The organism is Sneathiella sp., from assembly GCF_041689005.1.
Taxonomy (GTDB): Bacteria; Pseudomonadota; Alphaproteobacteria; order Sneathiellales; family Sneathiellaceae; genus Sneathiella.
The window spans coordinates 1-54,414 of sequence record NZ_JBDNHC010000127.1 but is presented as its reverse complement, the minus strand read 5'-3'; the positions used below and the strand labels follow the sequence as shown (position 1 = coordinate 54,414).

58 protein-coding genes, 1 pseudogene and 1 CRISPR repeat array are annotated in these 54,414 nt (G+C 56.7%); of the genes and pseudogenes, 29 read left to right on the top strand and 30 right to left on the bottom strand.

Features of this window, described 5'->3' with window-relative positions:
• Together ACESNI_RS14720 and ACESNI_RS14715 are read left to right on the top strand one after the other, a co-directional pair.
• Window positions 1-683, top strand: a pseudogene (locus tag ACESNI_RS14720) (hypothetical protein); the annotation flags it as partial.
• 71 nt (window positions 684-754) lie between these two features.
• Window positions 755-1,258: a L,D-transpeptidase gene (locus tag ACESNI_RS14715; protein ID WP_373088257.1), complete on the top strand. Its 504-nt coding sequence runs from the start codon at window positions 755-757 to the stop codon at window positions 1,256-1,258.
• A gap of 3 nt (window positions 1,259-1,261) precedes the next feature.
• Here the strand turns inward: ACESNI_RS14715 and ACESNI_RS14710 are convergent, their stop codons facing one another.
• The 5 genes from ACESNI_RS14710 to ACESNI_RS14690 all read right to left on the bottom strand — a co-directional run bounded on the left by ACESNI_RS14710 (window position 1,262) and on the right by ACESNI_RS14690 (window position 5,888).
• Window positions 1,262-1,954 (bottom strand): YggS family pyridoxal phosphate-dependent enzyme, encoded by a 693-nt coding sequence (locus ACESNI_RS14710; protein ID WP_373088255.1) that lies wholly within the window; start codon window positions 1,952-1,954, stop codon window positions 1,262-1,264.
• A 184-nt stretch (window positions 1,955-2,138) separates the two neighbouring features.
• Entirely contained in the window at window positions 2,139-2,978 is an 840-nt protein-coding gene (locus ACESNI_RS14705; RefSeq protein ID WP_373088253.1) for a sulfotransferase domain-containing protein, read from the bottom strand.
• Window positions 2,979-2,993: 15 nt separating this feature from the next.
• The gene (locus ACESNI_RS14700; RefSeq protein WP_373088250.1) at window positions 2,994-3,836 is read right to left on the bottom strand and encodes a sulfotransferase domain-containing protein; all 843 of its coding nucleotides are present in this window, start codon (window positions 3,834-3,836) and stop codon (window positions 2,994-2,996) included.
• A gap of 28 nt (window positions 3,837-3,864) precedes the next feature.
• Window positions 3,865-4,707 carry a sulfotransferase domain-containing protein gene (locus ACESNI_RS14695; protein ID WP_373088247.1) on the bottom strand — a complete coding sequence of 281 codons (843 nt, stop codon included), beginning with the start codon at window positions 4,705-4,707 and terminating at the stop codon, window positions 3,865-3,867.
• Window positions 4,708-4,814: 107 nt separating this feature from the next.
• Window positions 4,815-5,888 (bottom strand): porin, encoded by a 1,074-nt coding sequence (locus tag ACESNI_RS14690; RefSeq protein ID WP_373088245.1) that lies wholly within the window; start codon window positions 5,886-5,888, stop codon window positions 4,815-4,817.
• A gap of 343 nt (window positions 5,889-6,231) precedes the next feature.
• Here ACESNI_RS14690 and ACESNI_RS14685 point away from each other — a divergent pair, with 343 nt between their 5' ends.
• The 4 genes from ACESNI_RS14685 to holA all read left to right on the top strand — a co-directional run bounded on the left by ACESNI_RS14685 (window position 6,232) and on the right by holA (window position 10,960).
• Window positions 6,232-6,774 (top strand): DUF3576 domain-containing protein, encoded by a 543-nt coding sequence (locus ACESNI_RS14685; RefSeq protein WP_373088243.1) that lies wholly within the window; start codon window positions 6,232-6,234, stop codon window positions 6,772-6,774.
• 110 nt (window positions 6,775-6,884) lie between these two features.
• A complete protein-coding gene (leuS, locus tag ACESNI_RS14680) occupies window positions 6,885-9,449 on the top strand; it encodes a leucine--tRNA ligase (protein ID WP_373088240.1) in 2,565 nt (854 codons plus the stop codon).
• Window positions 9,436-9,936 (top strand): LPS assembly lipoprotein LptE, encoded by a 501-nt coding sequence (gene lptE, locus ACESNI_RS14675; protein WP_373088238.1) that lies wholly within the window; start codon window positions 9,436-9,438, stop codon window positions 9,934-9,936. Before leuS ends, lptE begins: the two co-directional genes overlap by 14 nt.
• 4 nt (window positions 9,937-9,940) lie before the next feature.
• On the top strand, window positions 9,941-10,960 hold the full coding sequence (gene holA / locus ACESNI_RS14670) for a DNA polymerase III subunit delta (protein WP_373088236.1): 1,020 nt from the start codon (window positions 9,941-9,943) through the stop codon (window positions 10,958-10,960).
• A gap of 164 nt (window positions 10,961-11,124) precedes the next feature.
• Here holA and ACESNI_RS14665 read toward each other — a convergent pair whose 3' ends face one another.
• Complete coding sequence (locus ACESNI_RS14665; protein WP_373088260.1) at window positions 11,125-11,673, bottom strand: N-acetyltransferase family protein; 549 nt, start codon at window positions 11,671-11,673, stop codon at window positions 11,125-11,127.
• Window position 11,674: 1 nt separating this feature from the next.
• On the bottom strand, window positions 11,675-11,932 hold the full coding sequence (locus ACESNI_RS14660) for a hypothetical protein (protein WP_373088233.1): 258 nt from the start codon (window positions 11,930-11,932) through the stop codon (window positions 11,675-11,677).
• A 150-nt stretch (window positions 11,933-12,082) separates the two neighbouring features.
• Here ACESNI_RS14660 and ACESNI_RS14655 point away from each other — a divergent pair, with 150 nt between their 5' ends.
• Entirely contained in the window at window positions 12,083-12,979 is an 897-nt protein-coding gene (locus ACESNI_RS14655; RefSeq protein WP_373088231.1) for a LysR family transcriptional regulator, read from the top strand.
• Between the two features lie 33 nt (window positions 12,980-13,012).
• Here ACESNI_RS14655 and ACESNI_RS14650 read toward each other — a convergent pair whose 3' ends face one another.
• The 7 genes from ACESNI_RS14650 to ACESNI_RS14620 all read right to left on the bottom strand — a co-directional run bounded on the left by ACESNI_RS14650 (window position 13,013) and on the right by ACESNI_RS14620 (window position 20,292).
• Window positions 13,013-13,957 (bottom strand): hypothetical protein, encoded by a 945-nt coding sequence (locus tag ACESNI_RS14650; RefSeq protein WP_373088229.1) that lies wholly within the window; start codon window positions 13,955-13,957, stop codon window positions 13,013-13,015.
• Between the two features lie 35 nt (window positions 13,958-13,992).
• The gene (locus ACESNI_RS14645) at window positions 13,993-15,018 is read right to left on the bottom strand and encodes a ParB/RepB/Spo0J family partition protein (protein WP_373088226.1); all 1,026 of its coding nucleotides are present in this window, start codon (window positions 15,016-15,018) and stop codon (window positions 13,993-13,995) included.
• Window positions 15,019-15,038: 20 nt separating this feature from the next.
• Window positions 15,039-15,854 carry a ParA family protein gene (locus ACESNI_RS14640; protein ID WP_373088223.1) on the bottom strand — a complete coding sequence of 272 codons (816 nt, stop codon included), beginning with the start codon at window positions 15,852-15,854 and terminating at the stop codon, window positions 15,039-15,041.
• Between the two features lie 19 nt (window positions 15,855-15,873).
• Complete coding sequence (gene rsmG, locus ACESNI_RS14635; RefSeq protein WP_373088220.1) at window positions 15,874-16,503, bottom strand: 16S rRNA (guanine(527)-N(7))-methyltransferase RsmG; 630 nt, start codon at window positions 16,501-16,503, stop codon at window positions 15,874-15,876.
• Window positions 16,496-18,361: a tRNA uridine-5-carboxymethylaminomethyl(34) synthesis enzyme MnmG gene (gene mnmG, locus ACESNI_RS14630; RefSeq protein WP_373088217.1), complete on the bottom strand. Its 1,866-nt coding sequence runs from the start codon at window positions 18,359-18,361 to the stop codon at window positions 16,496-16,498. The genes rsmG and mnmG overlap by 8 nt, the downstream gene beginning before the upstream one ends.
• 76 nt (window positions 18,362-18,437) lie before the next feature.
• Window positions 18,438-18,667: a CRISPR direct-repeat array (repeat unit 21 nt; unit sequence AAATGTTTCACGTGAAACATT).
• Between the two features lie 28 nt (window positions 18,668-18,695).
• Window positions 18,696-20,030, bottom strand: a complete 1,335-nt coding sequence (gene mnmE / locus ACESNI_RS14625; RefSeq protein ID WP_373088214.1) for a tRNA uridine-5-carboxymethylaminomethyl(34) synthesis GTPase MnmE — start codon at window positions 20,028-20,030, stop codon at window positions 18,696-18,698.
• Between the two features lie 16 nt (window positions 20,031-20,046).
• Entirely contained in the window at window positions 20,047-20,292 is a 246-nt protein-coding gene (locus ACESNI_RS14620) for a DUF6489 family protein (protein ID WP_373088211.1), read from the bottom strand.
• Between the two features lie 102 nt (window positions 20,293-20,394).
• Here ACESNI_RS14620 and ACESNI_RS14615 point away from each other — a divergent pair, with 102 nt between their 5' ends.
• From ACESNI_RS14615 to ACESNI_RS14605, 3 genes are read left to right on the top strand one after another with little or no spacing between them, the layout of a single operon-like run.
• On the top strand, window positions 20,395-22,437 hold the full coding sequence (locus ACESNI_RS14615; RefSeq protein ID WP_373088209.1) for a thioredoxin domain-containing protein: 2,043 nt from the start codon (window positions 20,395-20,397) through the stop codon (window positions 22,435-22,437).
• The gene (locus ACESNI_RS14610) at window positions 22,424-22,903 is read left to right on the top strand and encodes a methylated-DNA--[protein]-cysteine S-methyltransferase (RefSeq protein WP_373088207.1); all 480 of its coding nucleotides are present in this window, start codon (window positions 22,424-22,426) and stop codon (window positions 22,901-22,903) included. The genes ACESNI_RS14615 and ACESNI_RS14610 overlap by 14 nt, the downstream gene beginning before the upstream one ends.
• A gap of 36 nt (window positions 22,904-22,939) precedes the next feature.
• Window positions 22,940-23,914, top strand: a complete 975-nt coding sequence (locus ACESNI_RS14605; RefSeq protein WP_373088204.1) for a quinone oxidoreductase — start codon at window positions 22,940-22,942, stop codon at window positions 23,912-23,914.
• A 450-nt stretch (window positions 23,915-24,364) separates the two neighbouring features.
• On the opposite strand, the gene ACESNI_RS14600 is transcribed toward ACESNI_RS14605, so the two are convergent.
• The 5 genes from ACESNI_RS14600 to hemE all read right to left on the bottom strand — a co-directional run bounded on the left by ACESNI_RS14600 (window position 24,365) and on the right by hemE (window position 29,240).
• On the bottom strand, window positions 24,365-24,946 hold the full coding sequence (locus tag ACESNI_RS14600) for a Panacea domain-containing protein (protein WP_373088202.1): 582 nt from the start codon (window positions 24,944-24,946) through the stop codon (window positions 24,365-24,367).
• Window positions 24,947-25,195: 249 nt separating this feature from the next.
• Complete coding sequence (gene rho, locus ACESNI_RS14595) at window positions 25,196-26,455, bottom strand: transcription termination factor Rho (protein ID WP_373088199.1); 1,260 nt, start codon at window positions 26,453-26,455, stop codon at window positions 25,196-25,198.
• A gap of 202 nt (window positions 26,456-26,657) precedes the next feature.
• Window positions 26,658-27,107 carry a protoporphyrinogen oxidase HemJ gene (hemJ, locus tag ACESNI_RS14590; RefSeq protein ID WP_373088196.1) on the bottom strand — a complete coding sequence of 150 codons (450 nt, stop codon included), beginning with the start codon at window positions 27,105-27,107 and terminating at the stop codon, window positions 26,658-26,660.
• A gap of 32 nt (window positions 27,108-27,139) precedes the next feature.
• Window positions 27,140-28,186: a ferrochelatase gene (gene hemH / locus ACESNI_RS14585; RefSeq protein ID WP_373088193.1), complete on the bottom strand. Its 1,047-nt coding sequence runs from the start codon at window positions 28,184-28,186 to the stop codon at window positions 27,140-27,142.
• Between the two features lie 10 nt (window positions 28,187-28,196).
• Window positions 28,197-29,240, bottom strand: coding sequence for a uroporphyrinogen decarboxylase (hemE, locus tag ACESNI_RS14580; RefSeq protein WP_373088190.1), 1,044 nt, complete (start codon window positions 29,238-29,240; stop codon window positions 28,197-28,199).
• A gap of 395 nt (window positions 29,241-29,635) precedes the next feature.
• Between hemE and ACESNI_RS14575 the strand changes: the two genes are divergently transcribed.
• From ACESNI_RS14575 to dnaQ, 5 genes are read left to right on the top strand one after another with little or no spacing between them, the layout of a single operon-like run.
• Window positions 29,636-30,454, top strand: a complete 819-nt coding sequence (locus ACESNI_RS14575; RefSeq protein WP_373088187.1) for a pyruvate, water dikinase regulatory protein — start codon at window positions 29,636-29,638, stop codon at window positions 30,452-30,454.
• On the top strand, window positions 30,451-31,062 hold the full coding sequence (locus ACESNI_RS14570; RefSeq protein ID WP_373088186.1) for a nucleoside triphosphate pyrophosphatase: 612 nt from the start codon (window positions 30,451-30,453) through the stop codon (window positions 31,060-31,062). The genes ACESNI_RS14575 and ACESNI_RS14570 overlap by 4 nt, the downstream gene beginning before the upstream one ends.
• The gene (locus tag ACESNI_RS14565) at window positions 31,059-31,925 is read left to right on the top strand and encodes a shikimate dehydrogenase (protein ID WP_373088185.1); all 867 of its coding nucleotides are present in this window, start codon (window positions 31,059-31,061) and stop codon (window positions 31,923-31,925) included. Before ACESNI_RS14570 ends, ACESNI_RS14565 begins: the two co-directional genes overlap by 4 nt.
• Window positions 31,922-32,518 carry a dephospho-CoA kinase gene (gene coaE, locus ACESNI_RS14560; protein ID WP_373088183.1) on the top strand — a complete coding sequence of 199 codons (597 nt, stop codon included), beginning with the start codon at window positions 31,922-31,924 and terminating at the stop codon, window positions 32,516-32,518. The genes ACESNI_RS14565 and coaE overlap by 4 nt, the downstream gene beginning before the upstream one ends.
• Window positions 32,511-33,179: a DNA polymerase III subunit epsilon gene (gene dnaQ / locus ACESNI_RS14555; RefSeq protein WP_373088181.1), complete on the top strand. Its 669-nt coding sequence runs from the start codon at window positions 32,511-32,513 to the stop codon at window positions 33,177-33,179. The genes coaE and dnaQ overlap by 8 nt, the downstream gene beginning before the upstream one ends.
• 27 nt (window positions 33,180-33,206) lie before the next feature.
• On the opposite strand, the gene secB is transcribed toward dnaQ, so the two are convergent.
• Both secB and ACESNI_RS14545 read right to left on the bottom strand, forming a co-directional pair.
• The gene (gene secB, locus ACESNI_RS14550) at window positions 33,207-33,716 is read right to left on the bottom strand and encodes a protein-export chaperone SecB (RefSeq protein ID WP_373088178.1); all 510 of its coding nucleotides are present in this window, start codon (window positions 33,714-33,716) and stop codon (window positions 33,207-33,209) included.
• Window positions 33,717-33,848: 132 nt separating this feature from the next.
• Window positions 33,849-34,400, bottom strand: a complete 552-nt coding sequence (locus ACESNI_RS14545; protein ID WP_373088176.1) for an FxsA family protein — start codon at window positions 34,398-34,400, stop codon at window positions 33,849-33,851.
• A 169-nt stretch (window positions 34,401-34,569) separates the two neighbouring features.
• On the opposite strand from ACESNI_RS14545, the gene ACESNI_RS14540 reads away from it, so the two are divergent.
• From ACESNI_RS14540 to ACESNI_RS14500, 9 genes are read left to right on the top strand one after another with little or no spacing between them, the layout of a single operon-like run.
• A complete protein-coding gene (locus ACESNI_RS14540; RefSeq protein ID WP_373088174.1) occupies window positions 34,570-35,265 on the top strand; it encodes a Tim44/TimA family putative adaptor protein in 696 nt (231 codons plus the stop codon).
• 16 nt (window positions 35,266-35,281) lie between these two features.
• The gene (locus ACESNI_RS14535) at window positions 35,282-36,538 is read left to right on the top strand and encodes a murein transglycosylase A (RefSeq protein ID WP_373088172.1); all 1,257 of its coding nucleotides are present in this window, start codon (window positions 35,282-35,284) and stop codon (window positions 36,536-36,538) included.
• Window positions 36,539-36,597: 59 nt separating this feature from the next.
• Window positions 36,598-37,371 carry a (Fe-S)-binding protein gene (locus ACESNI_RS14530; RefSeq protein WP_373088169.1) on the top strand — a complete coding sequence of 258 codons (774 nt, stop codon included), beginning with the start codon at window positions 36,598-36,600 and terminating at the stop codon, window positions 37,369-37,371.
• Window positions 37,371-38,795: a LutB/LldF family L-lactate oxidation iron-sulfur protein gene (locus ACESNI_RS14525; RefSeq protein WP_373088167.1), complete on the top strand. Its 1,425-nt coding sequence runs from the start codon at window positions 37,371-37,373 to the stop codon at window positions 38,793-38,795. Before ACESNI_RS14530 ends, ACESNI_RS14525 begins: the two co-directional genes overlap by 1 nt.
• Complete coding sequence (locus ACESNI_RS14520) at window positions 38,795-39,481, top strand: lactate utilization protein C (protein ID WP_373088165.1); 687 nt, start codon at window positions 38,795-38,797, stop codon at window positions 39,479-39,481. Before ACESNI_RS14525 ends, ACESNI_RS14520 begins: the two co-directional genes overlap by 1 nt.
• On the top strand, window positions 39,462-40,142 hold the full coding sequence (locus tag ACESNI_RS14515; RefSeq protein ID WP_373088163.1) for a Smr/MutS family protein: 681 nt from the start codon (window positions 39,462-39,464) through the stop codon (window positions 40,140-40,142). Before ACESNI_RS14520 ends, ACESNI_RS14515 begins: the two co-directional genes overlap by 20 nt.
• 25 nt (window positions 40,143-40,167) lie before the next feature.
• Window positions 40,168-40,533, top strand: a complete 366-nt coding sequence (locus ACESNI_RS14510; protein ID WP_373088161.1) for a helix-turn-helix domain-containing protein — start codon at window positions 40,168-40,170, stop codon at window positions 40,531-40,533.
• Entirely contained in the window at window positions 40,530-40,982 is a 453-nt protein-coding gene (locus ACESNI_RS14505) for an MmcB family DNA repair protein (protein WP_373088159.1), read from the top strand. The genes ACESNI_RS14510 and ACESNI_RS14505 overlap by 4 nt, the downstream gene beginning before the upstream one ends.
• A complete protein-coding gene (locus ACESNI_RS14500; protein WP_373088156.1) occupies window positions 40,972-41,292 on the top strand; it encodes a cupin domain-containing protein in 321 nt (106 codons plus the stop codon). Before ACESNI_RS14505 ends, ACESNI_RS14500 begins: the two co-directional genes overlap by 11 nt.
• A gap of 16 nt (window positions 41,293-41,308) precedes the next feature.
• On the opposite strand, the gene ACESNI_RS14495 is transcribed toward ACESNI_RS14500, so the two are convergent.
• The 8 genes from ACESNI_RS14495 to ACESNI_RS14460 form a co-directional block, all read right to left on the bottom strand.
• Window positions 41,309-42,070 (bottom strand): DUF1829 domain-containing protein, encoded by a 762-nt coding sequence (locus ACESNI_RS14495; protein ID WP_373088154.1) that lies wholly within the window; start codon window positions 42,068-42,070, stop codon window positions 41,309-41,311.
• Window positions 42,063-42,518, bottom strand: a complete 456-nt coding sequence (locus tag ACESNI_RS14490) for a hypothetical protein (RefSeq protein WP_373088151.1) — start codon at window positions 42,516-42,518, stop codon at window positions 42,063-42,065. Before ACESNI_RS14490 ends, ACESNI_RS14495 begins: the two co-directional genes overlap by 8 nt.
• An 84-nt stretch (window positions 42,519-42,602) precedes the next feature.
• Complete coding sequence (gene rfaD, locus ACESNI_RS14485; RefSeq protein ID WP_373088149.1) at window positions 42,603-43,595, bottom strand: ADP-glyceromanno-heptose 6-epimerase; 993 nt, start codon at window positions 43,593-43,595, stop codon at window positions 42,603-42,605.
• A complete protein-coding gene (gene rfaE1 / locus ACESNI_RS14480; RefSeq protein ID WP_373088146.1) occupies window positions 43,592-45,118 on the bottom strand; it encodes a D-glycero-beta-D-manno-heptose-7-phosphate kinase in 1,527 nt (508 codons plus the stop codon). Before rfaE1 ends, rfaD begins: the two co-directional genes overlap by 4 nt.
• Window positions 45,119-45,126: 8 nt before the next feature.
• Window positions 45,127-45,705 carry a D-sedoheptulose 7-phosphate isomerase gene (locus ACESNI_RS14475; protein WP_373088143.1) on the bottom strand — a complete coding sequence of 193 codons (579 nt, stop codon included), beginning with the start codon at window positions 45,703-45,705 and terminating at the stop codon, window positions 45,127-45,129.
• Window positions 45,706-45,812: 107 nt separating this feature from the next.
• A complete protein-coding gene (locus ACESNI_RS14470; RefSeq protein WP_373088141.1) occupies window positions 45,813-46,616 on the bottom strand; it encodes a site-specific DNA-methyltransferase in 804 nt (267 codons plus the stop codon).
• A gap of 7 nt (window positions 46,617-46,623) precedes the next feature.
• On the bottom strand, window positions 46,624-47,151 hold the full coding sequence (locus ACESNI_RS14465) for an ActR/PrrA/RegA family redox response regulator transcription factor (RefSeq protein WP_373088138.1): 528 nt from the start codon (window positions 47,149-47,151) through the stop codon (window positions 46,624-46,626).
• A 57-nt stretch (window positions 47,152-47,208) separates the two neighbouring features.
• Complete coding sequence (locus tag ACESNI_RS14460) at window positions 47,209-48,540, bottom strand: ActS/PrrB/RegB family redox-sensitive histidine kinase (protein ID WP_373088135.1); 1,332 nt, start codon at window positions 48,538-48,540, stop codon at window positions 47,209-47,211.
• A 130-nt stretch (window positions 48,541-48,670) separates the two neighbouring features.
• Between ACESNI_RS14460 and ACESNI_RS14455 the strand changes: the two genes are divergently transcribed.
• On the top strand, window positions 48,671-49,375 hold the full coding sequence (locus tag ACESNI_RS14455) for a lipid-binding SYLF domain-containing protein (RefSeq protein ID WP_373088132.1): 705 nt from the start codon (window positions 48,671-48,673) through the stop codon (window positions 49,373-49,375).
• A gap of 18 nt (window positions 49,376-49,393) precedes the next feature.
• Here the strand turns inward: ACESNI_RS14455 and ACESNI_RS14450 are convergent, their stop codons facing one another.
• On the bottom strand, window positions 49,394-49,939 hold the full coding sequence (locus ACESNI_RS14450; protein ID WP_373088129.1) for an ankyrin repeat domain-containing protein: 546 nt from the start codon (window positions 49,937-49,939) through the stop codon (window positions 49,394-49,396).
• Window positions 49,940-50,140: 201 nt separating this feature from the next.
• Here ACESNI_RS14450 and phaZ point away from each other — a divergent pair, with 201 nt between their 5' ends.
• From phaZ to ACESNI_RS14430, 4 genes are all read left to right on the top strand, one after another.
• Complete coding sequence (phaZ, locus tag ACESNI_RS14445; protein WP_373088126.1) at window positions 50,141-51,952, top strand: polyhydroxyalkanoate depolymerase; 1,812 nt, start codon at window positions 50,141-50,143, stop codon at window positions 51,950-51,952.
• A 9-nt stretch (window positions 51,953-51,961) separates the two neighbouring features.
• On the top strand, window positions 51,962-52,417 hold the full coding sequence (locus tag ACESNI_RS14440; protein WP_373088123.1) for a YcgN family cysteine cluster protein: 456 nt from the start codon (window positions 51,962-51,964) through the stop codon (window positions 52,415-52,417).
• Complete coding sequence (locus ACESNI_RS14435) at window positions 52,380-53,189, top strand: M48 family metallopeptidase (protein WP_373088120.1); 810 nt, start codon at window positions 52,380-52,382, stop codon at window positions 53,187-53,189. The genes ACESNI_RS14440 and ACESNI_RS14435 overlap by 38 nt, the downstream gene beginning before the upstream one ends.
• On the top strand, window positions 53,161-54,414 hold a 1,254-nt coding region (locus ACESNI_RS14430; protein ID WP_373088117.1), incomplete at its 3' end, for a multidrug effflux MFS transporter. The genes ACESNI_RS14435 and ACESNI_RS14430, both read left to right, overlap by 29 nt.

Below are 54,414 nucleotides of genomic sequence, written 5' to 3'. Positions count from 1 at the left end.
GCGATACGATCAATCCCGGCGCCCGCATGATTGGCGACCCGATTTTCGGCGGCGGCATTGGCCTCGCCATGTCAGTCATCAATTCCGCCGTCGAAGAAACCACGGGCCTGGATATCGGCGCAAATGTTATCGCAATGTTCAGCAATGATGACGCCGTGACGCCAGAACCGCAACCAGCCTCGCAAACGATGATTGCCGCCCTCACCGCAGGATCGCAAGAGGATTATGCCGCACCCGCCGCCATGATAGCGGAAACCGCAGTCGCGCTGGTGCCCCCGCCCGTCGCAAGCCCTGCTGTTGTGCCGACGGTCGCCGCCGCGCCGGAGATGACAACACCGCGCCCCGCAGCAGGACCCGCGCCGGAACCCGCAATGAAGGCGACCCCAAACCCCAGCATAAGTCCGGCTATTTCCACGACGGAACCCGTGGCAATGGCGCCGATCGGACTGGAATGGAAGGGGCCAAAGCCGAACCTGCTCAAGAATATCAAGCAACTGGAGGCCCTGCAGACGCCGGACCTCACCGAAAGCCAGATGGAGGCCGTGTTCAAGAGCTTCCGGCTGGCCCCGCCAACCCTGACGGAAACTCCCGCCGCCGCGGCCACCGCCGCCTATCGCAAGGCCGCCACCGTTCAGGCCCCCATGCCCGCCCGGCGCGCACCTGACCTTTTCCCCGCCCGCTAAGCCGCGCATTATGCGCAGTCACGGATGACAAGCGCCCGGCAATAAGATAAACTGACCCTATGGATATCGTGGTGGAAGCAACAACCGGGAGCCAAGGGTTGGTCCGCTTTGGGGCGCTCGCCTTTGAGTGTGCGCTCGGCAAAAGCGGGATTACCGGTGACAAGCGCGAGGGCGACCATGCCACCCCGGCCGGCCGGTTTCCGTTACGCGCGCTATTTTATCGCGCCGATAAGGGCGACGCGCCCGCCTGCCCCCTGCCGACACAGCAGATTGACCCGCTGGATGGCTGGTGTGATGCAGATTCCGATGATAAATATAACCGATATGTCCGCCTGCCGTTCACGGCGAGCCACGAAACGCTGTGGCGGGACGACGATCTCTATGACCTGCTGGTGGTGCTCGGCCATAACGACGCACCAGTGGTCGCAAGTGGCGGCAGCTGTATCTTCCTGCATGTGGCGCGGGAAGATTACGCGCCAACGGAAGGCTGCGTCGCGCTGAAACGGGCGGACCTGGTCACCTTGCTCAGCGCCCTTGACGCAGACAGCCAGATCGATATCCGCCTGCCCGGATGAATTTCAAGTTTTATCGCGGGTCCCGAACAGGGCGGTCCCGACCCGGACCGAGGTTGCCCCGAACTGCACGGCGGTTTCAAAATCGGCGCTCATGCCCATGCTGAGGCGTTCGAGGTTATTACGCGCGGCGATTTTGTTCAGAAGCGCGAAATGCGGGGCCGGTTGCTCCTCTACCGGCGGGATGCACATCAGGCCAATGACATTGAGGCCGAGATCGCGGCAATCCTGGATGAATTTGTCGGCGTCTTCGGGAAATATCCCGGCTTTCTGGTCTTCCTTGCCGGTATTGATCTGGATATAGACGGGCAATTGCCGGTTTGCCGCCAGCATTTCCGTCGCCAGCGCCTTGGCGATCTTCAGTCGGTCGACCGTCTCAATCACATCGAAGAGCGCCACGGCGTCTTTTGCCTTGTTGCTTTGCAGCGGGCCGATGAGATGGAGGACGATGTCCCTATGTGCGGCCTTTAAGGCGGGCCATTTGCCCTGCGCCTCTTGCACCCGGTTCTCGCCAAAGACGGTCTGACCGGCGCCCAGCGCCGCTTTCAAATGATCCTCCGATTGGCGCTTGCTAACCGCGATTAGCTCGACATCGGTCGCGGATCTCTCCCATTTCTCGGCGGCGGCGGCGATGCGGGCGCGGATATCGGCGAAATTGGCAGCAATGTCGGCGGCGGGGGTCTTTGAGGTCTCGGTCATGCGGATCATCTGTCGTTAATAAAGGCGGTGCGCCAGCCTAGCATTGACGGCGGCCAAGCTCAAATATATCAACAACGGGCCGTGGCAACCGGGCGCGGGGATAGTGCGTGCTGTTTTTCAAAATAGCCGCCAAAATAATGCCATTTTACGCAAATAACGGACATTTTATTGCAAAATTGTCTGTTTAACGCTTTGGCGGCAGATATTTAAACTGTTTCATCATGTCGTAATTCGCCTCAATTATCCGCTCCACCTGGGCCGGGGACAGCTGGGTTTTCCATTGGCCCGCCTTTCCGACCCGGAAAAACCGCTGTGAGTCCCCCGATTTCTCGGAAAAGCCTTTTTCCTCCTCCAGTTTCCGCGACACCTTGAAGGAGGAAAAGCGGATCGCTTTTTTCAGCCGCTCCCGCGTCGGCCTGACGCCGAGGTATTTCGCCATCGCGCCGAATGTTTTTTCCGGTTTGTACAGCATATCCTCGTAGCGCATCACATGAACGCGTGATTTGTTGCTGTCACTCAACCAGGACTTGGCATGGTTGGACCAGGAGCCGATATATTCACGAACTTTATCCTCTGATTCCGCAGTCGCCGTATCCGGATCATTCATCCGCTCAATAGTTTCGTCGATCGAGAGGCCGAAATGATCGGCAAAGGACAACGATATATCGAGCGGGTTACGGATGAAATAGAGCGCCCCGGCGGTCACATTGGGGGTGATTAGCGGGACCCCGTCGATAAGGCGCACCGCGCTATGGGTTTTAACAAACACCGTATCGGGCCGGGTGCGCGTATAGAGCCGATGCACCTTCGGGATCAGCGCCGTGATGTCCGCCTCCGACAGCTCGGCGATTTTCTTGCCCGACGCGCGCTCGAACCAGATCTTGCTGCCATCCCCTAACGGAAATTTTTTCAGCTCCGCGAGATCGGCAGGCTGGTCGCGGTTCACAAACAGGTTATGCAGAAAGGTGCGGGCCCAGGTATTGCCGGACTTCGGGTAAGAGGCCAGCCAAACGATATCTCCCATCCTAGTCTCCCGCGTTCATTTTTTAAGGTTGGGCGGAATATATTTAAACTTTTCCATCACGTCGTAATGAACCTCGACGATCTGCTCCACCTGCGACGGTGTCAGCGCGGTTTTCCATTGACCCGCCTTGCCGACCCGGAAGAACCGTTCCGCCTTGTCGGATTGCTCAATAAACCCTTTTTCTTCCTCCTGCTTGCGCGAGGCAGCAAAGGAGGAGAATTTTATCGCTTTCCTCAATCGCTCCTTCGGGGGTTTTATCCCGAGGAATTTAGCGACCGCGCCGAAGGTTTTCTCCGGTTTATACAGCATATCCTCATAGCGCATAACATGAAGAAAGGGCTTTTTCATCACCATCCATGAGTCAACATGCGCGGACCAGGAGCCGAGATGATCGACGACCTTCCGATCCGTGGCCGCACTATGGCCCTGCGGATTGGCCAGCATTTCAATGCCCATATCGATGGACATCCCGTAATGATCGGAAAGTGAAATCACCACATCGAGGGGGTTACGAACGATATAGATCGCCCCGGCCGTATATTCCGGCGTTATCAACGGCACGTCGAAGTAGCTGCCAAGCCCGCTATGGGTCTTGACGAAGACTGAATCAGATCGGGTTTGGCTATAGGCCTTGTGAATCCGTGGAATAAGGGCCGCGACTTCTTCTTCCGACAAACTGTCAAACGGTTTACCAGAAAATTTTTCATACCAGAACTTGTTGCCGTCCCCGATGGTGAGTTTGGTAAGCTCATTGAGATTAGCCGGCTGGTCCGTGTTCAGGAGCAGGTTATGCAGGAAGGTTCGAAGCCAGGTGTTGCCGGACTTGGGGTAGGATGCCAGCCATATAATTCCGCCCATGGTTACAATTCCATCATCACGTGAAATGTTATTCCGGGAGATACCCGAACTGTTTCATTGTCTGATAATGACATTTGACTATTTTGTCGACCTGCCTCTTTGACAAAACATCTTTCCATTGCCCGGCTTTTCCCACCCGGAAGAATTTTTCGTTATTGTACGACTGCTCATTAAACCCTTTTTCTTCCTCCTGCTTACGTAAAACGTCAAAGGAGGAAAACTTGATCGCTTTGGCGAGACGCTCTTTTGACGGGTTTAATCCGAGAAATTTCGCCAGACCGCCAAATGTCTTTTCAGGCGCCTCCAGCATATCCTCATATCGCATGATATAGAGATGTTGTCGGCTGAACGGCATCCAGGATTGGACATGGCCCGACCAGGAGCCGAAAATCACTTCAATATTTCCGCCGGGCTTCCCCTTTTGGGCAGGAGAGTGCCCCTTCAGATTATTCAGCATCTTAATGCCGCCGTCCAGATCGAGGCCGTAATGATCGGCGAGAGATATCACCGTATCCAGCGGATTGCGGATGATGTAGACGGCGCCCGCCGTGTAATCCATCGTAATCAACGGAGTGCCAAATACTGTGCCGATGGCCGTATGGGTTTTAACAAAGACTGAATCCGGATAGGCTTCCGTAAAGGCTTTGTGTACTTTCGGCGTTAAGGCGGCCACTTCCCGTGCCGCCATCTCCTCAAATGGCTTTCCGCCCTCTTTCTCGTACCAATCTTTTTCGCCGTCACCCAGCGTGAACTGCGAGATTGCATTGATATCGACCGGCTTGTCTGGGTTGAGAAACAAATTATGAATAAAGGTCCGCGTCCAAGTATTCCCCGATTTCGGGTAGGATGCCAACCAGATAATGCCGCCCATATTTTCTACCGCTCAATTATTTTCCCCAAACTAACCAACATAGAAATTTCGGGCAATAAAAAAGAGGGCAGGAAAACCTGCCCTCTTCTATTCGCAATTCCCTCAGATTAGAAGGAGAGAGCTGTACCTACGAAGTAGATCTGGGAATCACCCTGGATACCACCGGCAGCAAGGCTGTTGTCATAAAGTTCAACACCACCGAATGCTGTGATACCGGGTCCAAGTGCGTACTGACCGCCGATGACCCAGTTCTTCAGGTCTCCGCCAGCATCATCATCACGATCGGAGTACTGTACGCCGACTTTCCAAGGGCCCATGCCATAAGTTGCGCCAGCTGACCAAGCTTTACTGTCAACACCAGCTACACCGCCAATGTCACTCGTTTTGGAATAGCCACCACCAATGGTGAAGCCAGCGATACCAACCTGTGCGCCGAAGTTATATTCGCTCATATCTTCGCCATCAACTGCCGGTGCGGGTGCCGTAATTCTTACGTCTGCGCGGTTATAACCAGCAGAAACAGCAAGATCAACTGCGCCCAGCTTATTCACATAGTTAAGACCGACTGAGTAACCACGGTCAATGCCGCTTTCAAATTGTGTCGGGGCGTAAGCTGAATGCTGACCGGTTTCTGAAGACCCGTCCGGAATATAAGATACACCGAGCTGGAAGCCTGCGAAACGAGGTGTGAAATAGGAGATCTTGTCCTTATCGGCATACATTGTGGCAAAAGTTGTTGCCGTGACGCCGATCGGATAGATGTTCGGTGAGTCTGCACCATACATCGGAACCGGTGACGGAGCCGCATAATGCATCAGGTAAGCTGCGCCATCTTCAGAACCGAACAGAACGCGACCGAAAGCACCATCTGCATAGACGTAGGTTTCGTCGATCTGGTCTGATGTCGCATAGGCTTCGAGCTGGATATTGGCACCGAATTTGATACCGTTATCAAGAGTGGTTTCGCCGGTGAAGTGAACTTCGCCTTCGTACGTTACCCGGTCACTAATACGCTCATTAGTACCAGCCGAGTTTGTGTCCTGATCATAGTTCGCATAGTAGTAGGTGCTCTGCATGTAACCGCCAACACCAAGTTTGATTTTGTCAGACGCAGAAGCCGTCCCTATGGCTAGTACGCCAACCGCGACAAGCGCCGTTGTACCCAAGATTGCTTTTTTCATTTTGTCTCCCCTCTGCTTATAAAAAGCTAAAGAAATAGATTAATATACAGACGCAAGACCTAACGGCCCTGTTAGTCAAGACGGAGTAAAGAGGGTTAATGCCCCCCCGGTCAAGCGCTACACGGTTCGGATTTCCGCAAAAATACGCAACTGTGCTCAAAAAGCCACAATTTGACCATGGGCGCCCGTCCCGTGGCTTCGGCAATTCCCTTGCATTTAGTTACAAAAGGAGCTTTTCCGCGGTTGTGGCGAAAACAAAGCTGGCGTAAAGTGCGATTTCTTGATTTCGCCCTATTTCCGAGGCTAAGTGACAAGAACAAGACATTCAGAGGGTTTTTATTAAATGAGACGCCGATATATTTACGCGTTGGCCGGGGGGTGTTTCGCGCTCCTGCTGGCCGGTTGTGATTCAGATTTAGGGACGGATTCCACTTTTCCCACCTCAAGCCGCGGGGTCGTCTATCCGGCCGGTAAACCGAAAAACGATACCATTTTTGGCAGTGGCGGTATTCTCGGCGGCGAAGACAAGTCCTTGCAGGAGGGGGGTGGCTCTGGTGGCGGTCTCGGGGTCAATGCCTATCTGTGGCGGGCCTCGCTGGATACGATCTCCTTCATGCCGCTGTCATCGGCCGATCCGTTCGGCGGTGTCATCATCACCGACTGGTACTCGTCCGCGGATTCGCCCAATGAACGCTTCAAGGTCACCGTCTATATCCTCGATCGCCGCCTCCGCGCCGATGGTATCCGCGTCACCGCCTTCAAGCAGAACCTTGATGCGGCGAACCAGTGGATTGCCGTGCCGCTGTCCCCGAAAGTGACGGGCGATCTCGAAAATGCCATTCTCGCCAAGGCCCGCGATCTCAGGGTGGCGCGCGAAGGCCAATAACCCTATACTCCGCCGCGCTGGATGCACCGCTTCCCGAACACGGGAACGGGCACTCCCGGCGCAGCGTCCGTTTTTAAGACCATCACATACAGGATCGAACGATACCTTCCATGTCCCGCTATAACGCAAAAGAAGTCGAGGCCAAATGGCAGGCCGTCTGGGCCGAAAACCGCAGCTTCGAGGTTGAGGCCGACCCCACCCGCCCGAAATATTACGTGCTGGAGATGTTTCCCTATCCGTCGGGACGCATTCATATCGGCCATGTCCGCAATTACACCATGGGCGATGTCGTCGCCCGCTACAAGAAGGCGCAAGGGTATAACGTGCTGCATCCCATGGGCTGGGACGCCTTTGGCCTGCCCGCCGAGAACGCCGCCCGCGACAAGGGTGTGCATCCGGCGGACTGGACCTTTGCCAATATTGACCATATGCGCGGCGAACTACAAGCTATGGGCCTCTCCCTCGACTGGAGCAAGGAGATCGCCACCTGCCATCCCGGCTATTACGGCCAGCAACAGAAGCTGTTCCTCGATTTTCTGGAAAAAGAACTGGTCTATCGCAAGGAAAGCTGGGTCAACTGGGACCCGGTGGACATGACTGTGCTCGCCAACGAGCAGGTGATCGACGGCAAGGGCTGGCGCTCTGGCGCCGTGGTCGAGAAACGGAAATTAAATCAATGGATGTTCCGCATCTCCGATTACAGCGAGGAACTGCTCGACAGTCTTGAGAAACTGGACCGCTGGCCCGATCGCGTCCGCCTGATGCAGCAGAACTGGATTGGCCGCAGCACTGGCGCCCGCGTCACCTTCGATGTTGTCGGTGAGGAGACCCCGCTCGAAATTTACACGACCCGCCCTGACACCCTGTTCGGCGCCAGCTTCATGGCTATCTCCGCCGATCATCCGCTGACCCAGGCCCTCGCCAAGGACAAACCGGAGGTTGCCGCCTTTGTCGCCGAGTGCCACAAGATGGGCACCAGCGAGGAAGCAATCGAGAAAGCCGAAAAGCGCGGCGTCGATACCGGGCTTACCGTCCGGCATCCGTTTATCGACGGCAAGACGCTGCCCGTCTATGTTGCTAATTTCGTGCTGATGGACTACGGCACCGGCGCCCTGTTCGGCTGTCCCGCCCATGACCAGCGCGACCTTGATTTCGCCCGCAAATATGGCCTTGATGTGATCCCCGTGGTCGCGCCGGACGGGGCGGCAACCCCCGAGATTGGCGAGACCGCCTATACCGGTCCCGGCCGCATCATCAACTCGGACTTTCTTGACGGTCTTGCGGTTGAGGCCGCCAAAGACGAGATCATCCGCCGGCTTGAGGCCATGGGCCGCGGCACGGCCAAAATCAATTACCGCCTCCGCGACTGGGGCCTGTCGCGGCAGCGCTATTGGGGCTGCCCGATCCCGGTAATCCATTGCGACAAATGCGGCACTGTCCCTGAAAAGCCCGAAAACCTGCCTCTTATCCTGCCCGAGGATGTCACGTTTGACAAACCCGGCAATCCACTCGACCATCACCCGACCTGGAAACATGTTGCCTGTCCGACTTGCGGCGGTGGAGCGGTTCGGGAAACCGATACCATGGATACTTTTGTTGATTCGTCGTGGTATTTCGCCCGTTTTTGCTCACCCCGCGCCGATGTCCCGGTGGAGCGGGACAAAGTCGATTACTGGCTGCCCGTCGATCAGTATATCGGCGGCATCGAACATGCTATCCTGCATCTCCTCTATTCGCGGTTTTTCAGCCGCGCCATGAAGGAAACCGGCTGGTCCGCCATCGACGAGCCATTCGACGGCCTGTTCACGCAAGGCATGGTGACCCACGAGACCTATCGCAGCACGGGCGGTGACTGGCTGCTGCCCGAAGAAGTGGTGCAGAATGACGCCGGTGACCTGATCGAGCTTAAAAACGGCAACCCGGTCACCGTCGGTGGCATTGAGAAAATGTCGAAATCGAAAAAGAATGTCGTCGATCCCGGCGCCATCATCGATAAGTTCGGCGCCGATGCGGCGCGCTGGTACGTCCTCTCCGACAGCCCGCCCGACCGCGACATGGAATGGACCGACGCGGGCGCCACCGGGGCCTGGCGGTTCGTACAACGGCTGCATCGTTTTATTCTTGAAAACCTCGACCTCGCCAGCCCGGTTGCCGCCGCAGCGCCTTCGGAATTTACCGAGTCCGCGAAAAAACTTCGCAAAGTCGCCCATAAAACCATCCAGCAGGTCACCCAGAATATAGAGGACCTGCATTTCAATAACGCCATCGCCCGCATTTATGAGTTCATGAAGGCGCTGAACGAGTTCAATACCGCCGATGTGAGCGAGGGCGCGCGCTGGGCCCGCCGGGAATCCATGGAAATCATCGTCAACCTGATCGCGCCGATGATGCCGCATCTGGCTGAGGAACTCTGGCAGATGCTCGGTCATGACACCATATTGGTGGAGACACGCTGGCCCCAGGCGATTGCCGAACTGACCGTGGAAGACAGGGTGACCATCGCGGTTCAGGTCAAGGGCAAGTTGCGCGCCACCATAGAGGTGGCACCGGATGAAAACGCCAAAAAAATTGAAGAAATTGCGCTCGCCCAGAAATCAGTCCAGAATGCGATCGGCGAAAACGCCATTCGTAAAATCATCGTTGTGCCCAACCGGATCGTCAATGTCGTTATTTAGGATCACCGCTGTAGTTCTCCTGCTCGGCCTGCCCACGGCCTGTGGGTTTCAGCCGCTTTATGGCAGCGCGACGCAGAATGCCGAGGTCAAGCAGGAGCTGGCCGATATATATATTCCGCCGATCAAGGGCCGCACCGGGCAGATCCTGCGCAACCAACTGCTCGACGTCATCACCCCGAAAGGCTTTCCCGAGGCCCCGAAATACCGGTTGCTGATTACCTTCGAGGTCCAGAAGATCGGTCTTGCCATTCAGGAAAATGACACTAAGACCCGTTTTAACCTGACCATGAACACCAGGTTCCGCCTGACCGATCCCACCGAAAAAGCGGTTGTCTACGCCGGCTCAACCCAGACCGTCTCCGCTTATAACGTCGTTCAGTCTGAATTTGCCAACCTCGCCGCCGAAAATAACGCGGAAAAGCGCGCGGCCATTGTTGCCGCCGAGCAGATAAACCAGCAATTATCCGTTTTCTTCTCCGCGAAGTGATCCAATGGAGATTGCAGGCGGCAGATTCCCGGCTTTCCTGAAGTCCCCCGACAAAAAGATCCGGATATTCCTGCTATTTGGCCCGGATGAGGGACTGGTGCGGGAGCGCGCCCGCGCCCTCTGTCTCACCGTCGTCGAGACTCTCGACGATCCCTTTTCCTACAGCGAGATTGACGCAGGCGATCTCAGCGGCGACCCGGCGCGCCTCATGGATGAGGTTACGTCCCTCTCGATGATGGGCGGCGAGCGGGTGGTGCGCCTGCGCAGCGCGAATAATAACAGCAAAGGCTATATCGAGCCGCTGGTTGCGCGCGACCTTGCCAGCAGCGTCCTGGTGATCGAGGCCGGCGATATCCGCAAAGACAGCGCCCTCGTCAAGCTTATCAAGGGCGCAAAGCAGGGCGCCGTGACGCATTGTGCCCATGACAGTGCCGCGGATATGGACAGCCTTATCCGGGAGACGCTCGGGGCCGCCGGAATTACGCCGAGCCGCGAGATCAACGACTATCTTCGCCAGAATCTCGGCAGTGACCGGACGATTTCCCGGCAGGAACTGGACAAGCTTGCACTTTACTGGGGCAAGCGGACCGAGGCGCTGACGCTCCCCGATGTGCAGGCGGTCATCGGCGATTCGTCCACCCAAAGCGTGTTTGATATTCTCGATGCCACCCTGCTCGGTGATTTATCGAAGCTTGAGCGGCATTTGAACCGCGCCTTTTCCGCCGGTGAAAGCCCGATTGCCTTCCTCCGGATGATCCAGGGGCAGATCAAGCAGTTGCACAAGGCGGCGGCGCTCCGCGATGGGGGGCTCAGTGGCGAGGAGGCGATCCGGAAGGCGGGCATTCCCTTCTTCAACCATAAGAAAGCCGCCATCCAGATCAACGGTAAATCGCGCGGCCATATGGCGACCTGTCTTGATATCACCCTGACTGCGGAGATTGATTGCAAAACCACCGGCTATCCGGCCGAAGCCATTTGCCGCCGCGCCCTGATGCGCATCGCCATGGCCAGCCGCAGACGCTAACGATCAGGCCGCTGGGAAACCAGGCGGAAACACTTATATCCCCGAACTAAATCGGTCGTTTGATATTGGTGGGCTTTTTCGACCTTGGAACTCCCCGTCCGCCAGCAATCTCCCCTTTTGCAAGAGGTGACAGGTTGAGACAGCGGACGGGAAGACCGAAAGGGTTACTGCCGTAATTCTGACCCGAATGACGGCGAATAACCCGGTCCGAGGGGTTCAAAATACACTGTGATCATGCCCGCGCCGCTCTCGCGGGGTGTACTATGGGCGCCGAACTTGGCGGCAATCCGGCGCATACGGTGATTTTCAGGCAGGTAATTCATGTCCAGCCGCGAGACATGGCGGCTGCGGGCCGTGCGCAATGCCCGGGCCATCAGCTCGGTGCCGAGCCCGGCATCCTGCCAGTCGTCCTCCACACTGAGCGCAAGCTCAGCGCTGAAGGGCCAGCCTTCGGATGTCATATAGACCTCCGCCACGGCCCGCACCTCTCCGGCGATATGGGCGCAGCATATCACCGGATCGGATCCATGGTCGCTTTGTGAATAGCGAACAATCGTCTCATCGTTCGTCGGAATACCAAAACGCAGATAGCGGCTCGCGGGGGCCAGCCTGAGGAGATGGGCGCAAAGTTGCAACCGATCTTCCTCCGGCAGCTCGCGATAGTCCGGCAGCAGGATATGTGCTTGCATACCCGCCCCCGGCACCGTCAGCATGTCAGTCACAACGCCCTCTATCCTGCAGGAGCCGGGGCGCCAGGGAGGTTGAGCGCCGCGCGGCGGCCTTTGAAATGACGAGCGTTACATGGGCAAATCCGCGGAGCAAGCGGGCTGAGCCCTTGCGAGTTGCGACTAAGCCGAGGCCCATTATACGGCCGATTTCCTCGCTGCGATAACGGCGCGCCTCGTTCAGGATTCGCTGCATTTCCAGGGGGCTGGCAACCTTAACGTCAGTGTCACGGAACATGTCATTCATCGAAGTTTCCTTTTTACACTTGCGAAATGAGTATGAAGCAGCCATATTTATGCTGCATTGCAACAAACATATGTCGCAGCGCAGCATTTGATAATCAGGAGATTGGTCAAAACAGCTGTGCCCTGCCGGAACAGATGGAGTCAAAGGTCCATGGATATCGCCAGCCAGATGATTCTCTTCGCGAATGTGGTGGATCATGGCAGTTTTTCGGCAACGGCACGGTCGCTCGGGTTAACGCCCTCTGCGGTCAGCAAGCAAATCAGCCAGCTGGAAAACCGGCTTGGGCTGCGCCTGCTCAACCGGTCCACCCGCCAGATTTCTCCGACATTGGAGGGGCGGTCCTTCTATGAGCATTGCGCCGGGATTTCTGCTGGTGTCATTCAGGCCGAGGCCCTGGCCGAGTCATTAAGCGGCCGACCGACGGGAAATTTGCGGGTCGCGACCACCGTTGCCTTCGGCAAGGCGCAACTATTGCCGCTGATGACTGCCTTTATTGCCAGTTATCCCGAGTTAAAGGTCGCACTGGAACTGACCGACCGGCATATTGATCTCGCGGCGACCGATTACGACCTTGCCATCCGTTTTGCCGACCAGATCACCGAAACCTCTGTTGTTGCCTGCAAACTGGCGAGCAGCCGGCGCCTGTTGTGCGCGTCGCCCACCTATCTTGCCGCCCATGCTGCGCCGGAAACCCCGGAAGACCTGATCGGCCACAATTGTCTTCGAATCTCGACCGTCGCGCATTGGAATGAATGGCAGTTTCGAAAAGGCGAGCAGACCTGGCAGTTCGAGGCCGCGGGCAATTTCGACGCCAACAGTGCCGATGCGGTCTACCACGCAACCCTTGCCGGCCTCGGCATCGCGCAGTTGTCCTCATATCTGGTTGATCCGGATATCGCCAGCGGCCGCCTCGTCGCCCTGCTACCCGAGTATGAGGAAAAGGCCACCGATATCTTTGCCGTCTATTCCGACAAGCGGAATTTATCGCCCAAGGTGCGAGTCTTCATTGATTATCTAGTGGAACATCTCCGTCCGCTCCCGCATTAGGCGATTTTGAAGTTGCCCGTTCACAGGCACGTTTTAGTAGCGCTTATCAAATATGGGGTTTGTCGTGAATTTCGGGAAGTATGGTTCATCTTTAACTTCCTCCATCAAAGTCACATACATGTGCTGCGCTAAAGGATTGCGACAGCTTTCTGGGTAATCAAAAAAACCCGGGACTGATGATAATGTCGGAATTCTGCCAATTCGTTCTGACCCATCAGACTGCGATTGCGCGACTTGGAGATATTTAAATATACCCCATCGGATATTATTTAGAAATTCCGCAATCTTACTAGCATGATAATTAAAAATATTATCATGAAACCATTCATAAAATTCCGGGAGTACCATGTATCCCTGCTGCCTATTGATTGGACATTTGCTATTTTTAAAGATGCTTTCTACTTTTTTTACATCTTGATCCAGCCGGGTAAAATTATGCTTTGAAATATTTCCACAGATTTTAAGAAAATCTACACGCTTAATGCGAATATTTACACTGATTGATATTGAAGAAAACCACACGTCTTTGATTTCAACTTCTTTCTCCAGCCATTTTCTAAACTGCTCTATCGGCATTTCTATACTATTGCATTGAGTGCTTAGTTTTGGATTTTTACAGATGCGACGAAGATAGCCTAAATATGAGACAGGACGTTTTCCAAAAATTTCTTTGCCCGGATTGGAAAGGAAATCCACCAAAAGAATATTGAATATTCTCTGTGTGTAGTCCGTTTTAAACATTAGATTTGTATCAATTAATTCACAAGGTTTCTCAAATACTGAATAATTGACCATTTCATTGATCATATCCAAAACTGACCGCAATATGATGATCTCTTGCTCGATCTCTTCAAATTCTGTGATTTCATGAAATGGCGTTTTATTCTTATATGTAATAAGGTCTAGTAAGCACGACGGCAATTTTTTAAAGAAATGCCATATTAGCTGCCTACGTTCCTCTCCAACGAAAATTACCATTATACTAGCAAAAAATTTCACCTGCCCTGATCGAATTAATCATCAAGGGCGTCGTTAAAGGCATCCTTGATTTCATCATCGTAATCATACTCCTCGTCCTCAAGGTCATCGTCCTCATCGAGGGGGTCTTCTTCTGCTTTTGAACGGAAATAATCGAGCGGTTCGCGGGTCAGGCGGCGGCAAACCTCATCAAGCTGGTCGAGGTCCTGGTAACTGATGACGAGCGTGCCTTCGCCCGTCTCAAAATGGTCAATAGAGACCTCGACGCCGATAGCGGCCGTCAGATCATCCTCGAGCGCGCGGACATCCGGGCTCTTGTTGTATTTCCGCGTCATCTTGCCGGGCGGCCCCTCGCCGTCCTCCCGGTTGCGCGGCGGCTTTTTCTGGGTCAGCTGCTCGGCGGCGCGGACGCTGAGGCCCTCGGCGACGATCTTTTTCGCCAGTTCTTCAGCATTCTCAATGTTGACCAGCGTTCTTGCCGCCCCGACGGAGAGCTTGCCCTCGCGCACCAGAAGCTGCACCGAGGCGGGCAAGGTCAGCAGCCGCATCAGATTGGCGACATGGGTCCGGCTTTTGCCAACATGCTGCGACAGGGTTTCCTGCGTATGGTCAAACTCGCCCATAAGGCGTTTATAAGCCTCCGCCTCCTCGATCGGCGACAGGTCCTCGCGCTGAATATTCTCGATCAGCGCGATTTCCATGGTTTCGGCGTCGGTCAGGTCCTTGATGATGACCGGGATCTGGTGCAGCTGGGCGATCTGTGCCGCCCGCCAGCGCCGCTCCCCCGCGATAATCTCGTACTCACTGTCCGAGGTTGGGTTACGGCGTACCAGAATAGGTTGCAAAACACCCTTTTCAGCTATCGAGGCGGCAAGGCTTTCCAGCGCCTCCTGATCCCAGTCCAGCCGGGGCTGATATTTGTTGGCGCGCATTTGCTCAACCGGCACATCCTTAGCCGCCCGGACCTTGTCGAGGTCCGAGTAATCGCCGGCCATGTCGTCGCCGAGCAGCGCGGAAAGGCCGCGCCCCAGTTTCTTCTTTGAAGTATCTTCTGTCATCATCAATTTCTCGTTCCGGCGGGTCAGGCCGCGTTGAGGTGGCGTTCGCGGCGAATCACTTCGCTGGCAAGGCGGATATAGGCCTGGCTTCCGGCGCAGCGGTGATCATAGATCAGAACCGGCTTGCCATGGCTGGGTGCCTCCGAAATCCGGACGTTGCGCGGGATCACCGTACGATAGACCTTATCGCCGAGAAAATCACGGACATCCTGCGCCACCTGAAGGGATAAATTGTTGCGTTTGTCAAACATGGTCAGCACCACACCCTGAATTTCGAGGCCGGGATTGAGCGTCAGGCGAACCCGTTCAATGGTCTTGATCAGCATGCTGAGCCCCTCAAGCGCAAAAAACTCGCATTGCAGCGGCACGATCACCGCATGGACGGCGACCATGGCGTTCAGGGTCAAAAGATTAAGCGAAGGCGGGCAATCGATGAGAATATAGTCATAATCAGCGCGAATCTCTGACACCGCGTCATAAAGCCGGTGGCTGCGGCGGTCGAGCTCGATCAGTTCCAGCTCCGCACCCGACAAATCCGCGGTCGAGGGGACAAGGTCGAGCTTTGGGATTTTTGTCGGGTAAATAGCTGTTTTTATGGGTGTTTCCCCCATCAGCACGCCATAGACATTGCGCGCTCGATCGTCGCGCCCCACTCCAAGGCCGGTGCTGGCGTTGCCCTGCGGATCGATATCGATAATCAGGACCCGCTGGCCGACCGCTGCGAGCGCGGTTGCCAGGTTGATGGTCGTCGTCGTCTTGCCAACCCCGCCCTTCTGGTTGGCAATCGCCAGAATTCGCGCCGAGACTCTATTATGAAGACTTGATACACTACTGTTCATGACGTCCAGCCTTTCTGGGCTATGATCGGCGGCTGAGCTGTGAAACTTTCAGGATGCAGCCGTCTTTATTTGTTAAACTCGGGAGCTTCTCGGTCTTCATATTCCAACATTTAGCGGCATTGGTCAATTCCTCATCTACATCTTGACCCTTTAAAAGCAAGAATTCTGTCTCAGGGTGAGCGAAGGGGGCCGCCAGGTCGAGCAGTTTATCGAGCGGCGCAAGCGCCCGGGCCGAGATAATATCCGCTGCAACGGGCGCGATTTCCTCGATCCGACCCCTGTGAACCGTGAGTGCCGAAAATGTTTCACGTGAAACATTTTGCATGAAAAGGCACTTCCGCTGGTCGCTCTCAACCGCCTCCACGGCGAAATCACTGCAAATCGCCACCACCAACGCCGGAAAGCCCGCCCCGCTCCCGAGATCAAGCCAGCGTCCGGCGGTTTTCTCTGTATGGCGAAGCAGTTGATAGCTATCAAGCATGTGGCGGCGCCAAAGATCGGGGAGCGTCGATTTACCGACGAGATTGATTGCCTTCTGCCATTTTATCAGCAGCGCCGCGTACTGCTCCAGCCGCTCAATTGTTTCACGTGAAACATTTGCGGCCGCCTGAAACCCGTCGGCGGTGAGGTTCGGGAGGCGGTCAGGCACGTTTGCGATGCTCGCCGCGCTTTACATAGGACAACAGCGCGGTGAGCGCCGCCGGTGTCACACCGGAAATCCGCGCCGCCTGCCCGAGGGTGCTTGGGCGAACCGCCGTCAGCTTCTGCCGGACTTCCATCGACAGACCGCCAATCTCGTCGTATATAAGCGTGTCAGGCAGGAGCAGGGCTTCATCTTTCCGGAAATCCTGAATATCCGATTGCTGGCGATCCAGATACCCGCGATATTGCGCATCAATTGCCAGTTGCTCCAATATTTCCGGCGTGTAGGCGGCTGTTTCCGGCCAGATCCGGGTGATATCGTCGAGATCAATGTCCGGATAGGCGAGCAAGTCGGTCGCCGTGCGCCGCACCCCGTCCTGATTAACATGGAGGCCATGGCGCCCCGCTTCGTTTGGGGTCATGTTGAGAGTTTCAAACAGCGCACGGGCCGCCGTTAGCGCGCCGATCTTGTCCTGATACCGCGCCGCACGCTCGCTCCCCACGCAACCAATGTCGAGGCCAAGCCCGGTCAGCCGCTGATCCGCGTTGTCCGCCCGCAGGATAAGCCGGTATTCAGCGCGGGACGTGAACATGCGATACGGCTCCTTCGTGCCACGCGTCACCAGGTCGTCAATCATCACCCCTATATAAGCCTCAGCGCGATCGAGAACAATGTCCCCGGCCCCGCCCGCATGGCGCGCCGCATTCAATCCCGCCATCAGCCCTTGCGCCGCCGCCTCTTCATATCCCGTCGTGCCGTTAATCTGGCCGGCAAGGAACAGGTTCTTGAGGCGCCGGGTTTCAAGCGTCGGCTTTAACTCCCGTGGATCGACGAAATCATACTCGATGGCATAACCGGGTCGGTAATACTCCACTTTTTCAAGGCCGGGGATGGAGCGGAGAAACGCCCGCTGTACGTCTTCCGGCAGTGAAGTGGAAATGCCGTTAGGATATATCGTGTCATCATCGAGCCCTTCCGGTTCCAAAAAGATCTGGTGGCTCGATTTATCGGCAAAGCGAACCACTTTATCTTCGATCGACGGACAATAGCGCGGCCCCGTCCCCTCGATCTGCCCCGAATACATCGGCGCGCGGTGAAGATTGTCGCGGATAATCTGGTGGGTTTCCGCCGTTGTCGCCGTGATATGACAGGAAATCTGCGGCGTGGTGATCTTGTCGGTAAGAAAAGAGAACGGCACCGGGACGTCGTCGCCGAGTTGTTCTTCCAGCATCGACCAATTGATGGTTTTCCCGTCAAGCCGCGCCGGTGTCCCGGTTTTGAGCCGACCAAGCTCAAATCCCGCCCGCGACAACGTGCCGGATAATCCGATCGATGGGTCATCGCCGATCCGCCCGGCGGGAATTTTTGTTTCGCCCATATGAATAAGGCCGCGCAGAAAGGTTCCTGTCGTGAAAATGACCTTAGCGCTTCGAATCTCCGTGCCATCTGCCGTGATTACGCCCTGGACCGCCTCATCCGTCACAATCAGGTCCTCTACGGCGGCGGCGCGGATCTCAAGATTGGGCTGATTGGAAAGCGTGGCCTGCATCGCCTGTCGATAGAGCTTGCGATCGGATTGGGCACGGGGCCCGCGCACCGCCGGGCCCTTACGCCGATTGAGAAGCCGGAACTGGATGCCGGCCGCATCGGCAACCCGGCCCATCACGCCGTCAAGCGCATCGATCTCACGGACCAAATGTCCCTTCCCCAATCCGCCAATGGCTGGATTACAGGACATTTCACCGATGGTCTCGAGTTTATGGGTGATCAGCAATGTCGCCGCGCCGAGTCGTGCAGACGCCGCCGCCGCCTCGCAACCCGCATGGCCTCCGCCGATTACAATCACATCATATGGTGTCGTCATTTTCTCACCCGTTCATGTCCGCTTCTTCATATAGTCCGCCAGTATTTTTGACAAGCATCCCGAGATGGGAATCGCAAATTGTTTCACGTGAAACAATTTGAAAAAACGTAAAAGCACCGAAAACCGCCGATTTTTCCATCCCGAAAATGTTTCACGTGAAACATTTTGGCCCTGCCCGCGTGATTTCGGTCATTCCTGAGTGCCTAAAAACCAGAAATGTTTCACGTGAAACATTGTCCAGCCGGAATCACATAAGCCGGGATTAAATTCGCGCCGATTCACCAAAATGTTTCACGTGAAACATTTCTGATCCCCCCACCAATGTCTTCCCCGGTTATTTTCCGATACAAAAGTCACCGAAGACAATATCGAGGATATCCTCGACATCAACGCGCCCGGTGATCCGGCCGAGAGCACGGACAGCGAGGCGAATATCCTCCGCAGCGAGTTCCGCATCTGTCGCCGTCTCAAACCGGGCAAGCGCCGCGATGCAGTCTTCAAGTGCCCGGCGATGACGGACGCGGGTCAGTGCCGGCGCACCGGAGAGATCGAGGCGGGCGATAACATCGGTTTCGAGCCTTTTCAAAAACCCCTCCAGCCCGGCCCCGGTTTTCACGGAGAGTTCCTGGGCCCCCACAGGGAATTCGAGGCGGAGGGCCTTATCGTCCACCCGATCTATCTTGTTGATCAGGTGATAATCGCCCGACTTTACAAGGTCGGCAAACTCAATTGGGAGATCCGGGGCCGCCGCCACCGTCATGAAAACGCGGATATCGGCGGTTTCCGCCCGTGCCCGCGCCCGCCGCACGCCTTCGCGCTCGATCATATCGCCGGAGTCACGTAGTCCCGCGGTATCGGCGATCACGACAGGATAGCCCGCAAGATCCATCGGCACCTCGACAATATCGCGGGTGGTGCCCGCCTGTTCAGAGACGATCGCCGCATCCCGGCGGGCGAGCGCATTGAGAAGACTGGACTTTCCGACATTGGGAGCGCCGAGAATAACCACATCCAGCCCCTCGCGGATTTTCTCGCCGCGATGGCCATCGGCGAGATGGGCCTCAATCGCACCGCGCAGCGCCGTCATGCGGGGGGCTATCGCCGCCGCCACTCCGCCCGGCAAATCCTCGTCCGGAAAATCGATATCGGCCTCAAGATGGGCGAGCGCGGTGACCAGTTCAGCGCGCCAGCCATCATAAATCCGGCCCAGCTCGCCCTGCATCTGACGCAGCGCCTGCCGCGCCTGCGCCTCGGTCTCGGCATTGACGAGATCGCCAAGTCCTTCCGCTTCGGTCAGGTCCATCTTGCCATGCTCGAACGCGCGGCGGGTGAACTCCCCGGGCTCGGCGGTCCGGAGGCCGTCGAGGGTCGCGAGCTCGGCGAATAAAGACGCCAGCAAAACCGGTCCGCCATGCAGGTGGAGTTCCACCACATCCTCGCCGGTGAAGCTGTCAGGGCCCTTAAAATAAATCACAAGTGATTGATCTATAAGTGTTTTCTTGCCATAACGGTATATATTTCTCCGCGTCGCACGCCGTACCTCTGGCAGTGGTTTCCGCGTGAGATGGGCGAGCGCCGACGCCGCCCCGCCGCCCGAAAGACGGACAACCGCCACCCCGGCCCGGCCGCGTCCGCTGGCCAGCGCATAAATAGTATCCCCTGATGTCACCGCTGTTCCCTGCCGCTTATTTCTTGTCGTCTTCGCCCTTGGAAAATTGCGACCAGAACATCTTCTGCATCTGCTCAAATCCCTGCATTCCGGCCGGAAGCCATGTTTTCATCATATTTTCCGCATCCATATTGCCGATATTCTCCAGCATCTTCTTCTGCAGTTCCTTCATCAGGACTTCCTGCATTTTTTCAACATCCGGCAGACCCATGAGAGTCCTGGCTTCCTGCGGGGTACAGTCAATATCGAGATTAATTTTCATGATTAGCCTACTCCTCATTGATCCGATGACGTCTGCCGGGGTACAAGTGACCACCACAAGACCCTATATACCGGAACAGGGCCACAATAACAGGGTTTACAGATGAAAAACTTACTGGGCAAGGAAACAAGCCCCTATCTTCTTCAACATCAGGACAATCCGGTCCATTGGCAACCCTGGAGTGCCGAAACCCTGGCGCTTGCGAAACGCGAGGGCAAACCAATCCTGCTCAGTGTCGGCTATGCCGCCTGTCACTGGTGTCATGTCATGGCCCACGAGAGTTTCGAAAAGGAAGAAACCGCAGCGCTGATGAACGAAAAGTTCATTAATATCAAGGTTGACCGCGAGGAGCGGCCCGATATCGACCAGATTTACCAGAGCGCGCTTGCCCTTCTCGGCGAGCAGGGCGGTTGGCCGCTGACCATGTTCCTCAATTCAAATGGCGAGCCATTCTGGGGAGGCACCTATTTTCCGCCGGAGAATGCCTATGGCCGTCCCGGATTTACCAATGTCCTGGAGACGATCTCGGAGATTTTCAAGAATGAGCCGGAAAAAGTCACAAAAAACCGCGATGCGCTGAAATCGGCGCTGCAGAACCTCAATCTTGGCCCGGGCGGCGAGCGGCCAAAGCTGACGCTCGACGTTCTCAACCGGATTGCCGAGCGCTACGCGGGCGAGGCGGACCCGGTCTATGGCGGGATCGGTTCCGCGCCGAAATTCCCGCAAACCTACGTGCTTGAGAATATATGGCGGAGTTATTTACGCTCCGGCGTGACGGCGCTCAGCGATGTCGTCATAAAGGCGCTTGGCGCCATGGCGCAAGGCGGCATTTATGATCATTTGGGCGGCGGATTTGCCCGCTATTCCACCGATGCCCGCTGGCTCGCCCCGCATTTCGAGAAAATGCTCTATGATAATGCGCAAATTCTTGACCTGTGCCTCACTGTCCATCACGAAACCAAGTCGGAACTGTTCGAAGCCCGGATTTATGAGACGATTGAGTGGGTTTTGCGCGAGATGGTCACGGCGGACGGCGGCTTCGCGGCAACGATCGACGCGGATTCCGAGGGCGTTGAGGGCAAGTTCTATGTCTGGTCGCGGGACGAGCTGGAGGAAATCCTCGGCGATCATGCCCCCCATTTCATGGAAGTCTACGGCGTCCTGCCCGAGGGCAACTGGGAGGGCACGAACATCCTCAACCGTCTCGCCTATCCCGATCCGCTGGATACGGAAAGCGAGGCTGCGCTCGCGCCGCTGCGCCAGAAACTGTTCGAGCATCGCCAGAGCCGTATCGCACCCAGCCTCGATGACAAGGTCCTCACCGACTGGAACGGGCTGATGATTGCCGCCCTCGCCCGCGCCGGCCAGTATTTCGGGGAGGCGCATTGGATAGCCGCGGCAGAGGCGGCGTTCGTCGCCATCACCACGCATTCCATGGAAAGCGACGGACGGCTTTATCACAGTTATCGGCTCGGCCGGGCGCAGCATTCCGGGCTTCTCGATGATTATGCCAATATGTCCCGCGCCGCCCTCACCCTCTATGAGGTGACCGGCAAAGCCTTTTATCTGGAGCGGGCGGAGCAATGGGTCGAGGTGCTGAACGCGCATTTCTGGGACAAGAACGGCGGCGGCTATTTCTATACCGCCGACGATGCCGAAGCGCTGATCCTGCGCAGCAAGAACGCCCATGACAACGCGGTGCCGTCGGGCAATGGCGTGATACTGGAGGTACTGGCGAAGCTGCATCTGCTGACCGGCGCCCGTGACCCGTTTGAGAAGGCAACCACGATGGTCCGGCATTTCTCGGCGGATCTTGGGCGTAATTTCTTTCCGCTCGCCACTCTTCTCAATAACTTCGAAACCCTCGTAAACGCCCGTCAGGTGATTATTGTTGGCCCCCGGAGTGATCCGCAAACCATTGATTTAATTAATACATTAAAGGATTACAGTTTACCCACGCGGGTTCTCAACATCCTTGAGGATACCGCCACCCTGCCGTTTGACCACCCCGCGCAGGGCAAGGGCATGGTGGGCGGCAAGCCGACCGCCTATCTCTGTACCGGCCCGGTCTGTTCGGCGCCCGCAAACACGGTGCCGGATTTCGTGGCCCTGCTCCAGGAGGCAACAGCCCATGGCCCAGCTTAGCCTGCATAGCCCCATCGGCGATCTCACGGTGACCGAGGAAGACGGGCAGATTATCTCGCTCGACTGGGGCTGGGTGCCATCTGAATGGCAAAGCGAGACACCGCTGCTGCGAACGGCGAGCGATCAGCTGAACCAGTATTTTGACGGCGAGATCGGCGATTTTGACCTGCCGATGGCACCGCCGGGCACCGAATTCCAGAAAAAGGTCTGGGCGGAAATGCTGAAAATCCCGGCGGGGCGCACCAAAAGCTACGGCGAGATTGCAAAAATACTGGGCTCCGCGGCGCAACCCGTGGGCTCCGCCTGCGGGGCGAACCCGATCCCGATCCTCATTCCCTGTCACCGGGTTCTGGCGGCGGGCGGGGCGATGGGCGGCTACTCCGGCCTCGGCGGGCTGGAGACCAAGACGGCGTTGCTCCGGCTTGAAAAAGCCCTTCCGAGAGAGCAGCAACAGCTTGATTTATAATACTTTTTTGCGGGCGCGTAAAATAAAGGGAAAAAAATGACAAAAGCGATTGTGCAACAGGAAACCGGCGGACCCGAGGTGATGAAATGGCAGGATGTCGAGGTGGGCAAGCCCGGCGCTGGCGAAGTGCGGGTTCGTCACACCGCCGTCGGGCTTAATTTCATCGATGTCTATTTCCGCACCGGGCTTTACCCGGCGGACCTGCCGCTGACCACCGGAATGGAAGCGGCCGGGGTGATCGAGGAGCTTGGCTCCGGCGTTACCGGCTTCAAGGTCGGCGACCGGATCGCCTATGCGGGCCGTCCCATCGGCGCCTATTCCGAGGCGCGGGTGATGCCCGCCGATATCCTCATCAAAATCCCTGAAAATATCGATGACAGAACCGCCGCGGCGATGATGCTCCAGGGCATGACGACGGAATATCTCCTGCAGCGGACCTATCATGTCAAACGTGGCGATACCATCCTCTTTCACGCGGCGGCGGGTGGGGTTGGCCTGTTTGCCTGCCAATGGGCACGGCATATCGGCGCGACGGTCATCGGCACCGTCGGCTCGGACGAGAAGGCGGAACTGGCGAAGGCCCATGGCTGCACCCATACCATCAACTATCGCACCGAGGATTTCAGCGAGCGGGTAAAGGAAATCACCGAGGGCAAGGGCGTTCCCGTGGTCTATGACGCCATCGGCAAGGATACATTCGAGAAATCCCTCGATTGCCTGTCCCCGCGCGGCCTGATGGTCTCGTTCGGCAATTCATCAGGGCCGGTAAAGGGCTTTGATCTCGCCCTTCTCGGCGCCAAGGGCTCACTCTATATCACCCGCCCGTCGCTGATGACCTATACGGCCAAGCGCGAAGACCTCGAAAAATCCGCCGGCGACCTGATCAAACTGGTCTCTAGTGGCGCAATCAAGGTCAATATCGGCCAAACCTACCCCCTCTCCGAGGCCCGCAAAGCCCATGAGGACCTTGAAGGCCGCAAAACCACCGGCTCAACGGTGTTTACAGTGTAATTTCAGCTAAAATCCCAAGAGAAAAGGCGCCTCACAAGGGGCGCCTTTTATTTTGCAAGATCAAATTTTGCTACAAAAAATCTAGACTATACTTTTTCGCCCACCTCGATGAATGTATTGATCTAATTATTCCGTCGTAAATACAATTGAATACATCTAGTTCTATATCAGTCCTTGGAAAAAATACCCTTTTACCAACACATTTTGTAATGTGTGTAGAATGTCTCAGCAATGGCTCTTTATAGTAGACATAGCTTTTATTTTCTAAAAAATCATGATCATCCGGTTCCAATATACATGCTTTATCATAGTACTTATTCTCTCTAGCTGTAGTAATGGAGAAAAGTATATGTTGCCCGTTTGAATCCACATCATTCATTACTACATAAAGATGCATTCCTGGACCAGATGGAATTAGTAGAGTAGCGCGCTTATAAGCAGTATATTGCATCAAGCTTTCGCTATGGCACTTGCCAATGCACGATGGGTAGCGACATCATTTGACAATTCGTGTGCATTTTCCTTCTTTAAGAATTTGTACACAAGCTCATGCGAAATTGGAGTTGAAGAACCGTCAGGATCTTCCCATTCTGGGCAGTTTTTATGCATGTGGTCAACTAACTCAAAGCGATCCATGTGCCCAAATTGCTTCCACAGATCGCCTAAAATTGCCTCATCAGCTTCACTCAATTCATCAAGAGATTCCAAATGTATTTCATCGCTTGATAATCCGATATCGTAATTACTTCCGCGATTGGCGATGAATTCTGACCATTCATCGCTATTTATCAGACCATTAATAAGATTAAGCGTTATTGATGGTACAGGCCCATGGTCCATTGACACAAATTTATCATAAAACATAGGATCATCAAACCGATCCATATATTCTCGCTCTGCTAAATACAAAAGTTTAACGAGCTTTAGAACTTTAATCTGGCCGCCGGATTGTATTGCGAAATATGCCGCAGCATGAGCAGCTTTTCTCGGATTATAACCCCAAGTACCTACCATATTTGGAATTCTAACCATCTACGTCTCCTGCCTCAAACCGTCATCAAAATTCTATAAACTATTAGCTCAGAAGTTTAACGATAAGTTAAAGATCGCCTTGTAAATTTCCCTTACCACAACTTGCTATTTAAGCGTTTAAATAATAGCGTCAAGTAAATTAAACAACCTCTCCATACATAATCAGGTGTAAGAATACCTATAAAATGGGAAAAACAGATTCTTTTCATATAGATACTTAGAATGTACAAAATATAAAAATATTCTGCCTTACGTATTCATGGAATCGAAGAAATCGTCGTTGGATTTGCTCTGTTTGAGTTTGTCGAGCAGGAATTCCATGGCGTCGGTGGTGCCCATGGGGTTGAGGATACGGCGGAGGACCCACATTTTCTGCAAAGTCGCCTTGTCGACGAGAAGTTCCTCTTTCCGGGTGCCGGACTTGGTGATGTCGATGGACGGGAAGACGCGCTTGTCGGACAGCTTGCGGTCGAGAATGATTTCCGAATTACCAGTGCCCTTGAATTCCTCAAAAATCACTTCATCCATGCGCGATCCGGTATCGATCAGGGCGGTGGCGACGATGGTCAGCGAGCCCCCCTCCTCAATATTCCGGGCGGCACCGAAAAAGCGTTTCGGCCGTTGCAGGGCGTTGGCGTCAACACCACCGGTCAGCACCTTGCCGCTGGACGGCACCACGGTGTTATAGGCACGGGCGAGACGGGTGATACTATCGAGCAGGATGACAACATCACGTTTATGCTCGACCAGTCGCTTGGCTTTCTCGATCACCATCTCGGCAACCTGAACATGGCGGGCCGCAGGTTCATCAAAGGTGGAACTAACCACTTCGCCATTGACCGAGCGCTTCATGTCAGTCACTTCCTCGGGCCGCTCATCGATCAGCAGGACAATCAAATAGATTTCCGGGTTGTTGGTGGTGATGGAATTGGCGATATTCTGTAAGAGAACGGTTTTACCCGTGCGCGGCGGTGCCACAATCAGGGCCCGCTGGCCCTTACCCTGCGGTGAGACCAGGTCGATCACGCGGGCGGAATTGATATTCTTGTCGGTCGGATCGTTGGTTTCAAGCTTAATGCGCTCGTCCGGGTAGAGCGGTGTTAGGTTGTCAAAATTGATCTTGTGGCGGGCCTTTTCCGGATCCTCAAAATTGATAAACTGAACTTTCAGGAGCGCGAAATACCGCTCCCCGTCCTTGGGACTGCGGATTTGCCCCTCCACCGTGTCGCCGGTGCGGAGCGAAAACCGCCGGATCTGGCTCGGGCTGATGTATATATCATCGGGACCGGCGAGATAGTTCGCATCCGGGGAGCGCAGGAAGCCAAAACCGTCCTGTAATATTTCCAGCACCCCGCCGCCGGTAATTTCGGCGCCGTTCTCGGCTTCATGCTTGAGGATGGCGAAGAGTTGTTCCTGCTTGCGCAGCGTCGAGGCATTCTCGATTTCGCGCGCTTCGGCAAGGTCCAGGATTTCTGCCGGGGATTTTTTCTTAAGTTCTTGAAGATTCATTGATATTTCTACAATTAAAAAGGGAGATTGAGGGCGTAAACGGAGAGATTACTTTTCAGGATATTCAGCGCTGGGCCGAGATAAGATTGCTCTTTCAGTCGTGAGGCAATGTGACCGTGGAGATTGATACAGTCTAAGAAGTTAACCCCTCATGCCAGTTTTGGCGGCATTAGTCAACTGAAATATGGCGCGATATTGCCGCTCAGAACGGTTTGACGACCACCAGAAAGACGATCAGGATCAGCAGGACCGTCGGGATCTCATTGACCATCCGGTAGAATTTAGCGGATCGCGTATTAACATCCCGCTCGAAATCCTTGCGCCATTTGGACAGGTTGCCGTGAAATGCCCCCATCGCGGTGACCAGAGCCAGTTTCACCCAAATCCAGTAATCGGCAAAATTCACAACTCCCGGTATTCCGATCAGGATCACGCCGAGAATAATGGTCATGATCATGGCGGGGTTGATGATTCCGCGCAGGAGCCGCCGCTCCATGATCTTGAAAGTCTCCGACTTGTCCGATCCCGGTTCCGCATCAGCGTGATAAACGTAAATCCGCGGCAAATAAAGCATTCCCGACATCCAGGCAATCACCGAAATGATATGCAGGGATTTAACCCACGGGTAGCTTTCAATCAGAAAATCTTCCATCGTTACTAAACCTCAACGCGTTGATATATCACTTACTTTGGGGGTTCCGGCAATTCGATCGCGCAATTGCCAAATTTCGCCGGACAGATGCGCCCACCATCATTACTGGATATATTATTGGCTTCAAGGTTTAACACCATCTCACCGAGCCCGGCAATAAATTCTGCGGAGATTCCAACCGTCTCCACCCGGTGATAGCTTGCTATCCCGGCGTCTTTTGCAATTTCAGCATACTCGATGTCAAGTTCCACCAAAGTTTCCGAATGCTCCGACACAAAGGCAATGGGGACGATGACCAGATTGAGGTTTTCCGCTGCCGCCCTGCGAATTTCATCGTCAGTTGACGGTTGCAGCCATTTCATTGGCCCAACCCGGCTCTGGTAGCAGATTTTCCAGTCGAGACCCGGGCGGGCGAGCCGATCGACGATCTGCACCGCTGTCTGCTCGATCTGCCATTGGTAGGGATCGCCCGCATCGACAATTTTCTGCGGCAAGCCATGGGCGGAAAATAAAATCCGGGTCGGTTTCCCGTCGAGTTCAAGCAATTTTGGCGCAATCAGACGTGCATAGGCGGAAATCAATCCCCGCTCCGACGGATAACAACAGAGGCTCGCCGTTGGCGTCATGACGCCAGCAGATTTCGCCGCCCGTCGCCAATCCTTGAAGGAGGACGCCGTCGTTGTTGAGGAAAACTGCGGATAAAGCGGCAACAGAAGAATTTCGTCAGGATTAAACTCCCTTACTTTTTTCGCCACCGCGTCGCTTTGCGGATGCCAGTAGCGCATGACGATGAATGTCGCGAAGGTATCCTCGTCTGCATGAAGATCAAGCCAGGATTGAAGCGCGTCTTTTTGCGCCTCGGTTTGCGGAACCAGCGGCGATGATCCGCCCATATGGGCATAAATCTTTTGCGCGATCGGTGCCCGCCGCCGCGAGATCAGCTTTGCGATCAGCCAGCGGACGGGGAATGGCAACCGGATGATCGCGGGATCATTGAACAGGTTGAACAGGAACGGCTCGACTGCATCCAGACTATCCGGGCCGCCTAGATTGAACAGGATCACTGCTTTTCGGGCCATTCCTTTTGTCTCACTTGCTACTGTTGCGGATTAACTCACTCAGGCGCGCCACATGTTCGGGCGGCGTCTGTGGCACGATGCCGTGACCAAGATTGAATATAAACGGTCCGTTCCCCAGAATTCGGAGAATATTCTCGATCCGCCGCTCCATCGCCGCACCGCCGGTTACCAGCAGCATCGGGTCAAGATTTCCCTGAACGGGAAGCTGCGGCTGCAGGACTTTCGCTGCCCAGTCGAGCGCGGTTCCCGTATCGAGGCTGATTGCAGTGACACCTGTCTCCTCGACAAAGGGGATAATGTTAGCCCCCACGCCCTTGGGGAAGCCAATGACGGGCAATTCCGGATATTGGGTACGCAGACCCTCGACGATGCGTTTTGTCGGCTCTATGACCCATTTACGAAAACTATCATCGGCGAGAACCCCGGCCCAGGTATCGAAAATCTGGATGACCTCCGCGCCGGCCTGGACCTGACGCACGAGATAGGCAATGGTCGCCTCGACCAGAATATCCATCAACTGGCCAAAACCCTCCGGATCACTATAGGCCCACTGCTTGATATGGGCGTAATCCTTCGATCCCTTCCCCTCCACCATATAACTTGCCACCGTCCATGGCGCCCCGGCGAACCCGATCAGGGTGCAGTCTTTCGGAATGGAGCTGCTCAAACGCTCGACCGTTTCATAGACCGGCGCCAAAGTTTCATGGATCCTGTCGGGATTAAGGGCGGTCAGGGCCGCGGCTGAGCGGATCGGCTCCAGCACCGGCCCCTCGCCCTCACGATAGGCAAGCGGCTGACCGAGCGCATGGGGAATGAGCAGGATATCAGCAAATAAAATCGCCGCATCCATGCCGTAGCGCCTCAAGGGCTGTAACGTCACCTCTTCGGCAAGCGCCGGATTATAGCAAAGGTCGAGAAAATTACCCGCCGTCTCCCGTACCTTGCGATATTCTGGCAGGTAACGGCCAGCCTGACGCATCAGCCAAAAAGGCGGCCTGTCTGTGATCTCCCCTGACAGGGTTCGAAGTAAGCGTTTCTCTTGGGGATTTGTCACGACGCACACCTTCTCAAAACTTATCCCTTTCAAATATATATTTTAAATAAAAGGTGGTAGTTGTTGTTGTTTGCTGTGGTTTACGGGGATTAAATTTTATCAACGTCCTTTTACGGAATTCTGGGGATAAAATCCAGCTTTTCAACTATTTGTGCATAATTAGCCGGAAAAACCACATCTTGTCGTGTATAAAACCGTGGATAACGGGGATAACTTGAATAAACAGGTAGAATTTTTATTTCATCCCCGTTCTCACTGCCTCCCGTTTAGCATAATTCACAGGCGGATTGTTCAGGTTTAAAAAACACCATATCGGGGAGGAATTTTTTGGGCTTTTGCCAGAAGCCATGTTATCCCTGTTATTCCCGTTATCCACAGGTACATAAATATCCGGTATGACTGAATTTCAACTTCATCTGGTTTCCGATTCAACCGGCGAAACCCTGCAGTCGATGACCAAGGCGGCGCTCGTCCAGTTTGAGGGGATCACCCCGATCGAGCATGTCTGGAGCCTAACCCGCACGGTGCGACAGCTTGATGATATTCTTGATTCCATTGCAAAAAAACCGGGTTTGGTGCTTTATACGCTGGTTAACAAGGAAATGCGCGATGTGCTGGAAATGGGGTGTCAACGGCTCGCCGTGCCTTGTGTTTCTGTACTCGATCCGGTGCTCGGCGCTTTCTCAAGCTATCTTGGCCAGAAAATCCGTCGCCTGCCCGGCCGTCAGCATATGCTGGACAAGGATTACTTCGGCCGGATTGAGGCGCTTAATTTTACCATGGCTCATGATGATGGCCAGATGCCCGACGGCCTGAACGAGGCGCAAATCGTCCTTGTCGGGGTGTCACGCACCTCAAAGACGCCGACCTCGTTCTATCTTGCCCATCGTGGCTATAAAACCGCAAATGTGCCGATTGTGCCGAATATCCCGATGCCCCCGGCATTGTTCCGGCTCAGCGACCCATTGGTCGTTGGCCTGACCACCAGCCCTGAACGGCTGTCGGAGATCCGCAAGAACCGGCTGCTCAGCCTGCATCAGACCGTCGATACCGACTATGTCGACCGCGAGCGGATCAAGGAGGAAGTGATTTTCGCGCGCAAAATGTGCACCCGCGAGAACTGGCCGATCATCGATGTCTCCCGGCGCTCGGTCGAGGAGACCGCCGCCCAGATCATCACCCTCTTTAACCGCCGTCAGCAGAAGCCCGCATGATGACGGACATCCCGGCTCTCATATTGGCCTCGCAAAGCCCGTCGCGGGCGCAACTGCTGCAACAGGCGGGACTCAAATTCGATATCCGCCCTGCCCTCATTGATGAGGAAGAGGTCAAGCATGCGATGTTCGGCGAAAAGGCCCCGGCAACCGATGCTGCCGTCGCCCTTGCCGAGATGAAGGCTGCGAAAATATCGCGTGGTGATCCGCTGGCGCTGGTGATCGGTGCCGACCAGATCCTGGAATGCAACGGCATCTGGTTCGACAAGCCCGTCGATCTCGATCATGCCAGCGCCCATCTGACGGCCCTCAGGGGTAAAACCCATATTCTTGCCAACGCGGTCTGTGTCGCCAAGGGTGGATCGGTCCTCTGGCGCCATGTCACCATCGCGCGCCTGACCCTGCATAATTTCAATGATGCGGTTCTCGATGCCTATCTGGCCGCCGCCGGGGAGGCTATCCTTACCTCGGTCGGGGCCTATCAGTTCGAAGGAATCGGGGTGCAGCTTTTCAGCAAAGTGGAGGGCGATTTCTTCTCGATCCTCGGCCTGCCGATGCTCCCCCTGCTGGATTTCCTGCGCGGCCATCATATCGGACTGGCGGCATGACGCCGGGCGCGAAAAAAGTCGCCGGGGTGATGGGTTGGCCGATCAGCCATTCGCTATCGCCGCGCTTGCATGGCTACTGGATCGAGAAATACGGCCTAAACGCGGACTATCGCGCCTGGCCGGTGAAAGCGGAGGATTTGGACGCCCGCCTCCGCCAGCTTGCCAGTGAATGCGAGGCGGAGGGGGCTGTATTTCGCGGCACCAACCTCACCATTCCCTTGAAGGAACAGGCGCTCTCGATTGTCGATGAGCTTGATGCCTCGGCGCGGCGGATTGGCGCGGTAAATACAGTGGTGGTGGGCAAGGACGGTCGTTTGATTGGCCGCAATACCGATGCCATCGGCTTTACCGACAGCCTTGGCGAACATATGGAGACGACTGGCCTTGCCGGGGGGACGGCGCTGGTGCTGGGGGCGGGCGGCGCGGCGCGTGCCGTCGCCACCGCGCTTGTCGATCTCGGGCTTGGCAAGATCCTGATCTGTAACCGCTCCGAAGCCCGCGCGCAAAGCCTCGCTGCGGATATTGGCGACGGCGCGCAAAGCCTCGCCTGGGAGGCCCGCGCTGATGTCCTCGACGCGGTTGATATCCTTGTCAATTGCACCAGTCTCGGCATGAGCGGCCAGCCGCCGCTCGATATTTCCCTTGATCGCCTGAAAAAATCGGCGGTGGTCAGCGATATTGTCTATGTCCCCCTTGAAACGGACCTGCTGAAAATGGCAAGATTACAGGGCAATGTCGCGGTTGATGGTCTCGGGATGCTGCTGCATCAGGCAAAGGCGGGGTTCGCGGCCTGGTTCGGCGTCACACCGGGAGTTGATGCGGCGCTCCGCCACCATGTTTTGCAAGGATTGACACAGAAATGACGATGATTCATATCGGCCTGACCGGCTCCATCGGTATGGGAAAATCCACGGTTGCCAGTATGTTTGAATCGCTCGGGATTCCGGTCTATGACGCGGATGCCGAGGTTCACAAGCTCTATGCCAAAGGTGGCGCCGGGGTCGAGCATTTGCGCAACACCTTTCCGGCGGCGGTGGTTGATGACGCGGTTGACCGCAAACTGCTGGGCGAGCTGGTGGTCGGCAATGAGGCCGAGATCAAGCGGCTTGAACAGATTATCCATCCCCTGCTCGCCGACGGGCGCGCCGCCTTTTTCAAGGCGGCGGAGGCTGCGGGCCATGACATTGTTGTTTTCGATATTCCGCTGATATTCGAGACCCGCGGTGAGGACCGGGTGCATAAAATCGTTGTGGTCTCCGCCCCGCACCATGTTCAGAAAGCCCGCGTTCTGGAACGGCCCGGCATGTCCGATGAGAAATTTGAGGCGATCCTGGCCCGCCAGATGCCGGATGCAGAAAAACGCGAACGGGCCGATTATATCATCGATACGGACATCCCGATGGAAGAGACATTTGCGCAGGTGAAGGCGATTGTGGAAGAGTTGAAAAATGCGTGAAATTGCCCTCGACACGGAAACCACCGGCTTCGACCCTGCCACCGGCGACCGCATCGTCGAGATCGGCTGCGTCGAGCTGATGAACCATATCCCGACGGGCGAGGTGTTTCACTGTTATGTCAACCCGGAGCGGGACATGCCCGACAGCGCCTTCAAGGTGCATGGCCTGAGTACGGAATTCCTGCTTGGTCACAAAGTCATCGCCGAGGAGATCGAGGGGTTTCTCGCGTTTATCGGGGAGGCCCAGCTGGTGATCCATAATGCCCAGTTCGACATGAAATTTCTTAATGCCGAACTGGTTCGGCTCAAGCGTCCACCCTTGCGGATGGCGCGCACGATCGACACGGTCAGCATGGCACGGCGCAAGTTTCCGGGGGCGCAGGCCAGCCTTGACGCCCTCTGCCGCCGTTTCGCCATCGACAATTCGGCCCGCACCAAGCATGGCGCTTTGCTCGATGCGGAATTACTGGCGGAAGTCTATCTGGAACTGATCGGCGGCCGTCAGCGCGGCTTCTCGCTCGCAAGTGAGGAGACGGGCGGCCTTCGCGCCGTCAACGTTGAGACCCGCACCCCGCGCCCGCATGAGGCCAGCGCCGCCGAACGCGCCGCCCATGCGGAATTTCTCAAAACCATCACCGATCCGCTCTGGCTGGCGAAATAGCGGTATTCAGTCAGGGCTCGGGAAGGCTCAGGCGGTGCCGGCGGGGGCCTGCTGGGCGGTTTGCTGGGCTTTGTGATCCCGGAATAGATTAGCAAAATCAATCGGGTCGAGCAGCAACGGTGAAAAGCCGCCGTCGCGGGTGGCATCGGCAATGACGCGGCGGGCGAACGGGAACAGCAGTCTCGGGCATTCGATCATGCAGACCAACTCCATGGTGTCCGCCGGGAAGTTCATCAACTGGAACAGGCCGCCGTAAACCAGCTCGACGACAAAGGCGGGCGCCTCATCATGCTGGCCCTTGGCCTCGATGCGAAGTTCAACTTCATACAGGTTCTCGCCGACCGCCTTCGCCTGTATATTCACCGCCATGGTCACGGCGGGCGCGCCTTTTTCGGGCGACAGGCTGTCCGGCGCATTGGGATTCTCGAAGGACAGGTCCTTCACATACTGGCGAATAATCGCCAATGTCGGTGACTTCTGCGGCTCGGCCGCCTGGGCGCCGTTTGCGGCCTGTTTATCCTGTCCGTTTTCTGACATTAATGGGTCTCTCCTGATTTTAGTATAGCCGCGCGTGGGGCCGGAAAAATATTGACAAAGTGGTTAACATGGATGCGCGGCGGCGACAAGGGGAAGTCCGCTTCCGTCCCGCCTGCCCGTCGTTTTTTTGGCTTATTTATTCTTCGCCCAGGGGCTGTCGGCATTGCCGGGACCGTGGGGGCCATCGCCGCCACTGCTCCGGTTGCGGTCATCGAGCGATTTCGCATCCGGCTCAATGACCTCATAGTCGCCGTCGATAATCGGTCCGCCGCCCGCGCTGCTCGCGCCGCCACGCGGGCCTCTACCACCCGCGCCGCGATTGACCGCGACAAAGCGCGTGCGTGAGGCGACATAGCCCGCCAGCGCCCGGCGCAGTGGCGGCAGGAACAGCAGAAAGCCGATGGCATCGGTGACAAAGCCCGGAATTAACAGGAACAATCCGGCGATAGCGAGAAAGATTCCCTCGAAAATTTCATGGACCGGGGTTTCGCGCCGCTCCAGCGCCGCACGGGCCCGCATCAGCACGCCAACCCCCTGTATCCGGAGCAAGGCCGCCCCGATCACAGCGGTGACCACGGTGATGAGAATGGTATTTAGGGCGCCAATCTCGCTTCCGACCTTGATGAAGACCATAATCTCCACCAGCGGAATTCCGATCACGGCTGCCAGAATTAATAATGCCAAGCTTGTTTATCCTTGCCAGAGTTTCTATGTAACCAGTAAGAGATTGTTAATTGGGCATCTCTTATAAGATACTGGACCTTAGCGACGTAACTCGTTAACCTCCATCTTGAACTGCCCTTTACATAAGGGCTATTGGAAACTTTACCAAACTCAATTTGAAGATATTATTATGGACGATGGATTTCAGTTCCTGGACATTATTTTGCTCGCCGCCGTTGCGGGGTTTATTTTCCTGCGCCTGCGAAGTGTCCTTGGACGGCGGATGGGCCACGAACAGGCACCGCCCGAAGAAAAGGCACAGCGTCAGCCGGAAGGCCACAAAGCAGCCGATCTCGACGACAGCCAGACGGAAGACAATATTGTTCTCTTGGGTGACAAGTCCAAACGGCCCTCCACCAGCCCATTTGGTGGCAGCGAGCTTGCCCGAACGTTAAGCCAGATCCGCCAGATAGACCGGAGTTTTGACCAGACCAGCTTTACCGCCGGGGCACAGGCCGCCTATGAAAGCATTGTTGTTGCCTTCGCCCAGAGCGACCGGGATACTTTGCAGGCCCTGCTCGCCGACGATGTCTATGATAATTTCGCCCGCTCGATTGACGAGCGCGAGGCGGAGAAACAGGTGATGTCGACGGATATCGTTGCCATTCATTCGGCGGATATCATCGAGGCAAATCTCGTCAACAAGGAAGCCGAGATCACCATCAAGTTCGAGGCGGAAATGATTTCGATGACCAAGGACGAGGATGGCATTGTCGTTTCCGGCTCAGCGCAGCCGCAGACGGTGCATGAGATCTGGACCTTTGCCCGCGACCTCAAATCGCGGAACCCGAACTGGCTTCTGATCACCACCCGCAGTGCCAACTGACGACGGAGGCCGCACGATGGCGATGGCATCCTTCCGGTTCCCGTTTTCCCGGCCGCTTTCGCGCAAGACTTGGATAACCACCATGGTGGCGGGCCTCGTTCTGGTCGTTGTTGGGACGCTGGTCTGGTTATATGAACGCGGGCAAGTAACGGAAGACAATCTGAACATTCGCGCCGTGAGCTTTTCCGATCTTCCCGGCTGGCCGGAGGCGGACTACACCGGCTTTCGCGCCGCCTTCGTTAAATCCTGCCAAAAGATAGCAACCCTGCCAGCGACACGCGAGATGGGCGGGGTCGGCATTGCCGGCACCGCGGGTGACTGGCAGCCGCTTTGTGAGGCGGCACTCGCCCTGCCGCCGGGACCCGAGTTGTTGCAGTCCTTTTTCGAGAGCCATACCACCCCCTTCCAGATCCTCAACAACACGGAGGAGACCGGGCTTTTCACCGGCTATTATGAGGCCAGCCTGAACGGCAGCCGGACCCGCCAGGCGCCCTATCTGACGCCGCTGTACCTGCGCCCGCCGGAGCTGGTGATGGTCGATCTCGGCCAGTTTCGCGACGAATTGAAGGGTCAGCGTATCGCCGGGAGCGTGGTTGGCGGAAACCTTGTCCCCTATCCCGACCGCACCGGGATCGAGGGTGGGGCGCTTGCGGACCGCGCGCTTGAGCTGGTCTGGGTCGATAGCGCCATCGACGCCTTTTTCCTGCATATACAAGGCTCCGGCGTGGTCGAGATGGATGACGGCACAACGCTTCGCGTCGGGTATGCCGCCCAGAATGGCCATCCCTATTTCGCCATCGGCCGCGAGTTGATCGACAAGGGCTATGTGGCGAAGGAAGACATGTCGATGCAGGCCATCCGCGACTGGTTGGAGCAAAACCCCGACAAAGCGGCGGAATTAATGCAGAAAAACGCGTCTTATGTGTTTTTTCGTGAATTAAGCGGCGACGGCCCGGTCGGGGCGCAGGGTGTGGAGCTGACAGCGGAGCGCAGCCTTGCGGTCGATCGCAAATGGTTGCCGCTCGGCGTGCCGATGTGGCTGTCAACCGAGGTCGCGCCCGCCAGCGGCGAGATGAAATCGGCGCCGTTCCGGCATTTGATGATGGCGCAGGATACCGGCGGCGCCATTCGTGGACCGGTGCGCGGCGATGTCTTCTGGGGCCATGGCGATCATGCTTATGAAATGTCCGGCGGCATGAAAAGCGACGGCGAGATCTGGATCCTGCTGCCCAAATCTTTGGCGGCGAAGTTGCTGCAACGGCCGACGTCCTAACTTTTCTGGTGCAAGCGGGCAGCAGACGGTATAGTTTGGGGTGAAATAGGGAGTTATAAATGTCCGTTCCCCCAGTTAAGAAAAACGTGGCCCTGTTTGTCACCTGCCTTGTCGACCTCAACCGCCCCTCCGTCGCCTTTGCCGCGATCAAGTTGCTGGAACAGGCGGGATGCACCATTATGGTGCCGGAAGCCCAGACCTGCTGCGGTCAGCCCGCCTATAATTCCGGTGATAAAAAAAGCGCAAAAGAGATCGCAACCCAGGTTATCCGGGCGTTCAAGGGCTATGACTATGTGGTTGCCCCGTCTGGTTCCTGCGCCGGCATGATCCGCCACCACTATCCGGAGCTGTTCAAGGACGATGACACCATGATGGTGGAGGTGACCGAGCTGTCGGCGCGCACCTATGAGCTGACGTCCTTCCTGCAGGACGTGCTGGGCTTTACGCCGGAGAATGTCCGCCTTGAAAAATCCCTGACCTATCATGACAGTTGCAGTTCCCTCCGTGAAATGAAGGTGCGGGAGCAGCCACGGGCGATGCTGGGCGCGGTCGCCGGGCTTGATGTACGTGAGGCCGCGGACAGCGAGGCCTGTTGCGGGTTCGGCGGGACATTCTGCCTCAAATATTCGGAAATCTCCGCCTCCATGGTCGATACCAAGATCGATAACCTGCTGGCGACCGGGGCGGACATGCTGGCGGCGGGCGATCTCGGCTGCCTGATGAATATCGCCGGGCGGCTGCAGCGGCGCGGCGCGGACATGAAGGTCGTCCATGTCGCCGAAATCCTGGCGGGCATGGCCGATGGTCCCGGCCTCGGTGAGGGGGAGACCTGATGCAGGTTACCAGCCGCCGCTTCAAACAGGGCGCCCATGACGCGCTCAACGACAAGAACATCCAGAGCGCCTTTTCCAAGGTGAAGGGCGGCTTTCCCGTCGCCCGCGCCAAATCCGTCGCCGACCTGCCCGAATTTGATTCTTTACGCGATGCCGCCGTCGATCTCAAGAACCATTGCCTCGAAAATCTCGACTATTACCTTGAGTATTTCGAGGATCAGGTGATCCTTCAGGGCGGCATGGTCCATTGGTGCAGCTCCTACGCCGAGGCGCGCGACGTGGTGCTGAAAATCTGCAAGGACGTCAACGCCCGCACCGTGACCAAGGGCAAATCCATGATCACCGAGGAAATGGCGCTCAATGATTTCCTCGAAAGCAACGGGATCGAGCCGATCGAGACCGATCTCGGTGAATATATCATCCAGCTTGCACATGAATATCCAAGCCACATCATCGCCCCCGCCCTGCACAAGACCAAGGATCAGGTGACAGAGCTGTTCCATGATCACCATGGGAAATACGGCCTGACCGAGCGCCTGACCGATCCGCAGGCGCTGGTCAATGAGGCCCGGAGCGTACTGCGCGATAAATATGTCGCCGCCGATGTCGGCATTACCGGCGCCAATTTCCTGATTGCCGAGACCGGATCGACGGTGATCGTCACCAATGAGGGTAACGGCGACCTCACCCAGTCGCTGCCGAAAACCCATATTGCCGTCTCCAGCATCGAAAAAGTCGTGCCGACGCTGGAGGACGCAAGCCTGCTGCTCCGCCTGCTGGCGCGGTCGGCGACCGGTCAGGAGATGTCCGTCTACACGACCTTCTCCACCGGCCCAAAACGGCGCGCGGATCTTGACGGGCCGAGCAGTTTTCACGTCGTTCTGGTCGATGCCGGGCGCAGTGATCTACTCGGGAGCGACAAGCAGGACCTGCTCCGCTGCCTCAAATGTGGCGCCTGCATGAACCATTGCCCGGTGTATCAGGCGGTCGGCGGCCATACATACGGCTGGGTCTATCCGGGCCCGATCGGCGCGGCGCTCAATCCGCAGATGGTCGGTTTGGAGGAGGCGCGGCACCTGCCCAATGCCTCGACCTTCTGTGGCCGTTGCGAGGAAGTCTGCCCGGTCCGCATTCCGCTGCCTAAAATCATGCGGCACTGGCGTGAGGAAGCGTTCGAGAAGCAGATTACGCCGAAACCGGAACGCTGGGGCATTGGCCTTTGGGCGTTTTTCGCCAAGCGCCCCGCCCTCTACCGGATCGTAACGCGCCTTGGCGCCCGCAGCCTTCGCCTTGCCGCCGGAAAGCGGGGCCGCCTTAAAAAGCTGCCACTTATGTCCGGTTGGACCTCGGTCCGGGATTTCCCCGCGCCGGAGGGTGCGACCTTCATGGACCAGTGGAAACGGCAGCAGCGGGGGCAGAAATAATGACGCCGCGCGAAAAAATATTCGGCCGTATCCGTGAAAATCTCGGTCGTGGCCCGCGGGAGGGGAACGCCGCCGAGGCGCTCCGGTCGCGGATTACCGGTCATGTCCGCCAGATTATCCCCGCCCGCGCGCAAATTCCCCATGCCGCCCAGGTCGACATGTTTCAGGCTAGGGCCGAGGCGCTGGCGGCGACGGTCAGCCGCGTCGCCTCCCTCACCGAGGTGCCGGAGGCGGTGCAGGACTACCTGACCGGCCATAACCTGCCGTCCCGGATCAAGATGTCGCCCCCGCCCGCGCTTGATGGCATTCCGTTCGATACCCTCCCGATGATGGAGATTACGCGCGGCCCCGCCCATATCAGCGACGAGGTTAGCCTCACCCCCGCCTTCACCGGCATCGCCGAGACCGGCACGCTGTGTCTCGCCTCGGGGCCGGAGACGCCGTCAACGCTGAATTTCCTGCCCGAAAACCATATCGTTATCCTGAAGGCGAGCCAGATCACCGGCACGCTGGAGGATAGCTGGGACCGTCTTCGCAAAACCTATGGCGAGGGCAACCTGCCGCGCACTGTCAATTTCATCTCCGGCCCGTCGCGCACCGGCGATATCGAGCAGACCCTGATCATGGGCGCCCACGGGCCCCGCCGCCTTCATATCGTGATTGTGGATGATGGCCCGGAAGTCTGACCGCCCGCTCGGCCTGTCCCGCGCCGACCGCACCCTCTGGGATCATGTTGCCCGCAGCATCGATCCGCTGGACAGCGACCGCTTTATTGGCGGCGCGCCGGACGACCCCATAAAGGTGGGTAACCCCGCGACCCCGAAATCCACCATAGTGGTGCCGAAAAAGGCCCCGGTTGTCCCGCGGGAACGGCGCGCCCTCACCGCCGCCGAAATACGGGAGGCTCTGCTCGGCGGCCACGGCACGGAATTCAGCGGGATGCATGAGGGGGCGGAGGCCACGCCATCCCGCCGCCAGAATGTGCCGGGTCTCGACCGGCGAAGCTCGGAACGCCTCAGGAAAGGCCAGATGGAGATCGACGGCCGGCTCGATTTGCACGGCCTGACCCGCGCCGCGGCGGAGCGGCAGCTTCGCAGTTTCATCACCACGGCGCAAGGGCAGGGCAAGCGCTGCGTACTGGTGATCACCGGCAAGGGCTCCTCGACGAAAAAAACCGACGATGCCCCCTTTATGGTGCCACAAAAACCCGGCATTTTACGCGAAGCAGTGCCAAAATGGCTTCAAGGGCCGGAATTACGGCACCTTGTTATTGACATTCGCGCCGCGCAGCCGAAACATGGCGGCAGCGGTGCCCTTTATGTTTTGCTTCGAAGGCGGCGCGGCTGAACAGTATTAGTATAAGGATAATGTCATGACGCCCTTTGGATTACGTGTGAGGGAATTGCGGCATCACCAACGTATAACGCTTAAGAAAATGGCCGGAGATTTACAGATAAGCGCCGCCTATCTGTCGGCATTGGAGCATGGCCATCGTGGCCGCCCCTCTTTTTCACTGGTCGAGCAGATGTGCAGTTATTTCAATATCATCTGGGAAGAGGCCGAGGAATTACAGCGCCTCGCCGCGCTGTCGCACCCGAAAGTCACCCTCGATACCAGCGGCTTAAGCCCGACGGCGACGGAATATGCCAACCTGCTGGCGCGCGAGGTGCGCACCCTGTCCGAGCCGCGATTGAAGGAAATGCTGAGCTACCTGAAGAAATCCGCGGCGTTAAAATGAGTGAGGCGCGCGCCGATACGGCGGCCCGTCTGGCCCGGGGTGTGCAAAGCCTGCTCCATGATATGGGCTATGACAGCCTGTGCGAGGTCAAGCTCCGCTCCCGCCGCCGGGTCGATGTGATGGGGATTAATGAGAAAGGCCGGATTGTCATCGTCGAGATAAAGAGCAGCGCCGCCGATTTCCGCGTCGATGAAAAATGGAGCGATTACCTTGAGTTCTGCGATGCCTTCTATTTTGCCGTCGATGAGAGTTTTCCCATCGATTTGCTGCCCGAGATCCAGGGCCTGATCATTGCTGACGGGTTTACCGGCGCGGTCGTCCGCCCGGCGATGGACTTTAAGCTCAACGGCAGCCGCCGCCGCAATATCACGCTCCGCTTTGCCCGCACCGCCGCCAACCGCCTCCGCCTCGCGGAAGCCTCAATGAAGGAGACAAATTATGTGCGCTGATGCCAAGGGAACCGCCCTCCCGACCGTCTTTATCGACAACCCCCGGACCCGCGTCACCGAATGGCGGTTCAAGAAAAAAGGCGATGCCACCGGATGGCATACCCATGCCTACGATTATGTAGTGGTGCCGATGTTCGACGGCTTCCTCGATATCGACCTGCCCGGCGGAGAGACATTCCGCGCCGAACTTAAAACCGGCATCCCCTACTTTCGCGAACTCGGCATTGAGCATAACGTCCGCAGCGGCAACGATTTTGACTGCGCCTTCGTCGAGATCGAGTTTTTAACGGCAGAACCTAAGGGGTTTTGAACGAGCGTTAATTATCTTATGCAGCAAGTTCGACTTGAACATTTTCGCGCTCGCTCCACAAAACTGGCTTAATATCATAACTATCGAGAGCTTCGATAATACTACTTGAGACGTTTCTTGATTGATCATTTATTAAAGCATAAGCTTTCGATTTTTCTGGGCGAATGTCTCGTGTATCTACCCAATCAACTATAATTGAATCGGCACTATGTCGATTAGGATTGTTGATGGTTTTTATCATTCGTTCATAAGCAGATGTTGACTTTGAAATTAGAAAATCAAACTTTCTCGCATAACCCGAATGCCCGATAAATGAAACTTGTTCAGAATATCGAATTTCCGAAATATCTAACCATTTTCTAACATCTTCAAAAAACAAACTAGTAATGTGTGATTCTGCTAAAAAAAACATATCATTAACAGCGAGGATTGCTTGAATTAAAGAGTGTTTCTTTAACGCAAAATTCCGTTCATTAGCTTTGACCTGAAGTTTATCGTTTTCTTCATTTACACCATAGCCATTCAAAGTAGATTTTAGGATTGCCTTTCTTTTCGGAGTTTCGAGTTTGCACCCTTCTTCTCTCAAATTCGAAATTGTGTCTCCATCATCTGTAAGAAAATAGCCATCAGGCGTTTGTTTGAGATATATTTGTATATAATCATTGTTGTGATCAATATAGGGAGTAGTAATTTCGGCCCACTTATCAATTTTCTTCCAGACAGTTTTATCCTTTAGCCATGAGTAATAGTTATCAATTAAATTTTCTACGTCACTCATGAAAGAGATCCTTTGTCAAATGAGGAAGTTTTTTGACATTACAAAATACCATAAATAGTCGAAGCGTTTCGTATGAATCTTTCAGGTTTCCAAATAAATTTTCCGGGACCTCTTGAGCCCATTTTAAATCATAGCCTTCTTTATATAAATGCAAATGACAGGGTCCAATTTCTTCTCCATTAGGATTGCGATGAGGCGGCCCGAATAAATCAAGTCTTGCTAACCCGAGAATATTCCTTCCTCGCATATGGTGATTTCTTTTCACGAGGTTAATAGAACTTTGCCTATAGTTTATAAAGAACTCTTCTTTATTGTTTTCAGAGGTGAAGCTTAATTCAAGGTTTCCTCCTAAACTTGGAAATTTCAGTTCATTCGCGGCAGTAGATATTTTTTCCATTTGGAAAAGCGCATCTGCTTCATTTTGGGATATTATAGTATCCGACATCATCACGCTCTCTGTGACCCTAAATACAATCAAGGGCAATTTACACTAAATAGTAGTTCCAAAGCTAACTATTTCTTGTAGATAGCATCACCGATACGGGTCATCTTTCGCGAGATAGTTGGTGACATAATCGCTAATACCGTCTTCTAGACTCCGGAGATTGCCGCCGAAGCCCTTGGCGCGGAGTTTTTGCATGTTGGCTTCGGTAAAATACTGGTATTTATCGCGGATCTCGATCGGGGTGTCGCGGTAGGTGATTTGCGGTTCCTTGCCCGCGGCTTTGAAAACGGCGGTGGCGAGGTCCTTGAAGCTGCGGGCCTTGCCGGTGCCGAGATTGAACAGGCCGGAGACTTTCGGATTGTCGAGCAGCCAGAGGACAACATCGACGCAGTCCTTCACATAAACGAAATCACGAAGCTGGCCACCATCCTCATAATCGGGGTGGTGCGACTTGAACAGGGTGACGGCCTCGCCGTTTGCAACGCTCGGGTAGCATTGCGCAATCACGCTTTTCATGCCGCCCTTATGGTATTCATTCGGTCCGTAAACGTTGAAGAATTTGAGCCCGGCCCATTGCGGTGGCGTCGTGGCGCCACGGGCAATCTCGCGGGCGACGAAACGGTCAAACGCCTGCTTGCTCCAGCCATAAAGGTTAAGCGGCTTGAGGCGGGCGAGCGCGGCCTCGCTTGCGTCATCGTCAAAACCCGCCGCCCCGTCGCCATATGTCGCGGCGGAGGAGGCATAGATGAAGGGAACGTTATTATCGCTGGCCCAGGTCCAGAGCATCCGGCTGGGCCGGAAGTTGCGGTCCAGAATCATATCGCCGTCGGTTTCTGTGGTGGCCGAGATCGCACCCATATGAATGATGGCGGTAATATGCGTCCGGCACTGGGCAAGCCAGTTTTCAAGGTTATCGGGGTCGACAAAATCGGAAATCACTGAGCTTGCGAGATTTTTCCATTTATCGCCGGTCTCCAGCCAATCGCAGACAACGACGGATTTGCCCTGTTCTGCGAGAGCGGCGACGATGTTGGAGCCGATAAACCCGGCCCCACCGGTGACGAGAACGAAGTCTTTCATGGTTTTTCCGCCGTCTTGTTTGAGGCTGCCTTTTCCCGGGTCTCCCGGGTGCCGAGCAGGCGCTGAATGGTGCCGGTGGTACTGAACCCCTCCTTCAGGGTCGCAAGATGGACGCGTCCGCCATACGCCTGGACAATATCGGCGCCAACGACGGTCTCGACGGTGTAATCGGCGCCTTTCACCAGCACGTCGGGCCGGAGCCCCTCAATCAGGTGGATCGGCGTATCTTCGGCAAACGGCACGACGAGATCGACATCGCCAAGGCTGGCGAGCACGATGGCGCGGGAGTTTTCGTTGGTGACGGGGCGGGTCTCGCCTTTCAGGCGGCGGATGCTGTCATCGGTATTAAGTCCGACAATCAGCCGGTCGCATTCCCCCCGCGCCTGCGATAGCAACGAGATATGCCCGGGATGAACGAGGTCGAAACAGCCATTGGTGAAGCCAACCTTCAGGCCGCGGGCGCGCCAGTTGGAAACCCGCTCCTCTGCCGCTTCAAAGCTGATGATTTTATTCTCAATCCCGCTGATCTCGGCGCTGTGAAGTGCGGCGCCCAGCTCCTCGCGGGTGACGGCGGCGGTGCCGGATTTGGCAACCGCGATGCTGCCCGCAAGATTGGCAAGTTGCGCGGCCTCGGGCAGGGTCGCGCCGGCGGCGAAACTGAGCGCGAGCGCGGCGATGACACTATCCCCGGCCCCGGAGACATCGAACACCTCCTGCGCCTTGGCGGTGATATGATAGGCCTCTGTCGGCGTGATCAGGCTCATTCCGGCCTCCGACCGGGTGACGAGCAGGGCATCGAGCCCGGCGGCTTTCAGGGTGTGCCGCGCCGCCGTCTCAACCTCCGCATTGGTGGCGCAGGGCATCCCGCTCGCCGCGGCCATCTCCCGGGCGTTGGGGGTCAGCAGGGTGACGCCCGCATAGCGGCTGAAATCCAGCGATTTCGGGTCGGCAATGACGGGAATGTTCTTGGCGGCTGCGAGTGTGATCGCCGCGCGGAGAACCGGATCGGAAAGCACGCCCTTGGCATAATCTGACAGAATGACGATATCGGCGGTCTCAAGCGCCTGTTTATAGGCATCCAGCAGCTTCTCCGCCGTTTGTGGCTGTAGCATATGGCTTGCCTCGGCGTCGCTTCTGAGCAGTTGCTGGCCATCAGCGATAAAGCGGGTCTTGACAGTGGTCGGTCGACCGACCGAGGTAATAAGGTTGGGCGCCGTACCGGCCCCTGACGCCAATTCGGGTGCGGTCAGGATTGCTGTAATCTCGCGCCCCTCCGCGTCCTCGCCGATCACGGACACGAGGCGCGCGCGACCGCCGAGCGAGGTGATATTGCGTACCACATTCCCCGCGCCACCCAGCATTTGCGCCTGATGCGAGATGGTGAGGATCGGGATCGGGGCCTCGGGCGAAATCCGTGTGGCGCTGCCGTAAACGAAACGGTCGAGCATAACATCGCCCAGAACCAGCACCTCGATCTCGCCGGTTTTATCGAGCAGGGCGAGGAGCGCGGGAGATATCTGCATTGTTCCGCTCATACCAGTTTCAGCGACTGTTCAAGTGCGCCGCAGAGCATATGACCGAGGGTGATATGCATTTCCTGTATGCGCCGGGTGGACTGCGCCGGGACAATCAGCGCACAATCGGTGAGTTTCGGCATCAATCCGCCGTCGCGCCCGGTGAAAGCGGTCGGGATGAGACCTTTTTGGCGGGCCATTTCAAGGGCGGCGACGATATTCGGGCTGGTGCCAGAGGTTGACAGGCCAACAGCAACATCGCCGGGCTGGCCAAGCGCGTCGAGCTGGCGGGCAAAAATCTGCTCGAAGCCAAGGTCATTTGCGCCTGCTGTCAGCGCCGAGGTATCCGTGTTCAGCGCAATGGCGGCGATGGGCTTTCTGTCCTCGATAAAGCGGATGACCAGCTCGGCGGCAAGATGCTGGGCGTCGGCGGCACTGCCGCCGTTACCGAAAAACAGGATTTTATGACCCCCGCGCACCGCCTCGACCCAGAGGCCAAGCATTTCCTGGAACGGTCCGGCCATGACACGCCGCGTTTCTGCCAGTACGGCAGCATGATCTTCCAGTTCAGCGTCAAAATATTCCAGCGGAGTCAAGTTGGCCTCATTTGTTAAAGAAAACGCTCTGCGGTGATCGTATAAGCGGTAATAGTATAAACTGCGCCCCCCTGCAAATACGGAGTTTATCCGCGCCCCCCATGCGCCTAGCCCTCCACGGTTTCGCGGGGCAGGTCGCGCGACGTGCGGCTGCGGCGGGGATCGGCGCTGTCGAAGCCGGAAAACGGCTCTTTCAGGCGGGCGGTGGCCATCTCGATATAGTCGGGGTTGACGTCGATGCCGGTGGCGCGGCGGCCCAAAACCTGGGCGACCCGGGCCGTGGTGCCGCTGCCGAGAAACGGGTCGAGCACCAGATCGCCGGGCGCCGATGAGGCCCGGATGATGCGTTCCAGCAGCGCCTCGGGCTTTTGCGTCGGATGTGGCAGGCGCTCGGCGGCGCAGTAATGCACATGGCTGAACTGCCAGACATCGCCCGGGTTGGCCCCTGCCATATTGTTGCGCTTGCGGTAATATTTCTGCGGCACCCGCACGTCGTCGAGGTTAAACGCCGCCGTCTCACCCTTGGAAAACCAGAGAATATCCTCATGGCGGGGGGAGAAACCGCGCTTGCGGCCCATGCCTTGGGTATAATGCCAGGTAATCCAGCCCTGCGGGGTCAGGCCAAGCGTTTCCTCCAGCATCACATAAAGGCGGGCAATGAATTTCACGCCCATGAAGCAATAGAGTGAGCCGCCGGGCCGAAGCAGGCGCACCGCCTCACGCAGCCATGCCTCGGTGAAGTCCTGATAGGCGGCGCGGGTTTTTATGTCGATATTATTACCGTAATCCTTGCCGAGGTTATAGGGCGGATCGGCAACGATCAGGTCGATGCTGCCCGCAGGGAGACGCGCCATTTCCGCAGTGGCATCGCCACAGGTGAGCGTTATCTCGGGTTTGGATATGGTTTCCACGGCCATCCTATTGCGGGGACCGCTTGGCCATGATCCGCTGCAGGGTCCGCCGGTGCATATTGAGCCGGCGCGCGGTTTCCGAGATATTATGGTCGCACAGCTCGTAAATTCGCTGGATATGTTCCCAGCGGACGCGGTCGGCGGACATCGGGTTTTCCGGCGGCGGCGGCGGTGTTCCCTTGTCGGCGAGCAGGGCGTTGACGATATCCTCGACATTGGCGGGCTTGGCAAGGTAATCAATGGCGCCTGCCTTCACCGCGGCGACGGCGGAGGCAATGTTCCCATAGCCGGTCAGCATGACGATACTGGCGTGCTTGTTGACGGCGCGAATGGCCTCGACCACCTCAAGGCCGTTGCCGTCCTGAAGCCGCAGATCAACGATTGCATAGTCGGGGGCAGCGGTTTGCGCCTGCCGTTTGCCCTCGGCGACATTGCCGGCGAGGGTCGGGGTAAATCCCTTACGCGTCATTGACCGGCCCAGCCGGTTCAGGAATATTTCATCATCATCGACAATGAGCAGCCGCTTTTCGTTCATTTTCGCTCTTTTCCCGTCCGTGAATGCCGTTCCGTCTGGACATGTATTATCGTTTTTTTATAGTACCATCGATTTTCTGAAAGGGTCAGATTTTTCAAGGCGCGGCCGTGGCCAGAGGATTTCCACAATGGCGCCGCCGGTTTTGCGGTTGCCGAAGGTCAGCTCACCGCCGCTGCGCTTAATCATCATATCGGCGATGAAGACACCGAGACCCATGCCGCCCTTGCCGCGCCGGGTCGTCATATAGGGCTCGCCCAGCCGCCCGAGGATCTCCTCCGAGAAGCCGGGCCCGTCATCGCGGATTTCCGCCCGCACCAGCTTGTCATTCCAGTATAGGTCAATGCTGACCTGGTGGGCGGCAAACTCGACAGCGTTGCTGATCAGGTTGCCAAGCGCAAAGCGCAGCTCCGGGTTCAGGTACAGCCGTGGTTTTGTTGCCGCATCGCCATGGGACTGGATCGCAACCTCGGTCCCGGCGTCTGAATATTGCTGGGCGATCAGCTCGAAAATACTGTCAAGTGCAAGGTAATTATGATGGGCGCTGTCCTGCAGGAACCGTTGAGTATCGGGACGGCGCGACAGCTGGGCCAGCACTTCGGCACATTTTTTCGCCTGATCATGCAGCAGCCCGGCATCCTCGGCGGCGGGGCTGCCCGCCGGCAACTCCTGCGCCAGTTCCTCCGACACCAGCAGGATGGTGTTCAGCGGCGTGCCAAGCTCATGGGCGGCGGCGGCGGCAATCCCGCCGACGGCGGACAGTTGCTGCTCCCGCGCCAGCTCAAACCGGGCGACGGTCAGCGCGTCGGACATCTTGCGGGCATCGGCGGCGATCAGCCAGGCATAGCCCGACAGGAACAGGCTGCCGAGTACCAATGCCGCCCAGATGGTCAGGATATATATTTCCGACAAACGTAACGACCCCTCGGGCAGCGGCAGCGGCTCATAAAAGACCGCCAGTGCCGATATCGCGGTGAACGTGATGAGGCCCAGAAACACGGTGCCCCGACGCGACAGGTTGGTGGCTGAAATTGTCACGGGCACCAGAAATAACACTGAAAACGGGTTGGTCAGGCCGCCGGTGAAATAGAGCAGTCCGGTCAGCTGCAGGATATCGTAGAACAGGTAGAGGATGGCCCCGCGGTCTGGCAGGCGCGCCGTCGATTTGCGGCTGAGACTGACCAGCAGGTTGAGAAGGGCGCTGGCGCCGATCAGGGCAATGACCGGCACCATCGGCAAATGGTAGCCGAAGCCAAATTGCACAATGACAACGGTGAAGGCCTGCCCCAGTACCGCCAGCCAGCGGATATAGACAAGGGTTTGCAGGCGCATGCCGCCGGATGCAAAAATCACAGCGTCGGCGTCGGTTTCCGGATGGCGTTCGTTTGACATTCTACCTTGGCAGTTATTTTGTCCCCGCAGGACCGGGTAACTTGAAAAGCTGACATATAATAACCATGATTGATATCATACTTTATAGATGTCATGCGGTTTCCATCAATCATTCAAAAAGGATAATGATATGCGTGCAATGATAACGATGATTCGAAAAGCGCTTCTCCCCCTGCTTTCGGCCGGTGCCCTGCTCACGGCAACTGTCGGTTTGGCAACGGCGGGCGACGCCCAGGATCAAATGGTGGAAAAAGCCAAGATTACTGTCGATACTCTGGCCGGGCAGTCGGATATGGCGCAGTTTCGCAAGCTGCTGGCCGTCTCAAAGGGCGTGGTGGTCTTTCCGCAGGTCCTGAAAGCCGGGTTCTTTGTCGGCGGTGCCGGCGGTAGCGGGGTCCTGCTCGGTAAGGATGCTGCTGGAAACTGGTCGTCGCCCGCCTTCTATACCATGGGACAGGGCAGCATCGGCCTGCAGTTCGGCGCCGAAGCAAAGGAACTGGTGCTCGTGATCATGACAGAGAAGGGATTGCAGGCGATGATCGATAACAAGGTCAAGCTTGGCGGCGATTTAAGCGCGGCGGTCGGACCAGTCGGAACGACAATCGGGGCGGCCTCGTCTACGAACATCAATGTGGATGTCTTCTCCTTCGCCAATTCGAAGGGGCTGTTCATCGGCGCCTCGGTCGAGGGGTCCATTCTCGCGCCCAAGGATGACTGGAACGATGCCTATTACGGCAAGCCGACGACAACACAGGCAATTGTCATCAACCGTACGGCCGTAAACCCGCAAGCCGACGGTTTGCGCGCCGCGTTGCGGGCGGCAGAAGCCAAGTAATTCGTTTATGAGCGAAAGCTAGGACGACACCTTCATCAGGAGGTGCGCGATTTCGGGCTGACGGTTCTGGGTTGCATGATCCAGGGCCGTCCGGCCGGTAAAATCCGAGATGGCCGGGTCCGCCCCGTTGTCGAGAAGGATCTGAACGACGGCCAGATGGCCGTTTTTTGCGGCCTTGATCAGGGCGGTCTCACCCTGCCGGTTCTCCTCATTTACCCGGGCGCCATTGTCGATAAGGATTTTGGTCACGGCGATCGATCCGTAGGCGGCGGACTGGATCAGGGCGCTATTGCCGAGGGCGTCCCTCAGGTCAAGGCGGGCGCGATGCTGGATCAGCGCGCGGATGGTCTTGGGGTTCCCCGCCATCGCCGCATAGAGCAGCAGCGGAACTTTCTTGCTATCGCGGATATTCGGGTTATTGCCGGTTAGAAGATATTCCTCGACCGCGGCGGAATCTCCCTGTGCTGCGGCGCCGAACACCGCATCCTCCGTGAACAACGCGCCAGCGGCCACCGGACGGGCGATGAACAGGCTCAAAATTATAAGGCAGCACCAGAATCTCATCAGTATGGCCCTCACGTCTGCGGTACATGCCGGATTTTCAGCAACACTAAGGGTATTTATTAACGGATTCGGAATAAAGTTGCAATTATTGCTAACAATTTCCATGTTTAGGATGTATTATGTTGCAGTGCAGCGAAAACTACGCGCTTGCACTCGTCGACCGCCTGCCGGCGGGAACCCGACATTGAAGGAGAACCGTTTGTGTTATACCAGCTTGTAGAAGTTCAGAAACTGGCCCTCGTGCCATTGCGGATGGCGGCGCAGTTCTATTCGCAGATCCTGAAAAACCCGTTCAATCCGGTCTCGGAATCGCCGCAGGCGCAGACAATGGCCGCCGGGCTTGATTTGTTTTCAGAAACCACCCAATACCACGGAAAACCGGCATTTGGCATCACCAGCACCGAGATTGATGGTCAGACGGTATTGGTGCGTGAAGAGATCCTCAAGCCCCTCACTTTTTGCCAGCTCAAGCATTTCAAGCGCGCGACACAGCGTAAAGACCCAAAACTCCTGATCGTCGCGCCGATGTCTGGCCATTTCGCCACCTTGCTGCGCGGTACGGTCGAAACCATGATCCAGAATCACGATGTCTATATCACCGATTGGCGCGATGCCGCCAATGTCCCGTTGTTTGAGGGCCGCTTCGATCTGGATGACTATATCGATTACATTCAGAAATATCTCGAATTCCTCGGGCCGGACACCCATGTCATGGCCGTCTGCCAGCCCGGCGTACCGGTTCTGGCGGCTGTCGCGCTAATGGCTGAGGAGAAGAACCCGAACGCTCCGTTGTCGGTGACCCTGATGGGAAGCCCCATCGATACCCGCCGCCATCCGACCGAGCCGTGCAAGCTGGCGATGGAACATAGCATCGAGACGTTCGAGCGCATGGTCATCAGTCCGGTGCCGGTCGGTTATCCCGGTGCCTTCCGCCGTGTCTATCCCGGCTTTTTGCAGCTCGGCGGGTTTGTGAGCATGAATCTCGACCGTCATCTGGAAGCCCATATGAACCAGTTCGACAATCTGGTCGCGGGCGATGGCGACGTTGCCGACAAGCATCGCGCTTTCTATGCCGAATATAACGCGGTCATGGACCTGACGGCGGAATTTTACCTGCAGACCATTGAAACCGTGTTCCAGAAACAATCGCTGGCGAAGGGTGAAATGATGTATCGCGGCGACCATCTGGTAAAACCCGAACTGATCACCAAAACCGCGCTGATGACCGTCGAGGGTGAACTTGACGATATTTCGGGGATCGGCCAGACAGTTGCGGCCCAGGATCTGTGTTCCGGTCTAGCCGAGACGATGAAAACCCATTATGAGCAGAAAGGTGTCGGCCATTACGGCGTTTTCAACGGTCGCCGCTTCAACAGCGAGATCGCGCCGCGCATCTCCGATTTCATCCGCGCGCACGAGCCGAAAAAAGCAGCGACACAGACGACGGTAACGCCGGTCGCGAAAAAGGCGGAAACAGCGGCTCCGGCGGCGAAGACCAAAACCGCCAAGGCAGACGCGCCGAAGACAGCGGCCCCCACGGCAAAAGCAAAGACACCAGCGCCAAAGGCAGTGACACCGAAACCAGTAACGTCAAAGGCAGCCAAGTCAAAGACGGCCAAATCAAAAATGGCCGCACCGAAAACCGGGACTGCCAAAGCAGAAACACCAAAGGCCGAAACGCCGAAGGTTGGAGTTCCTAAGGCAGCGGCTCCAAAGGCCGAAGCCCCGAAGGTTGAAGTACCTAAGGTCGACGCCCAAAAAGCCGAAGCCCCGAAGGCCGAAACTCCTAAAGCAGCAGCTCCGAAGGCCGAAACTCCAAAAGTAGCAGCCCCGAAGGTTGAAGCCCCGAAGGTTGAAGCCCCCAAGTCGGACGCGCCGTCACCGGCAACACCCGCGGCTCAACCCAAGAGCGCGACCAGCGCGAGCTTGACGGCGAAAAAGGCACCGGCTAAAACCATTGCGAGACGAAAATCAGCCCCGAAGAAATCGGTGCCGACCCGCAAAAAGGGATAAATAATCGACGTGACGGACAAGCCATTCTGGGAAGCGGTGGCGCTTGAGGATATGAACAGCGAACAGTGGGAATCCCTCTGTGACGGCTGTGCGAAATGTTGCCTTCTCAAGCTTGAAGACGAGGATACGCTGGAGCTTGCCTATACGGACGTCGCCTGCCGCCTCCTCGATTTGGGAACTTGCCGCTGTACCCATTATGCAGAAAGATCCCGTCTCGTACCCGATTGTGTTAGTGTGACGCCGGAAATCATTCCGAAACTGAACTGGATGCCAAAAACCTGCGCCTATCGCCTGCTGTCAGAGAAGAAGCCGCTGCCGTGGTGGCATCCGCTGGTCTCGGGTGATCCGGAAACGGTCCACCGGGCTGGAATTTCGGTGCGTAACCGCGCGGTATCGGAACGATGGGCGGGGGATCTGGAAGATCATATTGTCGACTGGCCGGAAGAAGACATTGAAGGGTCGTGATGGCAGGGGCCAGATGCCCCTGTCCGCACCGGCGCGGCAGGCCGTCCCGCAACTGGTGGTCGCGAAAGACCCCTATCTGCTGCTCGATAATGCCCGTATTCCCCTTGAAATCCGCCGCAGTTCCCGCGCGCGCCGCCTGAAGCTGCGCATTGACCAGCGCGCCCGCGTCGTCCTCGTCCTGCCACCAAAAGTGTCGGTCAAGGGCGGGCTTGCCTTCGTTGAACAGGAACTTGGCTGGATTGCCGGAAAACTGGCGCGCCAGCCGCAGCCGGTACCGTTTCGCGATGGCGTCACGGTGCCACTTTTGGGAGTGCCGCACCGCATTACCCATGCCCCGGATCGGCGCGGCCTTGTTTGGGCCGAGGATGGCGCGCTTTACGTGACGGGCGCCCCCGCCCATCTGCCCCGTCGTCTGCGCGACTGGATGCGAAAAACCGCGAAACAGGAAATCTCGGGCCGCGCCGCCGATTATGCCGGAGAGCTGGATGTGAGCTTGAAGGGGATAACGCTCCGCGATCAGAGAACACGTTGGGGCAGTTGTTCTTCCACCGGCCAGCTGCATTTCTCCTGGCGGCTGCTGTTCATGCCCGAGCCGGTCATGAGTTATATTGTCGCCCATGAGGTCGCCCATCTTCGCCATATGAACCACTCGCCGGCGTTCTGGTCCGTGGTCGATGCGTTGCATCCGGGTGTCACCTCGGCCCGGAAATGGCTGCACGAGAACGGGGCGGATATCCATAAATATGGCATCGAGCCGGAAGGCGGAGCATGACGGGCAGCCTGTTTATAATGGGCCGTTTATGAAACATCTGGTCCCGACATCCGTTGCCTTCACGCTGTACCTGTCCGCCGCCGTGGCGCTGGGGCCGTTATCGACGGATATGTATCTGCCGATCTTTCCGATGCTTGCCGCCGTGTTCCATGCGACAGCGGCGGATGTCCAGCTGACATTGAGTATTTTCACCTTCAGCATTGGCGGCTGTCAGCTGATCTACGGGCCGATCACCGACCGTTTCGGACGCAAGCCGGTGATTGTCATCGGGCTCCTGATCTATATTTTTGCCAGCTTCGCCTGCCTTTATGCGGTCGATATCAATCAACTCATTTTTTTACGGTTCCTGCAGGCCTTCGGTGTTTGCGCGGCGATCGTCATCCCGCGCGCCATGGTTCGCGACCTGTACCCGCGCGAGCAGGCGGCGCGGCAACTTTCGCGGATGGGCACCATTATGGGGCTTGCCCCGGCGATCGCCCCGATTATCGGGGGCTATCTCACCGCCTATTTCGGCTGGCACGCGGTCTTTATCTTTATGGGAACCGTCGCGCTACTGATCGCGGCGACGACGAATTTTCTCGTCGGGGAATCGCTTACCGTACGTGACATGAATGCGCTCCGTCCGGCCCATATCGTTCGTAACTATTGGGCGTTGCTCCGGCATCGGGAGTTTCTCGGGTTCTCGCTGGCAGGCGGCCTTTGTTTCAGTGGCCTGTTTTCCTTCATTTCCGGCTCGCCGCTTGTCCTGATCGAGTATTTCGGCGTCCCCCCGGCTCGCTTCGGCTATTATTTCGGCATGGTGGTGATCGGGTTCATGACGGGCACGCTGGTCGGCCCGGCCCTGACCGCCCGGCGCGGATTGCTGTTCTCCGTCCAGAGTGGGACGCTGATCTCGGCCGCTGCCGGGATCACCATGGCGGCGCTCGCCTATGCTGGGGTTGATGCCATTGCGGCGGTTGTGGCGCCGATGGTTTTCTATACGCTGGGAATGGGGATAGTGCTGCCGCAGTCGCAGGCAGGCAGCATGGCGCCATTTCCGGAAAAGGCCGGGTCCGCCTCGGCACTGATGGGGTTCTTGATGTTAGGGTTTGCCGCGATTATCGGCTATTTCGTCGCCTTCTTTTATGACGGCACCCCTATTGCCATGGTCTCGGCCATCGCCATGATGGGCATACTCTCGGCCCTCTCCTTCTGGCTAATGCGCGCGCGGGAATCCCGGTCGCCG

Bases quoted from the DNA above. Each gene is read 5' to 3' on its own strand.
- ACESNI_RS14710 (WP_373088255.1), bottom strand. From the start codon at position 1,954: ATGACCGAGACCTCAAAGACCCCCGCCGCCGACATTGCTGCCAATTTC.
- ACESNI_RS14535 (WP_373088172.1), top strand. From the start codon at position 35,282: ATGGCGATGGCATCCTTCCGGTTCCCGTTTTCCCGGCCGCTTTCGCGC.
- ACESNI_RS14505 (WP_373088159.1), top strand. From the start codon at position 40,530: ATGAGTGAGGCGCGCGCCGATACGGCGGCCCGTCTGGCCCGGGGTGTG.
- ACESNI_RS14500 (WP_373088156.1), top strand. From the start codon at position 40,972: ATGTGCGCTGATGCCAAGGGAACCGCCCTCCCGACCGTCTTTATCGAC.
- ACESNI_RS14565 (WP_373088185.1), top strand. From the start codon at position 31,059: ATGACGCCGGGCGCGAAAAAAGTCGCCGGGGTGATGGGTTGGCCGATC.
- hemJ (WP_373088196.1), bottom strand. From the start codon at position 27,107: ATGGAAGATTTTCTGATTGAAAGCTACCCGTGGGTTAAATCCCTGCAT.
- coaE (WP_373088183.1), top strand. From the start codon at position 31,922: ATGACGATGATTCATATCGGCCTGACCGGCTCCATCGGTATGGGAAAA.
- ACESNI_RS14460 (WP_373088135.1), bottom strand. From the start codon at position 48,540: ATGTCAAACGAACGCCATCCGGAAACCGACGCCGACGCTGTGATTTTT.
- mnmG (WP_373088217.1), bottom strand. From the start codon at position 18,361: ATGACGACACCATATGATGTGATTGTAATCGGCGGAGGCCATGCGGGT.
- dnaQ (WP_373088181.1), top strand. From the start codon at position 32,511: ATGCGTGAAATTGCCCTCGACACGGAAACCACCGGCTTCGACCCTGCC.
- ACESNI_RS14615 (WP_373088209.1), top strand. From the start codon at position 20,395: ATGAAAAACTTACTGGGCAAGGAAACAAGCCCCTATCTTCTTCAACAT.
- ACESNI_RS14520 (WP_373088165.1), top strand. From the start codon at position 38,795: ATGACGCCGCGCGAAAAAATATTCGGCCGTATCCGTGAAAATCTCGGT.
- ACESNI_RS14650 (WP_373088229.1), bottom strand. From the start codon at position 13,957: ATGGTAATTTTCGTTGGAGAGGAACGTAGGCAGCTAATATGGCATTTC.
- ACESNI_RS14455 (WP_373088132.1), top strand. From the start codon at position 48,671: ATGCGTGCAATGATAACGATGATTCGAAAAGCGCTTCTCCCCCTGCTT.
- ACESNI_RS14465 (WP_373088138.1), bottom strand. From the start codon at position 47,151: ATGAACGAAAAGCGGCTGCTCATTGTCGATGATGATGAAATATTCCTG.
- ACESNI_RS14610 (WP_373088207.1), top strand. From the start codon at position 22,424: ATGGCCCAGCTTAGCCTGCATAGCCCCATCGGCGATCTCACGGTGACC.
- ACESNI_RS14530 (WP_373088169.1), top strand. From the start codon at position 36,598: ATGTCCGTTCCCCCAGTTAAGAAAAACGTGGCCCTGTTTGTCACCTGC.
- ACESNI_RS14605 (WP_373088204.1), top strand. From the start codon at position 22,940: ATGACAAAAGCGATTGTGCAACAGGAAACCGGCGGACCCGAGGTGATG.
- ACESNI_RS14665 (WP_373088260.1), bottom strand. From the start codon at position 11,673: ATGCTGACGGTGCCGGGGGCGGGTATGCAAGCACATATCCTGCTGCCG.
- ACESNI_RS14510 (WP_373088161.1), top strand. From the start codon at position 40,168: ATGACGCCCTTTGGATTACGTGTGAGGGAATTGCGGCATCACCAACGT.
- ACESNI_RS14640 (WP_373088223.1), bottom strand. From the start codon at position 15,854: ATGAACAGTAGTGTATCAAGTCTTCATAATAGAGTCTCGGCGCGAATT.
- ACESNI_RS14490 (WP_373088151.1), bottom strand. From the start codon at position 42,518: ATGATGTCGGATACTATAATATCCCAAAATGAAGCAGATGCGCTTTTC.
- ACESNI_RS14660 (WP_373088233.1), bottom strand. From the start codon at position 11,932: ATGAATGACATGTTCCGTGACACTGACGTTAAGGTTGCCAGCCCCCTG.
- ACESNI_RS14540 (WP_373088174.1), top strand. From the start codon at position 34,570: ATGGACGATGGATTTCAGTTCCTGGACATTATTTTGCTCGCCGCCGTT.
- ACESNI_RS14570 (WP_373088186.1), top strand. From the start codon at position 30,451: ATGATGACGGACATCCCGGCTCTCATATTGGCCTCGCAAAGCCCGTCG.
- ACESNI_RS14515 (WP_373088163.1), top strand. From the start codon at position 39,462: ATGATGGCCCGGAAGTCTGACCGCCCGCTCGGCCTGTCCCGCGCCGAC.
- ACESNI_RS14450 (WP_373088129.1), bottom strand. From the start codon at position 49,939: ATGAGATTCTGGTGCTGCCTTATAATTTTGAGCCTGTTCATCGCCCGT.
- lptE (WP_373088238.1), top strand. From the start codon at position 9,436: ATGTCGTTATTTAGGATCACCGCTGTAGTTCTCCTGCTCGGCCTGCCC.
- secB (WP_373088178.1), bottom strand. From the start codon at position 33,716: ATGTCAGAAAACGGACAGGATAAACAGGCCGCAAACGGCGCCCAGGCG.
- leuS (WP_373088240.1), top strand. From the start codon at position 6,885: ATGTCCCGCTATAACGCAAAAGAAGTCGAGGCCAAATGGCAGGCCGTC.
- ACESNI_RS14685 (WP_373088243.1), top strand. From the start codon at position 6,232: ATGAGACGCCGATATATTTACGCGTTGGCCGGGGGGTGTTTCGCGCTC.
- ACESNI_RS14705 (WP_373088253.1), bottom strand. From the start codon at position 2,978: ATGGGAGATATCGTTTGGCTGGCCTCTTACCCGAAGTCCGGCAATACC.
- ACESNI_RS14700 (WP_373088250.1), bottom strand. From the start codon at position 3,836: ATGGGCGGAATTATATGGCTGGCATCCTACCCCAAGTCCGGCAACACC.
- ACESNI_RS14620 (WP_373088211.1), bottom strand. From the start codon at position 20,292: ATGAAAATTAATCTCGATATTGACTGTACCCCGCAGGAAGCCAGGACT.
- rfaE1 (WP_373088146.1), bottom strand. From the start codon at position 45,118: ATGCAGATATCTCCCGCGCTCCTCGCCCTGCTCGATAAAACCGGCGAG.
- ACESNI_RS14655 (WP_373088231.1), top strand. From the start codon at position 12,083: ATGGATATCGCCAGCCAGATGATTCTCTTCGCGAATGTGGTGGATCAT.
- rfaD (WP_373088149.1), bottom strand. From the start codon at position 43,595: ATGAAAGACTTCGTTCTCGTCACCGGTGGGGCCGGGTTTATCGGCTCC.
- ACESNI_RS14690 (WP_373088245.1), bottom strand. From the start codon at position 5,888: ATGAAAAAAGCAATCTTGGGTACAACGGCGCTTGTCGCGGTTGGCGTA.
- ACESNI_RS14495 (WP_373088154.1), bottom strand. From the start codon at position 42,070: ATGAGTGACGTAGAAAATTTAATTGATAACTATTACTCATGGCTAAAG.
- holA (WP_373088236.1), top strand. From the start codon at position 9,941: ATGGAGATTGCAGGCGGCAGATTCCCGGCTTTCCTGAAGTCCCCCGAC.
- ACESNI_RS14575 (WP_373088187.1), top strand. From the start codon at position 29,636: ATGACTGAATTTCAACTTCATCTGGTTTCCGATTCAACCGGCGAAACC.
- ACESNI_RS14525 (WP_373088167.1), top strand. From the start codon at position 37,371: ATGCAGGTTACCAGCCGCCGCTTCAAACAGGGCGCCCATGACGCGCTC.
- rho (WP_373088199.1), bottom strand. From the start codon at position 26,455: ATGAATCTTCAAGAACTTAAGAAAAAATCCCCGGCAGAAATCCTGGAC.
- ACESNI_RS14600 (WP_373088202.1), bottom strand. From the start codon at position 24,946: ATGGTTAGAATTCCAAATATGGTAGGTACTTGGGGTTATAATCCGAGA.
- ACESNI_RS14695 (WP_373088247.1), bottom strand. From the start codon at position 4,707: ATGGGCGGCATTATCTGGTTGGCATCCTACCCGAAATCGGGGAATACT.
- ACESNI_RS14645 (WP_373088226.1), bottom strand. From the start codon at position 15,018: ATGATGACAGAAGATACTTCAAAGAAGAAACTGGGGCGCGGCCTTTCC.
- hemH (WP_373088193.1), bottom strand. From the start codon at position 28,186: ATGGCCCGAAAAGCAGTGATCCTGTTCAATCTAGGCGGCCCGGATAGT.